This is a genomic window from Streptomyces sp. ME02-8801-2C (assembly GCF_033793965.1).
Classification (GTDB): Bacteria; Actinomycetota; Actinomycetes; order Streptomycetales; family Streptomycetaceae; genus Streptomyces.
Map to the genome: position 1 here is coordinate 1 of NZ_JARAXP010000009.1, position 56,811 is coordinate 56,811.

General features: G+C 70.0%; 52 protein-coding genes and 1 riboswitch (1 of these 53 only partly in view). Of the genes, 32 read left to right on the top strand and 20 right to left on the bottom strand.

The genetic code is table 11. The annotated features are described in order from the left end of the window. The 5 genes from PV396_RS28510 to PV396_RS28530 all read left to right on the top strand — a co-directional run. On the top strand, positions 1–2,252 hold a 2,252-nt coding region (locus PV396_RS28510), incomplete at its 5' end, for a hypothetical protein (RefSeq protein WP_319209375.1). Continuing rightward, positions 2,249–4,132: a hypothetical protein gene (locus PV396_RS28515; RefSeq protein WP_319209378.1), complete on the top strand. Its 1,884-nt coding sequence runs from the start codon at positions 2,249–2,251 to the stop codon at positions 4,130–4,132. The genes PV396_RS28510 and PV396_RS28515, both read left to right, overlap by 4 nt. Positions 4,133–4,200: 68 nt before the next feature. Further along, positions 4,201–4,881, top strand: a complete 681-nt coding sequence (locus tag PV396_RS28520; protein WP_319209380.1) for a hypothetical protein — start codon at positions 4,201–4,203, stop codon at positions 4,879–4,881. Between the two features lies 1 nt (position 4,882). Further along, a complete protein-coding gene (locus PV396_RS28525; RefSeq protein WP_319209382.1) occupies positions 4,883–6,106 on the top strand; it encodes a protein phosphatase 2C domain-containing protein in 1,224 nt (407 codons plus the stop codon). Continuing rightward, positions 6,106–7,881 carry a hypothetical protein gene (locus PV396_RS28530; protein ID WP_319209384.1) on the top strand — a complete coding sequence of 592 codons (1,776 nt, stop codon included), beginning with the start codon at positions 6,106–6,108 and terminating at the stop codon, positions 7,879–7,881. The genes PV396_RS28525 and PV396_RS28530 overlap by 1 nt, the downstream gene beginning before the upstream one ends. 3 nt (positions 7,882–7,884) lie before the next feature. On the opposite strand, the gene PV396_RS28535 is transcribed toward PV396_RS28530, so the two are convergent. The 4 genes from PV396_RS28535 to PV396_RS28550 form a co-directional block, all read right to left on the bottom strand. Then, positions 7,885–8,580, bottom strand: coding sequence for a Crp/Fnr family transcriptional regulator (locus PV396_RS28535; RefSeq protein ID WP_319209386.1), 696 nt, complete (start codon positions 8,578–8,580; stop codon positions 7,885–7,887). 111 nt (positions 8,581–8,691) lie between these two features. Then, entirely contained in the window at positions 8,692–9,246 is a 555-nt protein-coding gene (locus PV396_RS28540; protein WP_319209389.1) for a glycoside hydrolase family 25 protein, read from the bottom strand. A gap of 132 nt (positions 9,247–9,378) precedes the next feature. Beyond that, complete coding sequence (locus PV396_RS28545) at positions 9,379–10,143, bottom strand: SDR family oxidoreductase (RefSeq protein WP_319209391.1); 765 nt, start codon at positions 10,141–10,143, stop codon at positions 9,379–9,381. Positions 10,144–10,180: 37 nt separating this feature from the next. Next, a complete protein-coding gene (locus tag PV396_RS28550; protein WP_319209393.1) occupies positions 10,181–11,062 on the bottom strand; it encodes an NAD(P)-dependent oxidoreductase in 882 nt (293 codons plus the stop codon). A gap of 203 nt (positions 11,063–11,265) precedes the next feature. On the opposite strand from PV396_RS28550, the gene PV396_RS28555 reads away from it, so the two are divergent. Continuing rightward, positions 11,266–13,608 (top strand): BTAD domain-containing putative transcriptional regulator, encoded by a 2,343-nt coding sequence (locus PV396_RS28555; RefSeq protein ID WP_319209395.1) that lies wholly within the window; start codon positions 11,266–11,268, stop codon positions 13,606–13,608. A 37-nt stretch (positions 13,609–13,645) separates the two neighbouring features. On the opposite strand, the gene PV396_RS28560 is transcribed toward PV396_RS28555, so the two are convergent. The 4 genes from PV396_RS28560 to PV396_RS28575 form a co-directional block, all read right to left on the bottom strand. Further along, positions 13,646–14,176, bottom strand: coding sequence for a DUF5709 domain-containing protein (locus PV396_RS28560; RefSeq protein WP_319209396.1), 531 nt, complete (start codon positions 14,174–14,176; stop codon positions 13,646–13,648). Positions 14,177–14,429: 253 nt separating this feature from the next. After that, the gene (locus PV396_RS28565) at positions 14,430–15,449 is read right to left on the bottom strand and encodes an LD-carboxypeptidase (protein WP_319209399.1); all 1,020 of its coding nucleotides are present in this window, start codon (positions 15,447–15,449) and stop codon (positions 14,430–14,432) included. A 434-nt stretch (positions 15,450–15,883) separates the two neighbouring features. Next, positions 15,884–16,960, bottom strand: coding sequence for an IS630 family transposase (locus PV396_RS28570; protein ID WP_319209402.1), 1,077 nt, complete (start codon positions 16,958–16,960; stop codon positions 15,884–15,886). A 367-nt stretch (positions 16,961–17,327) separates the two neighbouring features. Beyond that, the gene (locus PV396_RS28575; protein WP_319209405.1) at positions 17,328–19,220 is read right to left on the bottom strand and encodes a CASTOR/POLLUX-related putative ion channel; all 1,893 of its coding nucleotides are present in this window, start codon (positions 19,218–19,220) and stop codon (positions 17,328–17,330) included. Between the two features lie 319 nt (positions 19,221–19,539). Here PV396_RS28575 and PV396_RS28580 point away from each other — a divergent pair, with 319 nt between their 5' ends. Beyond that, a complete protein-coding gene (locus PV396_RS28580) occupies positions 19,540–19,719 on the top strand; it encodes a hypothetical protein (protein ID WP_319209407.1) in 180 nt (59 codons plus the stop codon). A gap of 23 nt (positions 19,720–19,742) precedes the next feature. On the opposite strand, the gene PV396_RS28585 is transcribed toward PV396_RS28580, so the two are convergent. The 6 genes from PV396_RS28585 to gcvT form a co-directional block, all read right to left on the bottom strand. Then, entirely contained in the window at positions 19,743–20,003 is a 261-nt protein-coding gene (locus PV396_RS28585) for a nucleotidyl transferase AbiEii/AbiGii toxin family protein (protein WP_319209409.1), read from the bottom strand. Next, a complete protein-coding gene (locus tag PV396_RS28590; protein ID WP_319209412.1) occupies positions 20,003–20,500 on the bottom strand; it encodes a hypothetical protein in 498 nt (165 codons plus the stop codon). Before PV396_RS28590 ends, PV396_RS28585 begins: the two co-directional genes overlap by 1 nt. 378 nt (positions 20,501–20,878) lie before the next feature. Beyond that, positions 20,879–22,261, bottom strand: coding sequence for an L-serine ammonia-lyase (locus tag PV396_RS28595; RefSeq protein ID WP_319209414.1), 1,383 nt, complete (start codon positions 22,259–22,261; stop codon positions 20,879–20,881). Positions 22,262–22,317: 56 nt separating this feature from the next. Then, positions 22,318–23,580, bottom strand: a complete 1,263-nt coding sequence (glyA, locus tag PV396_RS28600) for a serine hydroxymethyltransferase (protein WP_319209417.1) — start codon at positions 23,578–23,580, stop codon at positions 22,318–22,320. Between the two features lie 29 nt (positions 23,581–23,609). Then, the gene (gcvH, locus tag PV396_RS28605; protein ID WP_319209419.1) at positions 23,610–23,987 is read right to left on the bottom strand and encodes a glycine cleavage system protein GcvH; all 378 of its coding nucleotides are present in this window, start codon (positions 23,985–23,987) and stop codon (positions 23,610–23,612) included. Positions 23,988–24,088: 101 nt separating this feature from the next. Continuing rightward, on the bottom strand, positions 24,089–25,207 hold the full coding sequence (gene gcvT, locus PV396_RS28610; RefSeq protein WP_319209421.1) for a glycine cleavage system aminomethyltransferase GcvT: 1,119 nt from the start codon (positions 25,205–25,207) through the stop codon (positions 24,089–24,091). Between the two features lie 160 nt (positions 25,208–25,367). Next, positions 25,368–25,468, bottom strand: a riboswitch (glycine riboswitch). 223 nt (positions 25,469–25,691) lie between these two features. On the opposite strand from gcvT, the gene PV396_RS28615 reads away from it, so the two are divergent. From PV396_RS28615 to PV396_RS28660, 10 genes are all read left to right on the top strand, one after another. Next, positions 25,692–26,378 (top strand): AAA family ATPase, encoded by a 687-nt coding sequence (locus PV396_RS28615; RefSeq protein WP_319209930.1) that lies wholly within the window; start codon positions 25,692–25,694, stop codon positions 26,376–26,378. A gap of 93 nt (positions 26,379–26,471) precedes the next feature. Next, positions 26,472–27,272: an enhanced serine sensitivity protein SseB gene (locus tag PV396_RS28620; RefSeq protein ID WP_319209423.1), complete on the top strand. Its 801-nt coding sequence runs from the start codon at positions 26,472–26,474 to the stop codon at positions 27,270–27,272. 184 nt (positions 27,273–27,456) lie between these two features. Then, positions 27,457–28,254: an enhanced serine sensitivity protein SseB C-terminal domain-containing protein gene (locus PV396_RS28625; RefSeq protein WP_319209932.1), complete on the top strand. Its 798-nt coding sequence runs from the start codon at positions 27,457–27,459 to the stop codon at positions 28,252–28,254. Between the two features lie 467 nt (positions 28,255–28,721). Further along, positions 28,722–29,720 (top strand): ABC transporter permease, encoded by a 999-nt coding sequence (locus PV396_RS28630; protein ID WP_319209425.1) that lies wholly within the window; start codon positions 28,722–28,724, stop codon positions 29,718–29,720. 35 nt (positions 29,721–29,755) lie between these two features. Continuing rightward, positions 29,756–31,528 (top strand): ABC transporter substrate-binding protein, encoded by a 1,773-nt coding sequence (locus tag PV396_RS28635; protein ID WP_416071497.1) that lies wholly within the window; start codon positions 29,756–29,758, stop codon positions 31,526–31,528. Positions 31,529–31,599: 71 nt separating this feature from the next. Beyond that, the gene (locus PV396_RS28640; protein WP_319209429.1) at positions 31,600–32,607 is read left to right on the top strand and encodes an ABC transporter permease; all 1,008 of its coding nucleotides are present in this window, start codon (positions 31,600–31,602) and stop codon (positions 32,605–32,607) included. Further along, positions 32,604–33,695, top strand: a complete 1,092-nt coding sequence (locus tag PV396_RS28645; RefSeq protein WP_319209432.1) for an ABC transporter ATP-binding protein — start codon at positions 32,604–32,606, stop codon at positions 33,693–33,695. The genes PV396_RS28640 and PV396_RS28645 overlap by 4 nt, the downstream gene beginning before the upstream one ends. Beyond that, the gene (locus tag PV396_RS28650) at positions 33,692–34,870 is read left to right on the top strand and encodes a dipeptide ABC transporter ATP-binding protein (RefSeq protein ID WP_319209434.1); all 1,179 of its coding nucleotides are present in this window, start codon (positions 33,692–33,694) and stop codon (positions 34,868–34,870) included. Before PV396_RS28645 ends, PV396_RS28650 begins: the two co-directional genes overlap by 4 nt. 102 nt (positions 34,871–34,972) lie before the next feature. After that, complete coding sequence (locus PV396_RS28655) at positions 34,973–36,364, top strand: M1 family metallopeptidase (protein ID WP_319209437.1); 1,392 nt, start codon at positions 34,973–34,975, stop codon at positions 36,362–36,364. A gap of 36 nt (positions 36,365–36,400) precedes the next feature. Next, the gene (locus PV396_RS28660; protein WP_319209439.1) at positions 36,401–37,069 is read left to right on the top strand and encodes a trimeric intracellular cation channel family protein; all 669 of its coding nucleotides are present in this window, start codon (positions 36,401–36,403) and stop codon (positions 37,067–37,069) included. Here the strand turns inward: PV396_RS28660 and PV396_RS28665 are convergent. Further along, a complete protein-coding gene (locus PV396_RS28665; RefSeq protein WP_319209442.1) occupies positions 36,966–38,222 on the bottom strand; it encodes an alpha/beta hydrolase in 1,257 nt (418 codons plus the stop codon). The two genes, PV396_RS28660 and PV396_RS28665, sit on opposite strands and share 104 nt — an antisense overlap. 143 nt (positions 38,223–38,365) lie before the next feature. Here PV396_RS28665 and PV396_RS28670 point away from each other — a divergent pair, with 143 nt between their 5' ends. Further along, entirely contained in the window at positions 38,366–39,226 is an 861-nt protein-coding gene (locus PV396_RS28670; protein WP_319209444.1) for a thioesterase family protein, read from the top strand. Positions 39,227–39,919: 693 nt separating this feature from the next. On the opposite strand, the gene PV396_RS28675 is transcribed toward PV396_RS28670, so the two are convergent. Beyond that, a complete protein-coding gene (locus tag PV396_RS28675) occupies positions 39,920–40,546 on the bottom strand; it encodes a TetR family transcriptional regulator (protein WP_319209447.1) in 627 nt (208 codons plus the stop codon). Between the two features lie 121 nt (positions 40,547–40,667). Here PV396_RS28675 and PV396_RS28680 point away from each other — a divergent pair, with 121 nt between their 5' ends. The 6 genes from PV396_RS28680 to PV396_RS28705 all read left to right on the top strand — a co-directional run bounded on the left by PV396_RS28680 (position 40,668) and on the right by PV396_RS28705 (position 46,537). Next, positions 40,668–40,820, top strand: coding sequence for a hypothetical protein (locus tag PV396_RS28680; RefSeq protein ID WP_319209449.1), 153 nt, complete (start codon positions 40,668–40,670; stop codon positions 40,818–40,820). A gap of 5 nt (positions 40,821–40,825) precedes the next feature. After that, positions 40,826–41,101 carry a DUF4190 domain-containing protein gene (locus PV396_RS28685; RefSeq protein WP_319209451.1) on the top strand — a complete coding sequence of 92 codons (276 nt, stop codon included), beginning with the start codon at positions 40,826–40,828 and terminating at the stop codon, positions 41,099–41,101. 219 nt (positions 41,102–41,320) lie between these two features. Then, on the top strand, positions 41,321–42,526 hold the full coding sequence (locus PV396_RS28690) for a pyruvate carboxyltransferase (protein ID WP_319209453.1): 1,206 nt from the start codon (positions 41,321–41,323) through the stop codon (positions 42,524–42,526). Continuing rightward, positions 42,523–43,386 carry a prephenate dehydratase gene (gene pheA / locus PV396_RS28695; RefSeq protein ID WP_319209454.1) on the top strand — a complete coding sequence of 288 codons (864 nt, stop codon included), beginning with the start codon at positions 42,523–42,525 and terminating at the stop codon, positions 43,384–43,386. Before PV396_RS28690 ends, pheA begins: the two co-directional genes overlap by 4 nt. Beyond that, on the top strand, positions 43,383–45,314 hold the full coding sequence (locus PV396_RS28700; RefSeq protein WP_319209456.1) for an FAD/NAD(P)-binding protein: 1,932 nt from the start codon (positions 43,383–43,385) through the stop codon (positions 45,312–45,314). The genes pheA and PV396_RS28700 overlap by 4 nt, the downstream gene beginning before the upstream one ends. Next, complete coding sequence (locus tag PV396_RS28705; RefSeq protein ID WP_319209458.1) at positions 45,311–46,537, top strand: pyridoxal phosphate-dependent aminotransferase; 1,227 nt, start codon at positions 45,311–45,313, stop codon at positions 46,535–46,537. Before PV396_RS28700 ends, PV396_RS28705 begins: the two co-directional genes overlap by 4 nt. Before the next feature lie 77 nt (positions 46,538–46,614). On the opposite strand, the gene PV396_RS28710 is transcribed toward PV396_RS28705, so the two are convergent. Beyond that, positions 46,615–47,325, bottom strand: a complete 711-nt coding sequence (locus PV396_RS28710) for a response regulator transcription factor (protein WP_319209460.1) — start codon at positions 47,323–47,325, stop codon at positions 46,615–46,617. Between the two features lie 259 nt (positions 47,326–47,584). Between PV396_RS28710 and dhaL the strand changes: the two genes are divergently transcribed. Beyond that, on the top strand, positions 47,585–48,295 hold the full coding sequence (dhaL, locus tag PV396_RS28715) for a dihydroxyacetone kinase subunit DhaL (RefSeq protein ID WP_319209462.1): 711 nt from the start codon (positions 47,585–47,587) through the stop codon (positions 48,293–48,295). Positions 48,296–48,323: 28 nt separating this feature from the next. Here dhaL and PV396_RS28720 read toward each other — a convergent pair whose 3' ends face one another. Further along, a complete protein-coding gene (locus PV396_RS28720) occupies positions 48,324–49,550 on the bottom strand; it encodes a 3-deoxy-7-phosphoheptulonate synthase (RefSeq protein WP_319209465.1) in 1,227 nt (408 codons plus the stop codon). Positions 49,551–49,830: 280 nt separating this feature from the next. Further along, entirely contained in the window at positions 49,831–50,202 is a 372-nt protein-coding gene (aroH, locus tag PV396_RS28725) for a chorismate mutase (protein WP_319209933.1), read from the bottom strand. 309 nt (positions 50,203–50,511) lie between these two features. Here aroH and leuC point away from each other — a divergent pair, with 309 nt between their 5' ends. The 5 genes from leuC (at position 50,512) to PV396_RS28750 (ending at position 54,694) form a co-directional block, all read left to right on the top strand. Continuing rightward, positions 50,512–51,915, top strand: coding sequence for a 3-isopropylmalate dehydratase large subunit (gene leuC, locus PV396_RS28730; RefSeq protein WP_319209466.1), 1,404 nt, complete (start codon positions 50,512–50,514; stop codon positions 51,913–51,915). Between the two features lie 16 nt (positions 51,916–51,931). Next, the gene (gene leuD / locus PV396_RS28735; RefSeq protein ID WP_319209468.1) at positions 51,932–52,528 is read left to right on the top strand and encodes a 3-isopropylmalate dehydratase small subunit; all 597 of its coding nucleotides are present in this window, start codon (positions 51,932–51,934) and stop codon (positions 52,526–52,528) included. Next, on the top strand, positions 52,525–53,175 hold the full coding sequence (locus PV396_RS28740; RefSeq protein ID WP_319209470.1) for an isochorismatase family cysteine hydrolase: 651 nt from the start codon (positions 52,525–52,527) through the stop codon (positions 53,173–53,175). The genes leuD and PV396_RS28740 overlap by 4 nt, the downstream gene beginning before the upstream one ends. 5 nt (positions 53,176–53,180) lie before the next feature. Further along, positions 53,181–54,185 carry a TauD/TfdA family dioxygenase gene (locus PV396_RS28745; protein WP_319209473.1) on the top strand — a complete coding sequence of 335 codons (1,005 nt, stop codon included), beginning with the start codon at positions 53,181–53,183 and terminating at the stop codon, positions 54,183–54,185. 83 nt (positions 54,186–54,268) lie between these two features. Beyond that, a complete protein-coding gene (locus PV396_RS28750; protein ID WP_319209476.1) occupies positions 54,269–54,694 on the top strand; it encodes a cupin domain-containing protein in 426 nt (141 codons plus the stop codon). 64 nt (positions 54,695–54,758) lie between these two features. Here PV396_RS28750 and PV396_RS28755 read toward each other — a convergent pair whose 3' ends face one another. Further along, positions 54,759–55,292 (bottom strand): CGNR zinc finger domain-containing protein, encoded by a 534-nt coding sequence (locus PV396_RS28755; protein WP_319209479.1) that lies wholly within the window; start codon positions 55,290–55,292, stop codon positions 54,759–54,761. 97 nt (positions 55,293–55,389) lie between these two features. On the opposite strand from PV396_RS28755, the gene PV396_RS28760 reads away from it, so the two are divergent. Both PV396_RS28760 and gap read left to right on the top strand, forming a co-directional pair. Further along, on the top strand, positions 55,390–56,328 hold the full coding sequence (locus PV396_RS28760) for a DMT family transporter (protein WP_319209480.1): 939 nt from the start codon (positions 55,390–55,392) through the stop codon (positions 56,326–56,328). Between the two features lie 55 nt (positions 56,329–56,383). Beyond that, positions 56,384–56,811 carry the 5' end (the start) of a type I glyceraldehyde-3-phosphate dehydrogenase gene (gene gap, locus PV396_RS28765; RefSeq protein ID WP_319209483.1) on the top strand. The gene runs 583 nt beyond the window's last position, so the window shows 428 of its 1,011 coding nt (coding positions 1–428); its start codon is at positions 56,384–56,386; its stop codon lies beyond the right edge, outside the window.

Below are 56,811 nucleotides of genomic sequence, written 5' to 3' on the forward strand. Positions count from 1 at the left end.
GTCCGGCCCCGGCCGGCGCGCCCGCGCCGCAGCCGGGCGGCAACGCCGGCGACGGCGCCGGACCTCCGCCGGGCGGCGACGGACAGGGCGGCTCGGCGGGCGGTGACGGCGGCGCGCAGTCGGGGGAGCCGGGCGGCGGTGGCGACAACGTCGGGGCCGGGTCCCGGGCCAGAGGGGCCACCAACCGCACCGGGCAGGGCAGTCTGCGTGCCGGGACACTGCGCGAGGCGTGGACGCACATCGGCGGGGACCGGGTCCACGGCGACAAGATCGTCGTCCAGGTCGCGGCCGGTCAGCGGGACGTCGTCCTGCGGGCCCTGTCCTCGACCACCGTCGAGACCGTCCGGCACGCCTTCCGGCCGCCGCCCCGCTGGGACGACGTACTGGCCGACGCATGGCAGCGGCGGTCCGTCGTGCTGCGGGGTCCCGGCGGGGCGGGCAAGACCGCGGCCGGGGTGCGGCTGCTGATCGCCGCCCAGGTGAAGGCCTGGTACCTGCTGGACTCCGTCGCCGAACTGAGCCGGCTCACCGATCTCAAGCAACTCGGCAGCGGAGCGGGCCTGTTGCTGGACCGGCCGCCCGACCTGGACGAACTGAGCGGCTCCCTGCTCCAGGGGCTGGAGGAGCTGCTGCGCCTTGCCGACGCCCGGCTCGTCCTGATAGCCGGACCCGAGGCCGAACTCGGGCGCGGGGCAGCCGAGTACGTACGGCGGATCGACCGCCCCGGCACACTGGACACCGTACTGTCGGCCCATCTCGCGCATCTGATCGGCGAGTTGGAGGCCGAGCGCGCGCTCGCCGCCGCCGGTGTCGGAGACCTCGCCGCCGAACTCCTCGACGACACCGCCGCCTGCCGCGACGCCGCCCGGCTCGCCGAGGTGCTCGCGCACGAGCACAAGGCCGGCGCCATCGACACCGACCATGTGCGCACCCGGATGGACCGGGCCGGCGGTGAGACACCCGAGGAGTGGTTCGAGGGTCTCGGTGACACCGTGCTGCGCACCCAGGCCGTCGCCCTCGCCGTCCTCGGCGGGCTCCCCCAGGAGGACGTGGCCCTCGCCGCGACCCTGCTCCTGGAGTGGTTCCGCAGCGAACGCGGCATCCTCACCCCCAGCGTCGAGCAGGGCCCCGTACCCCTGCGGCACGACCCGTTCGCCCAGTCCCGGCGGCTGCTCGCCGAGAAACTCCGGGCCCGGACCGTCGGCGCCGTCACCCGGGGCAGCCTCGGACGGCTGCCGTGCACGGTCGCCGAGTACCGCGACCCCGCCTACCCGCCCCGGATCATCCGGCACGTCTGGTCCGAGTACCGCATCCAGCGCGAACTCGTCGGCTGGCTCGCGGAGTTGGTCGACTCGCCCACCCAGCAGGTGCGCAGCTTCGCCGGCACCGCACTCGGGCTCATCGCCACGGAGGCCTTCGAGTACGTCGCCAACCAGGTCTTCGCCGGCTGGGCCCTCGACGAGGACAGCGGCTGGCAGCGCCGCGAGGCCATCGGGTACGCCCTCAAGGTCTGCGCTCGCGACCCGGCCCTGCGCGGTGGAGTCCGGGCGCTCGTCGACGGCTGGTACCTGAGCGACGTCTGGCAGTACCAGGCCGCCGCCGCCCGCGCCTACGGGCTCTGCCTCGGCGGCGCCGACCTCACCGCCGCCGTCGCGGCGCTCACCCGGCTCGGCACCGTCGACAACATCCAGGTCGCCATCGCGATCGGCGACAGCTTCGCCGACCTGTTGGAGGAGGACCTCGCGGCGCACGCCCTGGTCGTCCTGCGCGCCGTCGCCGAGATGGCCCACACCGCCGAGAGCCGCGCCTGCGGACACCTCGTCTTCCTGATCCTCGCCGACACCCTCCTTTCCGAGGAGCCCCCGAGCCCCGGCATCGCCCCGCGAAGCCGCCCCACCCTGCTGCGGCTGGCCGCCAACGACGTGCCGGGCGGTGAACTGCGGCGCCTGCTCGGCTACTTGTGGGCCGAGGTGATCGGCGGCGAACTCTTCGGCGAGGAGGCCGAGGCCGTACTCCAGAAATGGGCCGCCCAGGCCGAGAACGATCCGCTCCTCCTGGACGACCTGGTCCGCATCCTCGTCGACGACGTCGCCGCGCGCAGTCCCCGCGCCGGCCAGATCCTCCAGCGCCATGTCTCCCACTGGAACGAACGCGACAACTTCCGTCCCCTGCCCCGCTCCGCGGCCGTCCTCACCAGCGCCCTACGACTGAGACCGCCCGCTCCGCCCGATCGGCCAGGAGGTGCCCGGTGACCCAGCCGGTGTCCTTGATCGTCAACCAGTCGCCGGTGCCGCGCTTCGCCGTCGGCCCCACCAAGGCACGCGAACCCCACCTCGCCGTCGTCTACGCCACCGCCTCCGGCGAGGTCGTCTGCATCGACGGCCGTCCCCTCACCCCCGGCCAGCAGGTCTTCTCCCGCTACCGCACGCGGTACGAGGTCGACATGCGCCCCCAGAACCGCAGCGCGGTCCTGCGCAACAACCCCCTGGTCTCCCGGGACGGCGTCCACGCCTTCGAGGTCACCCTGTCCTTCACCTTCCGCGTCGACGGCTGGCGGGGCGCCGAGGAATTCGTCCGCTCCGGCCTCACCGACCCGCTGCCCCTCGTTCACGGACACCTGATCAGCCTGTTCCACGGCGCGGGGCAACGGTTCTCCATCGAGGACTCCTTCGGCCTCCAGCGCCATCTCAACCAGCTCTGCGCCGCCCCCGCCGGCCTGCCCCACGGGCTCCTTGTCGACGGCTGCCGGGTCTCCGTACGCCCCGACAGCAAGGCGCTGGCCTTCCTGGAGTCGCTGATCGACGCCGACTGGAAGGAACGCCGCGACTCCGCCGAACACGTGCCCGCGGTCGGCGGCGCCCACCGGGGCGGCCAGCTCGACGCCATCAAACAGAGCTACGAGATCGAGTCCACGAAACGCCAGGCCGACGCCTTCGAGGGCATGCTCACCAACAGCGAGGGCCTCATCCGGCACTACCTGATCACCCACCCGGGCGACGCCGCCGGCGCCTTCGAGATGAGCCGCCAGCTCGAGGCGGCCCGGATGGCCACCGCCGAACTCCAGAACCAGCGTGCGCTCGGCCTGTTCCAGGTGATGGCCGAGAAGGGGCTCATCGTCGCCGGCGACCTCGACCTGCTGCGCCAACAGCTCACCGGCCAGGTCGGCATGGCCACCGGCGGCCACGTCCCCCTGTCGGCCGCGGCCCCGCCCGCACTCCCGGGCGCCCGCCCGTGGGACGCCCCCGCCGCCGCCGCCCCGGCTCAGCTCGCAGCGGCGGCCCCGCCACAGGTACCGGGGCCGGCGCCCGCCCAGCAGCCGCCGCCTGCGCAGGCGCACCCGGGACACCCGCAACAGGGCCAGCCGCAGCAGGGATACGGGCCGCCGGGACAACCGCAGGTGTACGAACCCACGCTGGTCGTGCCGGTCCAGCCGAGCGGCTCCTCGGCGCAGGGCCCCGCCCCGGCCGCCTTCTCCGGCGCCGCCCTCATCTATCTCGTCCTCGACGAATCCCTCGACCGGGGCTCCCTCGACGAACTCAACCGGGGCCTCGCCTCCCTGCACGCCGCGCTCTCCGGCGCCCCGGCCGTCTCCGCCGCGCTGCGGCTGTGCGTGCTGGGCATGGCCGCCGCCACGGAACTCAGGCTGCCCCTGGACACGGTGCTGCCCAGCACCCGCACCCCGATCCTCACGGGGCGCCCCGGACTGTCGTACGCCCACGCCTTCCGCACCCTCCAGGCGCTGCTGCGGCAGGACGTCGCCCTGGTGAAGACGCAGCGTACGCAGGTGCTGCGGCCGATCGTCTTCTTCCTCACCGGCGGCACCCCCGACGAGGGCACCGGCTGGCGCAGCGCGTACGCCGAACTCGTCGATCAGGGCGGCAACTCGATCGCCCCGCACATGATCGCCCTCGGCCTGGGCGACGCGGAGGCCTCGGCGGTACGGACGCTGGCCACCCGTCCAGAGTTCGGCTTCATGGCGGCACCGCACCAGGACGCCGCCTCCGCCGCCCACAGCGTCGCCTCCTTCCTGCGGGACACGATCGTCGGCTACGGGCAGCGACTCGGCGCGGGCGACCCGCAGTTCAGCCTCGCGGCGCCGGACGGGTTCCGGGCGGCGGAGGACGCGCTGTGACGACGGCGCCGAGCGCAGCAAAAGGGAACAGTTCAAGATCAGACAAGCACAGGTAAGGACAAGTGACGATGATCGAAAGCAACCGGGGGCACTTGCTTCCCGTCTACGTCCTGGCCGACGAGTCGGGGTCGATGATCCACCACATCGACGACCTGAACGACGGCCTGCGGTCCCTGCACCAGGCACTGCTCGGCGAGCCGATGGCCGCCGCGAAGGTGCGCTTCTCCGTCCTGGGCTTCTCGGACGACGTGATCGAGCGCGTCCATCTCGTCGACCTGCGCGGCGCGGGTGAGTTCCCCCTCCTGACCACCCGCGGCATGACCAGCTACGCCACCGCCTTCGAGGACCTGATCACCCGCATCCCCGCCGACATCCAGAACCTCAAGGCGGAGGGCTACCAGGTGCACCGGCCCGCCGTGTTCTTCTTCAGCGACGGGCTGCCCAACCGGGGCGAGGACTGGCAGAGCGCACATCACCGGCTCACCGACCGCCAGTCGACCCTGGGCGCGCCCAACATCATCGCTGTCGGCATCGAGGACGCCGACGCGCAGATCATCAACGCGGTCGCCACGCAGCCCGAGTTCGGGTTCATCGTGAACAAGGGCGTCGAAGTCGGCGACGCCATCGCGAAGTTCTGCACCGCGCTCACCAGAAGCGTGATCGCCTCGGGCCGTTCGCTCGGCTCGGCCAACCCGCAGCTCACCGTCGACAAGCCGGAAGGCTTCACCGTCGCGATCGACGTGATCTGACATGGTCCGGTTCGGCAAGCGGCAGAGCGAGACGGAGCGGCGGCCCGACCGGCCGGACCCCGCCCGGCAGCCCGACCCGGCGCGGGAGTCCACGACACACCACGCCGACGGCACGGGCGGCGACCCGAACGCCCCCGGCCCCGGTGCCAGCCCCGGAAGCACCCCCGGCACCAGCCCCGGAACCACCCCCGGCATGGCCCCCAGCACGGCCTCCGACACGGCCCCCGACACGGAGAAGGCACCGGAGTCGGCGTGCCGGCCGCTGAAGACACCGCCGGCCGAGCCGCCGGAGGCATCGGCTGGGGCACCAGCGGGGCTGCCGGTGGGGATGAACCTCGCCGGGCACTGGCGGCCCATCGTCGTCGGGAAGCCCGTACCGCCGTTCGAGACCGTGCCGCCGCGCGGGCTGTCCTACCGTCCGGACACCGTCTGCGACGGCTGGCAGACGGGGAAGATGGCCCTGCGACTCGCCTCCGTACGTGGCAACCAGCACCGGTACGAGGGCCGGCCCCGCGAGGACGACGCGGCGGCGGCCTGGGACGAGGACACCGGGACCGTGGTGTTCGCCGTCGCCGACGGCGTCTCCAGTGCACGCCAGCCGCACATCGGCTCCCAACTGGCCTGCCGCAGCGCCGTCGACGAGATGCTCAAACAGGTCAGGGGCGAGGGCGCCGGCTATGTCGCCGACTGGGACAAGCTGCTGTCCACCGTCCACTGGCAGCTCGTCGAGCAGGCCCGCCGCATCCTGCACCGCCCGGACGCGGGCCCCGAGGAGACCGCCGATCTACTGGCGACCACCCTGGTGGCCGGCACGGCGACACCCACGGACCAGGGCGTCTTCGTCCACCTGATCTCGATCGGCGACTCGGGCGCCTGGCAGATCAAGCACGACAAGTTCTACCGGCTGACGGGCGGCAAAGCGGCCGGCTCGGACGGGCTGTACTCCTCGACGGTGGACCCGCTGCCCTTCGTACCCGGAGTTGTCCGTCCGCTCTCCTTCGCCCTCGAGCAGCTCACGGTCCTGCTGGTCGGCACGGACGGCTTCGGCGACCCGCTCGGTGACGGAAACGGGGCCGTGGCCCAGCACTTCTACTACGGACTCCTCAACCCCGTACCGCCGTTGGGCTTCGCCCACCTACTCGACTTCTCCCGGGAGACCTACGACGACGACCGCACGCTGATCGCCCTGTGGCCGTGGAACGACGCACCAGGAGGCCCCAGTTGATGACGATCTCCTGGGTCGGACGGGACAAGCTCGGCGACCTCGCGGCGAACCGGCTGGGCGACGGTGGACAGGGGGTGGTGTACGCGGTGCCCGACCCGCCGGGGAAGTTCGCCGGCGAGTACCTCGCGTACAAGGAGTATCTGCCGTCGGTGACCGGCGACCCCGACGCGCTCTATCAACTGGTCTACTTCTTCGACGAGTTGGGCCGCACCGACCGGCACGACCACGCCTTCCTGGACAAGCGGCTGACCTGGCCGATCGCGCTCGTCTACACAGGCGACCGGCCCACACGTCCGTTGCCGAGCGAGAACCCCGGCACGAAGGTGACCGGGTTTCTGATGCAGCGGATCACCGAGGAGTTCGAGCTCGACAGCAGCCTGCTCGGCAAGGTGAAGCCGCAGGGCATGGAGTTCCTGCTCAACGTCGACGGCTACACCCAGTCGCTCGGACTGCACGTCGACGACGCACGCCGGCTGCGGCTGCTCGTCGACCTGGCGGCGACCATCAACCGCCTTCACCGGCACCGGGTGACCGTGGGTGACCTCTCGCCGAAGAACGTCCTGTTCATGCTGGACCCGTCTCCCAAGTGTCTGCTGATCGACTGCGACTCGATGCGGCTGGCCGGGAAGGACGTCCTGCCCCAGGTGGAGACGGACGACTGGCACGTACCGGAGAGCGCGAAGGCGACGCCGGCCTCGGACACGTACAAGTTCGGTCTGATCGCCACCAGACTCTTCAACCGGCATCAGTCGAGCACCGACCTCACCGGACTGCGGAACGTGTCGTCGGCTCTGGCGAACCTCGCCGAACGCAGCAGGAGTTCCGATCCGGGGACCCGCCCGCCGATGGCGGAGTGGCTGCGGGCACTGGAGCAGACCCGCGCCCAGCAGAAGCAGAAGCCCCCGGCACCGCCGCCGCCCCGGCCGCAGCAGCAGTCGGCGCAGCAGCGTCCGCCGGCCACACAGCCGCAGCAGCGACCGAACACCGGGTTCCAGTTTCCCTCCCCGGCCACGAATCGGCCGTACCAGGGCCCGGGGACGCCGTTCCCACCGCCCAACCAGCCGCTCCAGCCAACACAGTCGACGCCGTACACGCCCTACACGGCGCGGCCGTCCACCCCGGGCGTCTCGGCGGCCGGCCGTGCCATCGGTGTGGTCGTGGCCCTGTTGGTCGCCGTGGGCGTGTGGCTGGGCGCCTCGCGATACGCACCGGACTCCGACAACGCGGCGAGCGACGGCTCGCCCACGGACTCCTCATCGTCGTCATCGTCGTCGTCCACGCCGGACACGAGTGTCAAGTCGGCACCCGGCCTCACCGACCCGCCGAAGGAGCCGGAGCCGGTCGACCGGGCCGAGGCTCCCGGAGCGACCGTCGACTTCGCGCAGGTCGCCGACGACCGGAGGGCGCGCGCGGTGGCGACGATGTTCGCCCACTTCTACGGGGCGATCAACGAGCGCGACTACGACAAGGCGGTACGCGCCTACGACCCCAACTCCCTCGTGGTGAACGTCGATTCGGCGAAGAGCCGACAGGGATGGGCGCGGGAGATGAGCACGACGCAGGAGTCCGACATCCAGCTGACCGATCTGTCGAGCGACGGGACGTACACCCTCGCCACGGTCAGTTTCCGCAGCACGCAGGACCCCGGCTACGGACCCGCCTTGAACCCCGACGACACCTGTGACGACTGGACGATCACCTACCAGCTGACCTACACGAAGGGCTACCGGATCTTCAAGGCGCCCAAGGAAGGGGTGAGTTACACATCCTGCTGACGGTCATCCCCCGAACGCCTGCCCCTTCAGCTGATCGACCGACCGGATCAGCAGCGACTGACGTCCCGTCACGATCCAGCCCCGTCCCCGCCATTGCTCCAGCACCCGGCTCACCGTACGCCGCGAGCTGAGCACCAGCCCCGCCAGATCGTCCTGGGAGAGCGGCAGGCTGATGCGTACGCCGGTGCCGTCCGGGTCGGGATGCCCGCAGCGTTCGGCCAGGTCGAGGAGGAGGGCGGCGAGGCGCACCGGGACCGGTTCGGTGATGCCGGTGCGCTGGAGGTCGGCCTCGCGCAGCCGCCCGGACAGGGTCTGTTCCAGCGCCGCCGCCACTCCGGAGCTGGAACGGGCAAGCGACTTGAAACGGGCGGCGGGCAGATGCAGCAGGTCGACCGTCGTCGCCGTGAGCAGGGAGGCGGAGCGGCGCCTGCGCTCCAACCCGGCCTGTTCGCCGAGGAGTTCACCGGGGCCGCGCAGGGCGAGCAGTGCCCGGTAGCCGGCGTGCGACTGCGCGACGACCTTGACCCAGCCGCGCAGCAGCACCACCAGATGGTCGGAGTCCTCCCCCTGTGCCAGGAACTGCTCGTCGGCGGGCAGGGTCACCCGGGTCGCGACCCGCAGCAGGGCGTCCCGGTCGGCGGGGTCGAGAGCCTCCCAGAAGGTGGCCGGACGGCGGCTGTCGGTGCCCGACTCGGCCATGGAGCGCCCCCGGTCCAGGTGTGCGGCTGTGCCTTGCTGTGCGGTGTTGCGCCGTGCTGTGCAGCAGAGGATATGTCGGCCGTACCCGTCAGTCGACGGTTGCCGGGATCTTCAGACGGTGGCCCAGTCCTTCAGCGCCGCCTTGGTCGCGAAGTCGGCGACGTTCGTGTCGAGTGGATCGTCGGTGTACTGGTGGAACGTCCAGTCGGCCTTGATGCGGGGCTTGCCGGCCGGGACGTAGTCGGCGATCCACAGCCCGTCGCCCGCGTAGGAGGTCGTGTCGACGTTGAGCCAGTAGTTCCGGTTGCAGTAGAGGACGACCCGGTTGTCCGGCCGCAGCTTCTTCACCTTGCGTATGAAGCTGTCCTTCTCCGCGTTCGACGCGTGGGTGCCCTCGCCCGTCGTCTCCCAGTCGACGGCGAGGATGTCGCCCGCCCTGTCCGGGGCCTTGCCGACGAAGTACTCGGCCTGGGCGGTCAGATTGCCCGGCCACAGGAAGTGGTAGAAGCCGACCACGCAACCGGCGTCGCGGGCCCGCTTGGTCTGGGCCGCGAGCTTGGGGTTGACGTACGAACGGCCCTCGGTCGCCTTGACGAAGACGAAGGAGAGGCCGTCCGTGTCATAGGTGGAGGACTGGTACGCGCTCACATCTATGCCGCGCAGCATGGGGTGCTCCCTGAAGTGCCGGTGGGGGGACAGGAGTTCATCGCTTACCCACCTTTGCACAGGGGATTCCGCCGCACGCGACTCTCACCGGACGGCCGGTCATGGTCTTCCGGCGACGGAGAGTTCACGTCCTCACTGCTGCGGGTACGAGAGCCCCTGCCCGAGACCACCGTCGACCGGCAGACGCGCGCCCGTGGTGTAGGTGGCGTCAACAGCCAGGTAGAGGGCCGCGCGTGCCACCTCGTCGACCTGGCCGTGCCGCCTCATCGGGGTGAGCTCGTCACCGAGGGCCATGAATCCGGCCCTCTCCTCCGCGCTCAGCCCGGGGATCCCCATGCTCGGAGTGTCGATGAAACCGGGGCTGACGGCGTTGACGCGGATATTGCGCGGCAGCAGCTCGGCGGCGAAGACCTGGGTGAAGGAGATCAGCGCGGCCTTCGTACCCGAGTAGACACTCATGCCCGGCGTGCCACCGTGGTCGGCGATGGAGCTGGTGAAGACGATCGACCCGCCGTCCTTGACGAGCGGCACGAGGCGCTGGACGACGAAGAAGGCTCCCTTCGTGTTGAGGCCGAACTGACGGTCGTACGACTCCTCGGTGACGAACTGGAGCGGCTCCAGGACGGCCGTGCCGGCGTTCACGAACAGGTGGTCGACGTGACCGAGCCTTTCCTCGACGGTCTTGCCCAGCGCGTCGATGGCGTCGAGGTCGGCGGCGTCGGACCGGATGACATGCGCGTCGACGCCGAGGGCGGCCCTGGCCTCCTCGATGTTCTTCTCGTTGCGGCCGGTGACGAGAACCTCGGCGCCGCCCGCGATCAGGGCCTTGGCGATCGCGAGGCCCATGCCGTGCGTACCGCCGGTGATCACGGCCTTCTTGCCCGTGTGAACAGTCATTGGTTGTCCTTCTCCTCGATGGGTGGTCAGCGGATGGTCAGCCCTGCTTGAAGGCCTCGACCAGGCTGGCCAGGCTGTGGTTGCCGAAGCCCTGTGCGACGCGACGCTCGATCAGCGTCCGGATCGAGGTCGAGAGGCCGCTGTCGAGGCCCAACTGCCTGCTCGTGGCGACCAGGTGCTCGATCGCGGCCCTGTTGGCGTCGAGGCTGGAGACCTCGGTCTCGAAGCTGTCCGAGTCGATCTCTCGGGCGCTCTGCGTCAGCGCCGGGCTGATGACGTGCTCGATCCAGCCGGCGGCGAACGGCGTGAAGGCCTCCGCCGAGACCCCGGCCGACTGGACGAGCGCCACGGCGTGGAAGTAGCCCGCGAGGCTCGACCACAGCAGCGACAGCAGACCGAGGTCGTAGACCATCGCGACCCCGGTGTCCTCACCCAGGTACACACCCGTGCCGGCGAGCGGCTTCAGCAACTCCTCGTGCTCGGCGAACAGTTCCTGCGGGCCTGCGTAGAAGATCAGGGCCTGGGGCAGGCCGATCATCTGCGGTACGGCCATGATGGCGCCGTCCAGGTAACGCACCCCGTGCCGCTCCGCCCAGCCGGCGGCGGCCCGGGCGTCCTCGGGGTTGCCCGAGGTGAGGTTGACGACGACCTTGCCCTTGAGCTCGTCGGCGGCATCGGCGAACAGCTCGTTCAGCACCTCGTACGTGGAGACGCAGGCCACGATGACCGGGCTCGCCGCGATCGCCTCCCTGACGCCGGGGGCGGCGACCGCGCCCTGCGCGACGAGCGCGTCCGCCTTGTTCGCGGAACGGTTCCAGACGGTGGTCCGGTTGCCGTTCCGTACGAAGGCGGTGGCCAGGGCGGCGCCCATCATCCCCAGGCCGAGGACGGTGACCGGACTTTGGTTGTTGCGCGACATGGATATCTCTTTCCATCGGCCAACAGCGGGACTCGCTTCCGGCAGCGTGCCGGGGAGGAATCTCGCCGCGTCCATCGCCCACTCACCGGTCGGTAATCAGGAAGAAAAGCAGCTACTTTTTACGATCTGTATGATCGCTGTGTAGATCCGGCACGGAACAGGAGAGCTGCTTCTGCGCCCGCCGACCACACGCTGGGGGAGCCATGTGGTTCAAGATGTTGGGCCCGCTCGAGGTCGTCGCAGACGGACAACAGCTCGCTCTCGGGGGAAGCAGACAGCGCGCGACGCTCGGCTACCTGCTGCTCCATCCCAACCAGACGGTTCCCATCAGCAGACTGCTGACGGCCCTGTGGAGCGTCCAAGAGGCGCCGACGACCGCCCGCAAGATCCTCCAGAACGCCGTCTGGGGCCTGCGGCGCACGCTCGCCACCGGGGAGACCGCCCAGGCGCCGGTGACACTGCGCACCCAGGCCCCCGGTTACTCCCTCGACGTCACCCCCGACCGCATCGACCTGCACCTCTTCCACCGGTGGACGAAGGAGGGCCGCTCCCGCCTCGCGGCCGGTGAACCCGACCGGGCGGCACGGCTGCTGAGCGACGCCCTGGAGCTGTGGCGCGGCCCCGCCCTCGCCGACCTCACCGAAGTCGGCCTGCTGTGGCCCGAACTGACCGCCCTGGAGAACGCGCGACTGGACGCACTCGAAGACCTCTTCGAGGCCCAACTCGCCTGCGGACGCCACTACGCGGTGCTGGGCGAACTGGAGTCGACGGTGGAGAGCGAGCCGTTGCGCGAACGCGCCTGCGGCCAGCTCATGCGCGCTCTGTACCGCTGCGGGCGCCAGGCCGACGCGCTCGGCGTGTTCAACAGACTGCGCGCCGTGCTGGTCGAGGACCTGGGCCTCGAGCCCAGCCGCGAACTCCAGCAGCTCCAGCAGGCGATCCTCACCCACGACCCCGACCTCCAGCTCACCCTGACACCGGCCGACCCGACCGCGCGCCGGGTAGCGGTGGCCCCGGCCGTGGCGTCGCCGGTCGTGGCGACGCCGCCCTCGCCGTACGCCCGCCGACCCGCACCCGGGGGCCTGTTACCGCCCGTGGCACAACTCCCCACCCGCGCCTCGGACCGTGTACGCGGCTCGGCCCCCGCGCCGACCCGCGTCGCGCAGACCGCCCCGGCAACCGCGCGGTTCGCCCTTGCACCGCTCCCCGCCCCCATCTCCCTCTTCCCGGCTACCCAACGCGTTCCCGGCCTCGGGGGCAGTGCCGGCGAGACTTCTTCCGCCGAGCGCGAGAAGGTCAGCCTCCTGCTCGTCAGGACCGAACTCGACCCGGCCCAGGGCGACTACGACGCACTGGACGTCACGATGGGCAGGCTCGGCAGCGTTGTCCAGCAGGAGATCGAACGCTTCGGCGGCGCCGTCGTCTCCTCGATGGGCGACATCACCCTCGGTCTCTTCCCCACCGCCCCGAACGGTGAGGAGCACGCCCTCCACGCGGCCCGCGCTGCCGACGCCCTGCGGAGGGCCGTGCCCGGGGCCACCGCCTGCACGAGCGTCGGCGCCGTGCCGCGCGCCGTCGTGATGACGGGCGAGGCGCTGGTGAGCCGACGCCCCGGAGGTACGCCGCCCAGGGTCAACGGCGCGCTGGTGCAGGACTGCGGGCCCCTGCTTGCCCTGGCCGCCCCCGGCGACGTCCTGGTCTGCGAACGCACCAGAAACAAGACCGAGGAGTACTTCTCGTACGAGGAGATCGCCGGCCTGCCCGCCCGCTGGAGGCTGCTGGAGGAACTCGAGTCCCGTTCCGCCGCCGACGACCACCCGGCGCGGACAAGTGAGGACGACTCCTCGCACCGCCGGGAACTCGAACTGCTCCAGAGCGTGATGACCCACAGCAGCCGCTGGTCGCAGCCGCATCTGATCACCGTGCTGGGCGACCTGGACGCGCCCCGCCGCCAGGTGCTCCATGAGCTGACCCGCATCGCCGACGAGGAACTCGCCGGGGCCCAGGTGCTGACCTGGAACGGCGAGGACGCCGTCGAGTCGGGCCCGTACGGCCTGCACCGGATGGTCCTCTCCACGTTCGCCGGCGTGACGGCGTCGGACCCGCTCTGGACGGTCCGCAGCAGAATCAGGGCGGTCATCGAGCGCCTGACCACCGACAGGAGCCGAGCCAACCGACTCTCCGCCCGCTGCGCCTCGCTCTTCGACGCCGTGATCCGCCCCCGGTCGTGGTCGGGCGGCGACGAGTGGACGGACGTCTGGCAGCTCTTCCTGGAAGCCGCCGCGCAGGACGGGCCGATCGTCCTGATCGTCGACGACCTGCACCTCGCGGACACGGCCGCCGTGGAACTCGTCGGTCTCCTGGCCCAGCTCCCCGGCCGTATTCCGCTCACCGTCATCGTCGGCGCGACGCCGGAACTCCTGTGCAACCTCGACTGGTCCCCGGGAAAGCGGTTCGCCACCGTGGTGATGCTGGACGAGCCGACCGACTCCGCCGCCGGAACCACCCGGCCCGAGTCACTCACCCTCGTTCGCGACAGCGCGTGACGGGGGACGGCACTGGCCGGTCACGGGCAGCGACGGCTCACGGGAGCACGCCGCCGCCGGGGTCGCCGTCGTCTTCGCTGTTGCCGTAGCTCTCGCTCTCGTCCGGGACGAGATGGACGGCTGCCTCCTCGGCGGAGGCGGCGCCGCCGTCGATGCCCACGTCGTGGGCGAACAGCTCCTTCTCGGTGTCCTCGTGCGCTCCCTCGTCCGTGGCCACGAGGCGCCCCGCCCGATCCGCGCCCACCTCGTCGTCCCGGGGCTCGCCCGCCCCGCCGGGGAGATCCCCCACGCCGTCGTCGGCCACGGTCCACTCCGACCCCGTGTCCGGACGTTCCTCGGCCAGCCTCTGATCCAGGCTCTCGCCCTCGCGCTGCTCCCGTGCCGTCGTACCCGGGTGCTCCACCGCGAGCGGACGCTCGGGCGGTGACCATCCTTCCTCGTAGGGGTCGCCGGCCCGGTCGGTGAGGGTGTCCTCCTGGTCGAGGACACCCTCGTCCTCGCGGTCGTCGGGGCCCGAGGGCTGGTAGACCTCGTCACCCATGACGTCGTCGTGGTTCTGGCTCCCCATGGCGGACGCACCTCTCGGACGGTTACGGCGGGTTCACGTGCCGACACCCGGGTTTCCAGGTGTGCCCTGTCCACACGCTACGGTCGCGTAATTCCACGCGGAGCCGATGAGCACGAGACCGGACCTTCTCAGTCCGAGCATCGCGTGCCCTCCACCCGACGAGGGGGTCGTGGACGTCCGCCCGATCGTCAATGGCCGGGATCTTGTGGCCGGCAGGAGCGGCTGGACGGAGCCTTCCCATCGCCCCCGGTGCTCAGCCGACCGGCCCCGTCATCGCGTGCGGCGCTACCGTCGGCTCGAGCAGCGACAACGTCCGCTGCTGCGCATCCAGGCCGACGCGGATGCCGACCGGCATCGGTAGATTCGGGCCGGCATGCCCGAACTCGACGTTGCCCAGGACCGGGATGTCACGGTCGCCGAGGACGTCGAGGACGATCTCGGACAGAGTGGGGGACGCGCCGGGCTCGAGTCCACTGATCTCGCGCGGCACGCCCACGATCATGCCGGAGATCCGATCGAGGATGCCGCAGTGTCGCATCACCTGCAGATAACTCCACACGTGCGATGCCATGCCGCCCGTCTCCTCCCAGAACAGCACCGCACCGTCGAACCAGTCGAGCGGCAACGCGAAACGCGTCGCCTGCGCCAGCACGATGCGATTGATCACCCCGCCGATCAGCCGACCTTCGACACGTCCAGGACGCCAGCACTCCCACGACGGGCTCGCAGGCAGCGCACCGATCGCCTCGGTACCGGTCAGCAACCTGGAGTAGAGCTTCTCGAGTTCCGCTTGGCGTGCCACGGGCGCAGACTGCCACTGTCCGCCGAAGCCAGGGACGGCCATGTCGGCGTGGAACCCGACCAGCCCCGTGCGCGAATAGAGCACCAGATGCAGCAGCGAGATGTCGCTGTAGCCGACGATCGGCTTGGGGTCGGCCCTGATCGCCTCGACGTCGATCAGGTCGAGGTAGCCGAGCGTGGTCTGGCCGCCGTCACTCGCGACGATGGCGCGCACTTCAGGATCCCGCAGAAGACCATTGAGTTCCTCGGCGATCTCCGCCGGCGTGGCCGCGCTCCACCAGTGGCGGCGTCCTGCTTCGAGCAGCGGTGCCCGGCGCACGCGGAATCCCATCCGCTCGAGCACGACCACCGCCCGCTCGATGTTGGGCCCGCAGGCGGCCGGCAGCGGACCGGACAGCGAAGCGATGACAACGAGATCTCCGGGCCTCAGAGCACGCGGCCGAAGCAGTTGAGGCAGTGCGGAAATGGTCATGGCGTCAGTGTCACCGGTGCCATGGGCAGGGTCACGCGACTTTCGCCCGCCCCAGGTGCCGACGGTCAGCGCGGCGGAGGCTGTTCGATCTTGCCGCCCCGATGAGGGGCTTGTGCCGTTCTGACAGCTGCCCGTGCCATACCTTCCCGCAGTAAAGTGCGCCGTCGGCCGCCGGCCGCCGTGTCGTACGAGTCCGCCCGCCGCCTTGATCCCCATGGCTCTCCCTCGTCTGTTACGGCGGGCAGCCCATCGTCTGGGCACTCAGGCATGGCTCCGCCGCCGCAGTTGCACCGGCCTCCGCCCGGCGGCTTCAGCCCGGGCGAAGTGCCTGAGTAGTCGAACGAATGATCCACTTTTAGCAAAGCGCGGATCTGGGCCCGTGGTGTAGCTGATATTGCATCAAATCGGTGTGCCTGCTGGGCCGGTGCGGCAGGCTAGTGTCGTGTGAATGAAGTCCTTGGACGTTTGGGTGGGGCGTGTTCGATGATTTCGTCGGCGGTTTTGGTCCAGGTGAAGGGCTGGCAGCGGTCGTTGTAGGCGTCGATGTAGCGGCGGATGGCGTCGGTGAGGTCGGTGATCGAGGTGAAGGTGCCGCGGCGTATGGCCTGGCGGGTGATGATGCCGAAGAAGATCTCGACCAGGTTCAGCCAGGAGCAGGAGGTCGGCGTGAAGTTCAGGGTGATCCGGGGGTTCTTCGCGAGCCACGCTTTCACGCGGGCGTGTTTGTGGGTGGCGTAGTTGTCGGCGACCACGTGCAGTTTCACCCTCGGGTGGGCCTTGGCGACCTGTTTGAGGAAGCGGAGGAACTCGTCGTTGCGGTGCCGGTCGTAGCAGGCGTCGGCGGTGATCTTCCCGGTGGCGACCTCCAGGGCGGCGAACAGGGTGGTGGTGCCGTGGCGGACGTAGTCGTGGGTGCGCCGCTCGGCCAGGCCCGGCCGCACCGGCAGCATCGGGGCGGTCCGGTCCAGCGCCTGGATCTGCGACTTCTCATCGACGCAGACCACCACTGCCTTTTCCGGCGGGGCCAGGTACAAGCCGACCACGTCGCGGACCTTGGCCTCCAGTTCCGGGTCGGTGGAGAACTTGAAAGTCTCGCTCCGCCAGGGCTGGATCTTCCACTTGCGCCACACCTTGGCCACCGCCACGTTGGACAGGCGCAGTTCGGCGGCGAGGAGCCGTGAGGACCAGTGGGTCACGCCGAGTTTCTCCGGCGGGCCCTCCAGGGTCCGCACCACTACTTCCGTCTCGTCCACCGTGCCGGGCCGGCCCGAGCGCGGCCGGTCCTCCAGCCCGGCCAGACCGGCCGAACGGTAGCGGCCCCGCCAGGTCACCACCGTCTGCCGGGACAGCTCCAGCCGCCGCGCGATCTCGGTGTTCGAGGCGCCCTCCGAGGCCAGGAGCACGATCCGGGCCCGCGTCACCAGCCCCGACGGGGACAAGGGCGAGCGGACCCACGAACGCAGAACCTCACGGTCCGCATCGGACACGGTCAACGGCAGGGCGACAGGCATACGCCATTCAACCGCACCCCAAACCACCGTCAAAGAACTTTATTCACATAACACTAGGTGCTTGGTGACGCCGACGGGAGTAACGCTTGTTGCTGTTTTCGCCATGGTCTTGCTCCTTCAATGCAGGAGTTGGGTCCAGACCTCGGGACCGTTGACGTAACCACCGGCCGAGGGCGTTCTGCTCTGGGACAACGGCCGACCGGGGGCGAGCGGGACGAGTTGAAGCAACTGCGCGACGAAGTGGATGGGTAAGGCGGATGGCGCGTTCGCCGCGATCGCGTTCAGCCGGCCCGAGGTCTTCTACGGCCGGACCGCCGAGTCGATCCTGGCCGCCCGTCCGGTGGGCCGGCATCACGCCGGGGGTGTGTCAGTTCTGCGTGATCACGACGACTTCGTCGCGATCGGTCCAGCGCCGCCGCTCGTTCTTGTCCGGGTTGAGACGCACCCCGTGGTCGGGAACGACCGTGGCCCGGTCGTGGCGGCGGTAGCCGATGGCGCATTCGCCCCGCTGCTGCGCCGCTGCGACGACCGTGGCGAAGGACGCCTCACAGCTGGGCAGGACGTACGAGGCCGCCGGTCGCAGGTGGATCTGACTGCCGGTGAGGGAGAACAGTTCCTCGAACACGGCGGCCAGGTGCCGGTTCTGGGAGATCTGAGCCATCAGCAGGCCGATCAGTTTTCCGCTGATGATCACGTCGGCGCCGGGGCTGATCGGCGCGAGCGTCCGGTTACGGTCGTCAGTCATCTCGGTGACCACCGGCAGCTCCCGTCCGGTCTCCTGTTCCAGCATGTGCAGAACGAGGAGCGTGACGAGGGTCCGGTTGTCGGCCTCGTCGGGCTGCTGTCCCGGAACGGGGTCCGGGCCGAGCACGACGACGCTGTCGTACGAGTCGATCTCCAGGCGCCGAAGCGTCTGGGGCCGGGTGACGTCTCCAGGCCGGAATGTCATGGTCAGCCGGGGAGCGAAGTCCGTACCGGCGTCCCGTACCTGCTCGGCCGTCACCTCCTTCGGGTCCGCGACCACGGCGATGACCGAGCCGTGGACGGCGCACCGGCCGAACTGGTCGACGATGAGCGAGGCCCGCCGGTTCCAGCCGAGGATCAGGACCCGTTCGGGCCGGGCGTTCGCCGGCTGCCAGGGCGTCATCACCGACTCGTCGACGAGCCCGGAGCAGTCGCTGAGTCGCGCTGTGTCGTCGTCCCGCGTGATGACGATCAGCCGGTCGCCGGGGCCGAGCAGGGTCTGCGGCGGCGGGTTCAGCAGGGGCCTGCCGTCGCGCAGCAGGCCGACGACGCTGGAGGTGGCGTAGGCCAGCAGTGTGTCGCCGAAGGGGCGGCCGGTCAGGGCCGGGTCGAAGGTGAGGTAGAACTCGTCTCCCGCGAAGTCCAGGAGATCGCGGTACACCAGGGAGAGGCCGGGGCGGCGGGCGGACTGAACGATCAGCCGGGCGGTGATCGCGTCGCTCTCCAGGACAATGCCGCTTGTTCCCGCGGCGAGGGAGGCCGCCAGCCGGTACCGATCGTCTCTGACGGCGGCGACGACGGGCGGACCCTCCTCCCCGCCGAGTGCGGCCCGCAACGCCAGCAGCGTCTTGACCACTTCCGGATCCGCTGACGGATCGTCATGGGGCAGCACCAGCACAGCACTGGCCGCGCCGGGGTTGGTCAGGGCGAGCAGATCGGGGTCGGTGGCGGAACCGCTACGGCAGACAAGCCGGGTACGGCCGGTGGTGCCCACCTTTCTGCCGAGGGCCTCCTCCATCGTGGTCTTGTCCCGGTCCGCCAGTACGGCCACCGCGCCGTACCGCTGATTGGCGTTGGCGGCCACCAGTTCGCTCACCACCGTGAACACTTGCTCCGACCAGCCCAGCACCACCGAGTGTCCCTGTTCGATGACGGTGGAGTGGCCCCGCCGCAGTGCGGTGAGCCGCTCGGTCAGTCCGGTGGTGATCAGACCGACGAGGGTCGAGACGTACACCAGGGCGACCAGAGCGAGCAGCACCGACAACAGCACGCGCAGGAGCGGGCCTGTCGCCCCGCCGAGGCGCAATGTCTCACCGCTGAGGCGCCAGATCGCTGCCAGCCTCCCCGAACGGGACGTGGGCGCATGCGGATCTGTCCACACCAGCACGGCGCTCACCGGGAAGACGACGACGAGACAGCCCACGGCCAGCCAGCCGACGAGCGCGGGGGTGCCGCGTGCCAAAGTGGTGTCGAACCAGTAGCGTGCCCTGCCTTTGAGTGAAGCCCCTCGTCCCACGCCTGCCCCCTGTTCCGGCGGCGGCAGCCATACCGCTCCGGTTCGCCCCGCCCGTTCCCCCGCCAACCACGCACGGCCACGCGGTCATCTGGAAGTGTGTCGATGAGTTGGCCCGACACGCGGGTCACCGTCTGGTTTTCATCCCATCGGGGACGTCGCCGAAGGCGCCGCTCCGCAGGCGTCCGACTGTGCGTCAGCGGTTTGACCCCGTCATCGCTCGTTGGGGCAAGGCCGCCGCGCATCTGGGTGAGTCGGGTCGGCCGACCGTTACAAGTAGGTCATGACTGAAGATCGCAAAGCCGTCGGGGCAGATTCAGGCTTGTCCAGGCGCAGCTTCACAACGGCGGCAGGAACGGCTGCGGCGGCCACGGCTCTGGCCAGTGGCACGCCTGCCACGGCCATGCCCGTACAAGCCGTCCCGGCCGCGCCGGCGCCCACCCGGGGCTTCTTCTTCCCCATGCTCTCCATGATGGACATCCTCCCGGGGCAGAACCCCTGATCTCGAATGTCCGTCAAAGCGGATCAAGCCCAGGTCACCACGTGACCGTTCTCGAGGATGTCGATGTCCCGGGTCATCCGGCGTGCGCCGAACTGGGCGAGGAGCAGGCCGCCCTTGAGTACGAAGTGGTCCCGGCCGAGGGGCGATGCGGCCAAGCGATAGAGGAACCGTTCCAGGACGTACTCGACCATGATCTCGTCCGCGGACCGGCCGGTGCGGCGGGCCAGGTTGCGCAGGTCGTTGTAGATGCGGCCGGCGGTGGTGTCGCGTGTGGGGTTGGCCATCAGGCGAGCACCGCCTCTACGGCGGGGCGGATGACGGAGAGGGCGCCCAACTCGCGTGCGATGTGCTGGAGTTCGCCCACCCCGCTGCGTCCGTCGCGGCGCAGGTAGCGGCCGAGCGCGGAGAGGGCGAGGGTCTCGCCGATGCGGCTGCGGTGGCGCATCGCGTCGACGACGCCGCGGGCGGCGCTGTACACGGGGACGGTCTCTCCCGGAGCTGCTTCGAACCGTTCGATGCCGAGGGCGAAGGTCTTCGAGGCGTACTGCGCCACCACGGTCGGCGGGTAGGAAATCGTGGGGCGGCGTGTTCCACGCGGCACGGCGATGTGTACCGCTGCGGGGATGTCGTCGATCAGCTCATGCAGGGCCAGGGCGGACTCGCCGCACACGACGGCGCGAGGGGCCCGCGCGCACACGGTCAACAAATCCACGTGCGCGGTCTCCGGTGCGTCTGCTCGCCGATAGACCCCGCGGGAGAGCTCGTCTATCTCGCCTTCCATGACCAAATGCGCCAGATCGCGGGGGGGAGAGCAGGGCCTGACGTGCCTGCGCTGTCGTGAAGGTAGGGGAGAGGCTGGTCAGCCGCTGTTCCAGGCGCGAGTTTTCCGCAGCACTCATGTATCGAATGACACCCCTCAAGTGAATTCAGGGGATCGATTTAATACGTCCTGGCGACGGTCGGTGGTCGTGGCGGATCGGAACAGTGATCAGGGGTGCCGCGAACGCCCAGGTCAAGCGCCTATCCCATGGATTTCCTGGGGACTTTTCGGGGACTTTCACGTCTGTCCCAGGGACATTCGGGGGACTTTCCGCGGCCTGAGCAGGGAAGCCCCTGACAGCGCTGAAAGACACGAACGCACTGGTCAGGGACCATTTCCCTAGCACTCGATGATGTTCACAGCCAACCCACCCCGAGCCGTCTCCTTGTACTTGACGCTCATGTCGGCCCCCGTCTCCTTCATCGTCTTGATGACCTTGTCCAGGGACACCTTGTGCGAGCCGTCCCCCCGCATCGCCATCCGCGCCGCCGTGACCGCCTTCACCGCTGCCATGCCGTTGCGCTCGATGCACGGGATCTGGACCAGGCCGCCGACCGGATCGCAGGTCAGGCCGAGATTGTGCTCCATACCGATCTCAGCCGCGTTCTCGACCTGTTCCGGGCTGCCGCCCAGTACCTCCGCCAGCGCGCCCGCCGCCATCGAGCAGGCCGAGCCGACCTCACCCTGGCAGCCGACCTCCGCGCCGGAGATGGACGCGTTCTCCTTGAACAGCATGCCGATCGCGCCGGCGGCGAGCAGGAAACGGACCACGCCGTCCTCTTTTTCTCCTTCGGAGGCACCGCCCGCCGCGAAGTTGAGGTAGTAGTGCAGGACCGCCGGAATGATGCCCGCGGCCCCGTTCGTCGGGGCCGTCACGACCCGGCCGCCCGCCGCGTTCTCCTCGTTCACCGCCATCGCGTACAGCGTGATCCACTCCATGGCGCGGGCCAACGGCTCGCCCTCCGCCCGGAGTTGGCGGGCTGACATGGCCGCGCGTCGGCGGACCCGGAGCCCGCCCGGGAGGATGCCCTCGCGCGACATGCCGCGCGACACGCACGCCTGCATCACGCGCCAGATGTCCAGCAGCCCGGCACGGATCTCGTCCTCGGTGCGCCAGGCCCGCTCGTTCTCCAGCATCAGCGCGGAGATCGACAGACCCGTCTCCTTCGTCAGGCGCAGCAGCTCGTCGCCCGTACGGAAGGGGTACTTGAGGGCCGTGTCGTCGAGCTTGATCCGGTCCGCGCCCACGGCGTCCTCGTCGACGACGAATCCGCCGCCCACCGAGTAGTACGTCTTCGAGAGGAGTTCGGCGCCCGAGGCGTCGTACGCCCACAGGGTCATGCCGTTCGCGTGGTAGGGGAGGGTCTTACGGCGGTGCAGGACCAGGTCGTCGTCGAAGGAGAAGGCGATCTCGTGGTCGTCGAGGAGCCTGAGTCGGCCCGACTCCTTGATTTGCTCGACCCGGTCGTCCGCGCCCTCGACGTCCACCGTGCGCGGTGAGGCGCCCTCCAGACCGAGCAGCACCGCCTTCGGGGTGCCGTGGCCGTGGCCCGTCGCGCCGAGCGAGCCGTACAGCTCGGCGCGGACCGAGGCCACCGCGCCGAGGACGTCCTCGTTGCGCAGCCGGCGGGCGAACAGCCGGGCCGCCCGCATCGGGCCGACCGTGTGGGAGCTGGACGGGCCGATGCCGATCGAGAACAGGTCGAAGACCGAGATGGCCACGGTGACTCCTCCAAAGAGGGCGGGGGCACACGTCGTCGGGTGCCCCCGCCAGGAAACTACTTGTTCAGGCCGGGGTACAGCGGGTGCTTGTCGGCCAGTGCCCTGACGCGTGCCTTCAGAGCGTCGACGTCGAACGACGGCTTGAGGGTCTCGGCGATCACGTCCGCGACCTCCGTGAAGTCCTCGGCCGTGAAACCGCGGGTGGCGAGGGCCGGCGTACCGATCCGCAGGCCGGACGTCACCATCGGCGGACGCGGGTCGTTCGGGATCGCGTTCCGGTTGACGGTGATGCCGACCTCGTGGAGCCGGTCCTCGGCCTGCTTGCCGTCGAGTTCGGAGTTGCGCAGGTCCACGAGGACCAGGTGGACGTCCGTACCGCCGGAGAGGACCGACACCCCGTGCTCCGCGACGTCCGCGCCGACCAGACGCTCGGCGAGGATGTGGGCACCCTCGACCGTACGGCGCTGGCGCTCCTTGAACTCGTCGCTCGCGGCGACCTTGAAGGAGACGGCCTTCGCGGCGATCACGTGCTCGAGGGGGCCGCCCTGGAAGCCCGGGAAGACGGACGAGTTCAGCTTCTTCGCGAACTCCTGCTTCGCCAGGATGATCCCGCCGCGCGGGCCGCCCAGCGTCTTGTGGGTCGTCGAGGTGACGACGTCCGCGTACGGCACCGGGTTCGGGTGCAGGCCCGCCGCGACGAGACCGGCGAAGTGCGCCATGTCGACCCAGAGGTAGGCCCCGACTTCGTCCGCGATACGGCGGAACTCCGCGAAGTCCAGCTGACGCGGGTACGCCGACCAGCCCGCGATGATCACCTTCGGGCGGTGCTCCTTGGCGAGCTGCTCCAGCTCGGCCATGTCGACCAGCCCGGCCTCGTCGACGTGGTAGGCGACCACGTCGAACTGCTTGCCGGAGAAGTTCAGCCGCATCCCGTGGGTGAGGTGGCCGCCGTGGGCCAGGTCCAGCCCGAGGATGGTGTCGCCGGGCTGGGCGAGAGCGAACAGCGCGGCCTGGTTGGCGGAGGCGCCCGAGTGTGGCTGCACATTGGCGTACTCGGCGCCGAACAGCTCCTTGACCCGGTCGATCGCGATCTGCTCGGCGACGTCGACGTGCTCGCAGCCACCGTAGTAGCGGCGGCCGGGGTAGCCCTCGGCGTACTTGTTGGTGAGGACCGAGCCCTGGGCCTCCATGACGGCGACCGGAGCGAAGTTCTCCGAGGCGATCATCTCCAGGGTGGACTGCTGGCGGTCGAGCTCGGCGTCGACGGCGGCGGCGATGTCGGGGTCGAGCTCGTGCAGGGGGGTGTTCAGAAGCGACATGGGTCGATACGTCCTTACGCCTGGGGGCCTCAGCTGCCGGAGAACGCGGTGTACTCGTCCGCGGAGAGCAGGTCGCCCGGCTCGTCCGCCACGCGCACCTTGAAGAGCCAACCGCCCTCGAACGGGGCGGAGTTCACCAGCGACGGGTCGTTGGAGACGTCCTCGTTGACCTCGGTGACCTCACCGGAAACCGGTGAGTACAGGTCGCTGACCGACTTGGTCGACTCCAGCTCGCCGCAGGTCTCACCCGCGGTCACCGTGGCTCCGACCTCGGGAAGCTGGACGTACACGACATCGCCGAGCGCGTTGGCCGCGTGCTCGGTGATACCGACCGTCGAGACGCCGTCCTCGGCGCCCGACAGCCACTCGTGCTCCTTGCTGTAGCGCAGCTGCTGGGGGTTGCTCATGGCCTGAATTCTCCTGTACGCGGGGGACTGGTCATGCATGGGGTACTACAGGGAGGGCCCGTGAACCAGCAGGACACGGGACACCGGAACGACGGGCAGGATCACTTCCCGCGCTTGTAGAACGGCAGAGCCACGACCTCGTACGGCTCGTGGCTGCCCCGGATGTCCACGCCCACGCCCGCCGTACCCGGCTCGGCGTACGCGGCGTCGACGTACGCCATCGCGATCGGCCTGCCGAGGGTGGGGGAGGGGGCGCCCGAGGTGACCTCGCCGATCACCTGGCCGCCGGCGACGACCGCGTACCCGGCGCGCGGGACGCGGCGGCCCTCGGCGACCAGGCCGACGAGGACCCGCGGCGGCTCGTACGAGGCGCGCTCGGCGGCCTCGCGCAGGGCCGCGCGGCCCACGAAGTCACCCGCCTTGTCGAACTTGACGACCCGGCCGAGCCCGGCGTCGAAGGGCGTGCGGGAGAGGCTCAGCTCATGCCCGTACAGCGGCATGCCCGCCTCCAGGCGCAGGGTGTCCCGGCAGGACAGTCCGCAGGGGACGAGCCCCACGGGCGTGCCCGCGTCGGTCAGCGCCTGCCACACCTTCTCCGCGTCGCCCGGCGCCACGAACAGCTCGAAGCCGTCCTCGCCGGTGTAGCCGGTGCGTGCGATGAGGGCGGGGACACCGGCGACCGTGCCGGGCAGGCCCGCGTAGTACTTGAGGCCGTCGAGATCGGCGTCGGTGAGGGCCGCCAGGATCCCGGGGGCCTCCGGGCCCTGCACGGCGATCAGCGCGTAGGCGTCCCGGTCGTCACGGACCAGCGCGTCGAAGCCGTCGGACCGCTCGACCAGGGCGTCCAGGACGACCTGCGCGTTGCCCGCGTTGGCGACCACCAGGAACTCGGTCTCGGCCAGGCGGTAGACGATCAGGTCGTCGAGGATGCCGCCGTCCGCCCGGCAGATCATGGTGTAGCGGGCGCGCCCGACGGCGACGGCCCCGAGATTGCCGACCAGGGCGTGGTCCAGAAGCGCGGCGGCCTCCGGCCCCGACACGGTGATCTCACCCATGTGGGAGAGGTCGAAGAGGCCGGCCTTCGTGCGTACGGCCAGATGCTCGTCGCGCTCGGAGCCGTACCGCAGGGGCATGTCCCAGCCGGCGAAGTCGGTCATGGTGGCGCCGAGCGAACGATGCAGGGCATCGAGCGCGGTCAGACGCAGAGGGGTGCTGCTCATCGGTAGTGCTCCCAGGGCATGACGGCGAGGTCGTTCCTCCCCATCTGTCATCGGAACCTGAGAGGTTCGTCATGACCACCTGTGAAACGGCGGGTCACTGACTTGCACCTTGGGTGGAGCCACTGGTCACGACGACCGGCGGCCCGCTTTTCAGATGTGCCTCGCCCGCGCGGTAACGGGGCCTGAGAGATTCAAGGGAGGGACTTGCTCCTTCGGCGCCCGGGTACCCCATGGGTCCCGGAACTCTCCCGCGCGGATTCAAGCGGCCGGTATGCAGTTGGCGGGCACATCATCGCACGCATTCCTTGGGCACGGCAGGGGGACCCTTCACAGGAGGGGCACAGCCTGCCACGAGCGTGCGTATCGCACGCATATCGCCCTGTAGCAGGCCTGTTGCAGTAAGCGGACCCAACCGAGAGACACCGCGTATTACCTTCTCTTTACACTCGACGGGGACGGTACTTCCCGACCCCATGGGAGGACGATCACGGTGAACAGGACCACGGCGTACGCGACGACCTCGGCCCTCGGGCTGACCGACGCGCTGCCCAAGCAGCCGGCCGCCCCCGTCCGGGAGGCGTGCGCCCCGCGCCCGGAACCCGTGATCCGCGACCTGCGGGAGCGCTCGGGCCGCAGCCCGCACGGCCTCACCTTCGGCGCCCGCGACCTCGTCGTGGTCACCGGTCTCCCCGGCAGCGGAAAGTCCACACTGATGCGCCGGGCGGTGAGCGCCACCGGCATCGACTCCCAGAACACCCGCGACCACTGGGACGCCCGTACGCCCTCCTTCCTCCCCTACGCCGTCTACCGCCCCCTCGTCCGCCTCGCCCACTACGCCGGACTGCGCCGCGCCCTGCGCTCCGGCGCCGGAGTCGTCGTCCACGACTGCGGTACGCAGGCCTGGGTGCGCGGCTGGCTGGCCCGCGAGGCCCGCCGCCGGGGCGGCACCCTGCATCTCCTCCTTCTCGACGTCACCCCCGACGACGCGCTGGAGGGCCAGCGCGAACGCGGCCGGGGCGTCTCGCGGTACGCGTTCCTGCGCCACCGGCAGGCCGCCTCGCGTCTGCTGCGCTCAGTGGAGAAGGGGAACCTGCCGGACGGCTGCGGCTCGGCGGTGCTGATCGACCGGGACGCGGCGGACGTCCTGCGCAGGATCGACTTCGCGGACTGACCTCCGTATCCGCCGGGGCCGGTTAGGGTTTTGCCCATTAAGGGACTCCCCTTGAGGGACTCAGGACAGCGGTTCACAGCAGGCGGTAGGCAGATGGACATCCCGGCGGACTTCCCCCCGGACTTTCCCGGGGGCTTCCCAGCACCGGCACACCCCCATTCGCACGGCGGATGGCCGGGCAACGAGCTGGAGGAAGTGCTCTCGGCGTCCCTCGGGGTGCCCGGCGCGGGCGCCCGCATCGTCGAGGTCCTCGGCCGCAGCTTCGTCTGGGTCCCCCTCCCGGCCGGCGGCGGCCCCTACACCGGCCCGCTCGACCTGCCGACGATGGACATCGCGGGCCAGGCGTACGTACCGGTCTTCAGCTCGGAGGAGCAGTTCCGGCAGGTCGTCGGCGGCCATGTGTCGTACACCGTGGCCCCCGCCGTCGAGTTCGCCCGCGGCCTGCCGCCCCAGGTCGGCATCGCCGTGAACCCGGACGGCATGGTCGGCGTGCCGCTGCCCCCGCCCGCCGTCGCCGAACTCTGCCGCGCGGGCCGCAGTGTCCTCGACGGCGCAGCCGGCGGCCGCGTCCGCCTCTACGAGCCCAACTGGCAGGAGGACCCGGTCGACTTCCTCGCCGCCGCGGCGACGGAGTTCGCCGGCACGGGCGTCGTCCAGACGGCCCGCCGCTGCCTCGCCGCGATAGAGACGGCGGCCCCCGTGATGTTCATAGGCGTCGAACTCTCCCCCTGGGACCCGGTCGCCCGCACCATCCCGATGGACGCCCTGGCCAGGGCACTGGGCCACACACCCGCCCCCTGGCCGGTGAACCTGGTCTTCCTGGACCTGGCCCAGGACCCGGTGACGGACTGGCTGAGAGACCGGGTCCGCCCCTTCTACCAACACGGGTACTGACAAACACCCCTGAGGCACACCCCCTAGGGGCGCGGGGAACTGCGCGACCAGCCGCAACGCACCCGCAGCCGCCGACCACAGCAAGTCCCGAGCTCCGCAGCGGCTTCGCAGACCGCGTCAGCCCGCGCCGCCGCTTAAGCTAAGAAACGCACAACTCGTTCGGTGTTACGAAGGGGCGGTAATGGTGAGCGCGTCGGGCACGGCCGCGGCCGGTCAGGTCGAGCACATGCTGCGCCAAGTGACGCCCGGGCGTTACGACGCCTACGAGGCGCTCCTGCGCGCCCTCGCGACCCCGTCCTCCGGCCAGATCTGGATGCTGCTCTGGCACGGCCAGGCCGGTTCCCCCGACGCCCAGTACGGAAACATGCAGGTCGACGGGTACGGCTACGCGCCCTGCGTGACCTCCGCCCAGGAGCTGTCGGTCAGCGGCTGGAACAGGTCGTACGAGGTGGTCGACGGCCTCGACGTGGCCCGCACCCTCTACCCCGACCAGTTCGGCCTGTGGCTCAACCCGCACTCCCCGGGCGGCGGCGTCGGCATCCCCTGGCTCGACCTGCGCCGGATCGCGGCGGGCCTGGAACGCCAGCCCGCGGGGCCGTTGCGGCTGGCCGAGCCCGGCATCGAGATCCCGCAGTTCTACGCCCTCCTCTGTCAGAACGCCCACCGCACCCCGGCGATCCGCACCCTGCGCCGCGCCTGGGTACAGCCGGCGCTCGGAGCGCCGTATCTCGCCATCGGCCTCGACGTGTACGACACGTCGCCGCCGGCGGTGGACTCGGTGCGGGCGATGATGCAGCAGTCGATCGGAGCGGTCCCGGAGGGGCTGCCGGTGTCGACGGTCGCGATGTCGGACGAGCAGGACCCGGTCGTGATGTGGCTGCGCGCGAACGCCCGGCCGTTCTACGACCGGGAGGCACACGCGGCTCCGGCGCAGGCGCCTGCGGCCGGCGGGTACGGATACCCACAACTCCGGCCTTACTGACGCCGACGCTCCGGCGTGCGCCGAACGACCGGCCGGCGACGCGGCTGAATCCTCATACGAACGGCCCGATCCATGATCGCTGTCTTCGCGCGTAGATAGCGCCGATATGTCGCGTTCACTATAATATGTATCTTATGTTCCAACTGCCCCGCGTTCGGGGGACGTTACCCGGTGTTCGGATAACGGAATCCACAGGGGAGCATCACGGTTGCGCATACTTTCGCCTACAGGTCTTTCACGTGATCGCCGAATCACTGAAGACTCGCCTGTCAGACGATGGGGTGGCCGTGTCTGTGAGTCGACACCGCATGGTTTAGTCGACTAATCAGCATGATCGTCAGCAGGACAGGAACAGCCGGGTCGGCGGGCCGCACCATCTGCGGCACATACCCGGCAGGCAAGTGAATCAAGCCGCAGACAGCGGCAGGCGTAGGCCGGTCACCACCGGCGAGAGGGGTCGGGTCACTGTGACCGCACCGATCGAGACCACCGCAGCGGCAGCCGAGGCACAGCCGGAGGCTGTGCTCGCCGGTGCCGGTAAGGGGCAGATCGAGGGCCGTTCCCTGGGGCAGATCGCCTGGACCCGGTTCAAGAGGGACAAGGTGGCGGTCGCCGGCGGCGTCATCGTCGTCCTGCTCGTCCTGCTCGCGGTCCTCTCGCGGCCCATTCAGGCCGTGTTCGGCCTCGATCCCAACGCGTTCAACCAGGACCTGATCGACCCCAACACCTCCCTCCCCAAGGGCGACTTCGGTGGCATGAGCTGGGATCACCCGCTCGGTGTCGAACCGAAGTTCGGGCGTGACATCGCCACCCGCATCCTGGAGGGCTCCTGGGTGTCGCTGGTCGTCGCGTTCGGCGCCACGGTCCTGTCCAACGTGATCGGCACGATCCTCGGTGTGGTCGCCGGGTACTACGGCGGACGGGTCGACACGATCATCAGCCGGCTGATGGACACCTTCCTCGCCTTCCCCCTCCTGCTCTTCGCCATCGCCATCTCCGCCACACTCCAGGGCGGCGCGTTCGGTCTGGAAGGGCTGCCGCTCCACATCACTGTGCTGATCTTCGTCATCGGCTTCTTCAACTGGCCCTACCTGGGACGCATCGTCCGCGGCCAGACGTTGGCCCTGCGTGAGCGCGAGTTCGTGGACGCCTCCCGCGGAATGGGCGCCAAGGGGCCGTACATCCTCTTCCGCGAGCTGCTGCCGAACCTGGTCGGCCCGATCATCGTCTACTCGACGCTGCTCATCCCGACCAACATCCTCTTCGAGGCCTCACTGAGCTTCCTCGGCGTCGGTATCCAGCCCCCGCAGGCTTCCTGGGGCGGCATGCTCAACCAGGCGGTCACCTACTACCAGGTCGACCCGCAGTTCATGATCGTGCCCGGTCTTGCCATCTTCGTGACCGTTCTGGCGTTCAACCTGCTCGGCGACGGTCTCCGGGACGCACTCGACCCGCGCAGCCGCTGATGCGGTCGCGTCGGGAGTTCAGCAAGTTTCCACTAATGGAGGAGAAGCAGACCATCATGCGAAGGTCAGCGCTGGCCGCGGTTGCGGCGATCGGATCTGCGAGCCTGGTGCTCGCGGGCTGCAGCAAAGCCGATGACGGCAAGACGGATGACGGTACCAAGGCGGCTGGGGCCAACGCAGCGACCACGGGCGTCGTCAACGTGTCCGACCAGAAGGGGGGCACGGTCACCTACGAGCTGTCCGACGTCCCGGACTCCTTCGACCCCGGCAACACGTACTACGGGTACATGTTCAACTTCAGCCGGCTGTACGCCCGCTCGCTGATGACCTTCAAGCCCGGCCCGGGTCAGAAGGGCAACGAGCTGGTCCCGGACCTCGCCGAGAGCGCCGGTGTGCCCAGCGACGGCGGCAAGACCTGGACGTACAAGCTCCGCTCGGGGCTGAAGTACCAGGACGGCACCCCGATCACCTCGAAGGACGTCAAGTACGCCGTCGAGCGCTCCAACTTCGCGCGTGACGTGCTCTCCCTCGGCCCGAACTACTTCCAGCAGTTCCTCGAGGGGGGCGACAAGTACAAGGGTCCCTACAAGGACAAGAACCCCGCGGGCCTGGCGTCCATCCAGACGCCGGACGACACCACGATCGTCTTCAAGCTCAACCGCGCCTTCCAGGAGTTCGACTACCTGGCCGCGCAGCCGCAGACGGCGCCGGTGCCCCAGTCCAAGGACAAGGGCATCGACTACGTCAAGAGCATCGTGTCCTCGGGCTCCTACCAGTTCGAGAGCTACGACGAGGGCAAGTCCGCCGTCCTCGTCCGCAACAAGAACTGGGACGCCGCGACCGACCCGCTGCGCAAGCAGTACCCGGACAAGATCGTGGTCAACCTGAAGGTCAACCCGGAGACCATCGACCAGGACGTCATGGCGGGCAACGCCATCGACCTGGGTGGTACCGGTGTCCAGGCCGCGACCCAGGCCGACGTGATCAACAACGCCGACAAGAAGGCCAGCACCGACAACACCTACGGTGGCCGTCTCGTCTACATGGCGATCAACACCAAGCTGAAGCCGTTCGACAACGTCGACTGCCGCAAGGCCGTGCAGTACGCGATCGACAAGGTCTCGGTGCAGACCGCCGAGGGCGGCCCGATCCGCGGTGACATCGCCACGACCGTCCTCCCGCCCGACATCCCGGGCTACGCGAAGTCGGACGTCTACGCCACCGACGGCAACAAGGGTGACGTGGCCAAGGCCAAGGACGCTCTCAAGGCGTGTGGCCAGACCACGATCAACACCAACATCACCGCGCGCAGCGACCGTCCGGCCGAGATCGACGCGGCCACCGCGATCATCAACTCGCTGAAGAAGGCCGGCATCAACGCCAGCCTGAAGCAGTTCCCGTCGGGCAAGTACTTCACCGACTACGCGGGTGTCCCGAAGTGGGACGCGGAGAACAACGTCGGTCTGATGATGATGCAGTGGGGTGCCGACTGGCCGGCCGGCTTCGGCTTCCTCCAGCAGATCCTGAACGGCTCCGCCATCGGGGCCTCGGGCAACACCAACCTCTCGCAGTTCGACGACAAGAGCGTCAACGACCTGCTGGGGAAGGCGATCGGCACCGAGGACAAGACCGCGCGTGAGGGCATGTACGCCGAGATCGACAAGAAGACGATGGACGCGGCGGCGCTCGTCCCGCTGACCTACTTCAAGGTCCTGCTGTACCGCCCGGCCAACTTCACCAACCTGGTCTCCACGGCGGCCTTCAGCGGTCAGTACGACTACCTCAACATCGGCACCACGAAGAAGTAGCAGCCCCGGAAGGCAGGTGAAGGCATTGGTGCCCGCGGGCTTCGCAGCCCGCGGGCACCAGGCCGATCCCCGTGATCTCGTACATCCTCCGTCGGACGTTCGCGGCAGTGATCCTGCTGCTGGTCGTCACCGCGGTGACCTTCGCCATCTTCTTCCTGCTGCCACGGCTCGCCGGCCAGACCGCCGACCAGCTGGCCCAGCAGTACATCGGGAAGAGCCCGTCGGCGGCGGACATCGCTGCGGTCAAGCGCAACCTCGGTCTGGACGACCCCCTCTATCTCCAGTACTGGCACTTCATCAAGGGGATCGTGTCCGGCGCCACCTTTGACCTGGGGCCCACCACGGCACACTGCAACGCGCCGTGCTTCGGCTACTCCTTCAAGACCCACGTCGAGGTCTGGCCTCAGCTCACCTCCCGCCTTCCGGTGACGATCTCGCTCGCCGCCGGCGCGGCCGTGATGTGGCTGGTGTCCGGTGTGGCCATCGGCGTCATCTCGGCGCTGAAGCCCGGCTCGGTCTTCGACCGGTCCTTCATGGGTGTCGCCCTCGCGGGTGTCTCCCTGCCCATGTTCTTCACCGGCAACCTGGCGCTGCTGCTCTTCACCTACCAGTGGCCGATCTTCGGCCGCACCTATGTGCCGTTCACCGAGAACCCGGCACAGTGGGCCAACACACTGTTCCCGGCATGGTGTTCGCTCGCCCTGCTCTACTCCGCCATCTACGCGCGGCTCACCCGCTCGGGGATGCTGGAGACGATGAACGAGGACTTCATCCGTACGGCCCGCGCCAAGGGCCTGCGGGAGCGCAAGGTCGTCGTCCGGCACGGTCTGCGGGCCGCGCTGACGCCGATCATCACGGTGTTCGGCATGGACCTGGGCCTGCTGCTCGGCGGCGCCCTGATCACCGAGACGGTGTTCTCGCTGCACGGTGTCGGTGAGTACGCGGTGCAGGGCATCAAGGACAACGACCTGCCCCCGATCCTCGGCGTCACCCTGCTCGCCGCCCTCTTCGTCGTTGTCGCAAATCTTCTGGTGGACCTGCTCTACGCGGCCGCCGACCCGCGGGTGAGGCTCTCGTGACCGAACTGTCCAAGACCGGCGCCGCGGTGGGCGAGCCCTCGCCCTCGAACGCGCCCAGCGCCTTCCTCGAAGTCCGCGACCTCAAGGTGCACTTCCCGACCGACGACGGCCTCGTCAAGTCCGTCGACGGGCTCAGCTTCCAGCTGGAGAAGGGCAAGACCCTCTCCATCGTGGGCGAGTCCGGCTCCGGCAAGTCCGTCACCTCGCTGGCCATCATGGGCCTGCACCGGCTCGGCGCACGCGGCAAGAACGTGCGGATGAGCGGCGAGATCTGGCTCGACGGCAAGGAACTGGTCGGCGCCGAACCGGACGAGGTGCGCAAGCTGCGGGGCCGCGAGATGGCGATGATCTTCCAGGATCCGCTGTCCGCGATGCACCCGTACTACACGATCGGCAACCAGATCGTGGAGGCGTACCGCGTCCACCACGACGTCAGCAAGAAGATCGCCCGCACCCGGGCGATCGAGATGCTCGACCGGGTCGGCATCCCCGAGCCCGGCAAGCGTGTCGACGGCTATCCGCACGAGTTCTCCGGCGGTATGCGTCAGCGCGCGATGATCGCGATGGCGCTGGTCAACAACCCCGAACTGCTGATCGCGGACGAGCCCACCACCGCCCTCGACGTCACCGTCCAGGCGCAGATCCTCGACCTGATCCGCGATCTCCAGAAGGAGTTCGGCTCCGCGGTCGTCCTCATCACCCACGACCTCGGCGTCGTCGCCGAGATCGCCGACGACGTTCTGGTGATGTACGGCGGCCGGTGCGTGGAACGGGGGCCGGTCGGTGAGATCTTCGAGCAGCCGCAGCACCCGTACACCTGGGGTCTGCTCGGCTCCATGCCGCGCATCGACCGGGAGACCTCCGACCGGCTCATCCCGGTCAAGGGCCAGCCGCCGAGCCTCATCAACGTCCCCTCGGGCTGCGCCTTCCATCCGCGCTGCCCGTACGCGGACATCCCCAAGGGCGATGTCACCCGTACCGTGCGCCCGGAGCTGCAGCAGGTCGCCGGCGGGCACTTCTCCGCCTGCCACCTCTCGCCGGAGGACCGTACGCGGATCTGGACCGAAGAGATTGCGCCGAAGCTGTGAGTGAGACGAAGAAACCCGAGGTGGCGGCCTCCTCCGCCGACGAGCGCGAGGTGCTGCTCAAGGTCGAGGGCCTGGTCAAGCACTTCCCCATCAAGAAGGGGATCCTGCAGCGCCAGGTCGCCGCGGTGAAGGCCGTCGACGGCATCGACTTCGAGGTGCGCAAGGGCGAGACCCTCGGCGTGGTCGGCGAGTCGGGCTGCGGCAAGTCGACCATGGGCCGGGTCATCACCCGGCTCCAGGAACCGACGGGCGGCTCGATCCACTTCGAGGGCCAGGACATCACACGGCTGAACGCGGCCGGGATGCGTCCGCTGCGGCGGGACATCCAGATGATCTTCCAGGACCCGTACGGCTCCCTGAACCCCCGCCACACCATCGGCTCGATCGTCTCGGCGCCCTTCCGGCTCCAGGGCGTGGAACCCGAGGGAGGGGTGAAGAAGGAGGTCCAGCGCCTCCTGGAGCTGGTGGGGCTGAGCCCGGAGCACTTCAACCGCTACCCGCACGAGTTCTCCGGCGGTCAGCGCCAGCGCATCGGCATCGCCCGCGCGCTCGCCCTGAAGCCGAAGCTGGTCGTCGCGGACGAGCCGGTCTCCGCACTGGACGTGTCGATCCAGGCGCAGGTCGTGAACCTGATGGACGACCTCCAGAAGGAACTCGGCCTGACGTACGTGATCATCGCGCACGACCTGTCCGTCGTACGCCACGTCTCGGACCGGATCGCGGTGATGTACCTCGGCAAGATCGTCGAACTCTCCGACCGGTCGTCCCTGTACGAGGCGCCGATGCACCCGTACACCAAGGCCCTGATGTCGGCGGTGCCGGTTCCCGACCCCAAGCGCCGGGGCGCCAAGAGCGAGCGCATTCTGCTCAAGGGCGATGTCCCCTCGCCGATCGCACCGCCGAGCGGCTGCCGCTTCCACACCCGGTGCTGGAAGGCGACGGAGATCTGCAAGACGACCGAGCCGCCGCTCCTGGAGCTGAAGCCCGGTCAGCAGGTCGCCTGCCACCACCCGGAGAACGCCGAGGACCAGGCTCCGCAGGACACCGTGCTGCTGTCGGCGGCCCGGGAAGCGGTGGAACTTGTAACTCCGGCCGCGGGGACCAACCCAGGGGCGCGGGGAACTCAGCCGAAGGCCGAACCGGAAGACGACCCTCAGGAGTCAACCGACAAGTAGGGCATGACGAGTTGGCAAAGTCATGCTCATGTTCGAACGGGAGAGCGCAGAGTCGTCCGTGTCCGTCGTATCCGACCGGTGCACGCTCGAAAGGGACGACTCATGGCACTCTCCCGTTCGGCACGTTTAGGGGCCGTCGCCACCGCGGCGGCCTCCTTCCTTGTCATCGCCGCCTCCTCCCATCCGGCCCCCGGGGCCGACGGAATCGGTGACTCCTACTTCCCCCAGCTCGGCAACGGCGGTTTCGACGCCCGTCATTACACCCTCGACCTCGCCTACGACCCGGAGACCGACCGCCTCGACGGCCGTACGACCATCACCGCGCGGGCCACCCAGAACCTCTCCTCCTTCGATCTGGACCTTCAGAAGCTGGAGGTCACGCGCGTCGAAGTGAACGGCAGACGCGCCCAGTTCGCGCGCGAGGGCGACGAGATACGCGTCACGCCCCGCGGATTCCTGTCCAAGGGGCGGGAGTTCGAGGTCGCCGTCACCTATGGCGGGGTGCCCGAGCCGCTCGGTGGGCCCATCGTCTTCGGCTCCAGCTACGGGTGGATGAAGACTCCCGACGGCGTCTTCGTCGCCTGTGAACCCAACGCCGCCTCCACCTGGTTCCCGTCCAGCGACCACCCCGCCGACAAGGCCGCCTTCGACATCCGGATCAAGGCGCCGAAGGGGCTGACCGCCGTCTCCAACGGCCGGCTGGTCTCGACGTACGACAAGGGCGGTTCGACGTACACCCACTGGCGTGAGAAGAAGCAGATGGCGACCTATCTCGCCACCGCGACCATCGGGAAGTTCGATGTGCGCACGGGCGTCACGCCCGGCGGGACGCCGATCTACGTCGCCATCGACCCGGTGCTGGCCAACAGCAACAACGTCGACGTGTACGCGGTGACGGCCGAGGCCACGGACTACTGGTCGAAGGTCTTCGGGCCGTACCCGTTCGAGGAGACCGGCGCGATCGTCGACGACATGCCGGCGGCCGGGTTCTCGCTGGAGACGCAGACCAAGCCGGTCTACTCGGCCGTGCGCAACGAGACGACCATCGTGCACGAGCTGGCCCACCAGTGGTTCGGCGACTCCGTGTCGGTCGACCACTGGAAGGACATCTGGCTCAACGAGGGCTTCGCGACCTACTCCCAGTGGCTGTGGGCCGAGTACAAGGGCACCCGCTCCGCGCACGACTCCTTCCTCGCCGGGTACAACTCCCGCCCCGCCGGCAACGCCTTCTGGCAGATCGTCGTCGGCGATCCGCAGCGCGACACGATGTTCGCCTCGGCCGTCTACCAGCGCGGCGCGATGACCCTCCAGATGCTCCGCGAACGCATCGGCGACCCCGCCTTCTTCAGGCTCCTGCCCACCTGGACGAAGCTCCACCGGTACGGGAACGCCAACACGGACGACTTCATCCGGCTCGCGGAGCGGATCAGCGGGCAGCAACTCGACGACCTCTTCCAAACCTGGCTCTTCACGACCGGCAAGCCCACCCTGTAGAGGAGCCCCGAGGCTTTCGCCGGTGAGAATGCGGAGGTGATCCAGCAGCTCTTCAGCCCCTCCGTCCAGCACACCCTCGACCTCGTCGGCATTTTCGTCTTCGCGATCTCCGGCGCCCTGCTTGCCGTCCGGAAGAACTTCGACGTCTTCGGTATCGCCGTGCTCGCCGAGGTCACCGCGCTGGGTGGCGGACTGCTGCGGGACGTGGTCATCGGGGCGGTGCCGCCGGCCGCGTTCACGGACCTGGGGTACTTCCTGACCCCGCTGCTCGCCGCGCTGCTCGTCTTCTTCCTCCACCCGGAGGTGGAGCGCATCCAGGCGGGCGTGAACGTGTTCGACGCGGCGGGGCTCGGGCTGTTCTGTGTCACGGGCACGGTGAAGGCGTACGACTACGGCCTGGGCCTCACCGCCTCCGCCGCCCTCGGTCTGGCGACCGCCGCGGGCGGCGGAGTGCTGCGGGACGTGCTCGCGGGCGAGGTTCCCTCGCTGCTGCGTTGGGACCGTGACCTGTACGCGGTCCCGGCGATCGTCGGCTCCACGCTGGTCGTCCTGTGCATCCGCTACGACGTGCTCAACCCGGTCACCAGCGGGCTGGCGGCCGTCACGGCCTTCGTACTGCGGCTGCTCGCGATGCGGTTTCACTGGCGAGCGCCGCGTGCGTGGAACCGGCGGTCGACGGCTCAGGAGGAAGAGTCCGGCCGGTGAACCCGGTCGTGGCGCCGCCCGCCTTCCGGCCGCTCACGTCGAACTGCTGGGTCAGCCAGCGGAACACCGTGGTGATCTGGGGCCGCCACAGCGCCATGTTGTGGCCGCCGGCGCTGCGCGGCAGATACACCACGTCCACCCTCGTCGGCGGCTTCGCCTCCTTCCGCAGGGCCAGGCCGGCCTCGTAGCCGTCGCCGGACTCACCGGAGAAGTAGAGCGCGACCGCGGGCGGGATCCGGTCGTGCCCGAGGATCAGGTACGGGTTGTTCGCGGCCCGCAGCCGTGGGTCCTGCGCGGCCAGCGAGACGGGTTCGCCCATGGGGTCGTTGTAGCCGGACATGGAGACCGCGGCGCGATAGCGGTCGGGGTGCGCCACGGCGAGCTTCGTCGCGCAGTGCGCCCCGGCCGAATACCCGGCCACGGCCCAGCCGCCCGGCCCGCTCTCGGCGCGGAAGTTGTCCGTGACCATTTTCGGTACGTCGACACTGAGCCAGCTGTCCGCGTTGACCCGGCCCGGGATGTTGGCGCAGCCGGTGTCCGCGTCGGCGATGAGCGTCGTGCGCGGCGCCACCAGGATGAACGGCGTGATCTGGCCGCTCCTCATCAACGGCAGCAGTTGCGCGGGCGCGTGCAGGGAGCCGAACCAGGCCTTCGGTGAGCCGGGGTAGCCCGGCAGCAGCTCGACGACCGGGAACGTCCGGTGCCGGTAGGCGGCCTCGTGGTACTGCGGCGGCAGCCAGACATAGACCTCGGCGTCGACGCCCGAGACGCGGCCCCTGAGTTCGGTGACCTCGACTCCGCCGGCCGCGTGCATGCCGGGCCCGTTCGCCTCGTGGAACGTCTGCCTCACCTTGGGCAGGCTGCGCAGCGAGATACCGCCGGTGCCGTCGGGGCCGAGGTCGGCGGCGGCCTGGACGTGGTCGCCCGTACCGAGGAGGTCGCCCCAGTTGTCGTACAGGTTGTTGGCGTTGTTCACCACCAGGAAGACCAGGGTGATCGCCGTGGCCTGGGCGAACAGCACCATCAGCAGCCTGGCGGCACCGCGCACGAGCGCGGGCCCCCGCACCCGGGACCAGAGGGCGAGGGGCAGCAGTACGGCGACGGCGGCGAGCGCGACCGTCGTGACGAGGAACGGCGTACCGGTGAGGCTCATGTCTGGGAGGAGGAGGCGCGGGCGCCGGAGGTCACAGTGACGGACGAACCCTTACCCAAGACATTCCGGGCACTTACCAAGCGGTAGAGTCTATCCATCGAGAAAAGCTACCGCTTAGTATGGTTCTCCTGTACCTTTCACGTATGCCAGAAGCAGCTTCCGTCCAGGCCGTGCGAGCGAGCATCGGCGACAGCGAGTTCGACCGCGACACCGCGGTCACCCGGCGCGCGCCCGGTGTCTACGACACCGAACTCTCCGCCGGCTGGACCATCATCAACGCCGTCAACGGCGGCTATCTGCTGGCGGTCCTGGGCCGTGCCCTCGCCGACGCCCTGCCGCACGGCGACCCGTTCAGCGTCACCGCGCACTACCTCACCGCGTCCCGCCCGGGCCCGGCCGTGATTCGCACGGAGGTGGTCCGCACCGGACGCTCGCTGTCGACCGGCACGGCCTCCCTCTTCCAGTACGACGACGAGGGCCAGGAGATCGAGCGGATCCGCGTCCTCGCCTCCTACGGCGACCTGGACGCCCTCCCCGACGACGTCCGCACGAGCGCCGAGCCGCCCGTGTTCCCGCCCATGGACCAGTGCTTCGGGCCGCAGGACGCCCCCGACCCGGGCGCCGCCGGCTCCGCCATCGCCGACCGGCTGATGCTCAAGCTCGACCCGGCCACCCTCGGCTGGGCGCTCGGCGCGCCCTCCGGCAAGGGGGAGATGCGGTCCTGGTTCGGGCTCGCGGACGGCCGCGACGCCGACCCGCTCTCGCTGCTCCTGGCCGTCGACGCGCTGCCGCCGACCGCCTTCGAGATCGGCATGTCCGGCTGGGTGCCGACGGTCGAACTGACCGTGCATGTGCGCTGTCGCCCGGCGCCGGGCCCGCTGCGCGTCTCGATCACGACCCGCAACCTGGCCGGCGGTTTCCTGGAGGAGGACGCCGAGGTCTGGGACAGCACGGACCGACTGGTCGCCCAGTCACGCCAGTTGGCAAGCGTACGGCTCGGCTGAGCTCGCTCTCCGAGGGCAGGGGAGGAGAGGGGAGGGCAGGTCGGGCGCGCTTTCGCCGCCGGGCAGGTGAGGTGCCTCCGGCGGGGCAGAGCTGCCGGGCTCCTCGACGGTGCCGCCCCGCAGTCCCGCCGCCCCGACCGAGGCGCCGGGGGCGCCTCCGGGCAGGGCGAAGTTGCCGGCCCTCCTCGGCCGCGCGGCCCGCCGCCCCACCCGACGCGGGATGCCATCGAGCCGACCGCCCGGCGCGGCCTCTCGCTCCCGCGTTCCCGGGCGTGCGGCCCGGCGCGGCCTCTTGCCCCTGCGTTCCCGGGCGTGCGGCCCGGCGCGGGTTCCCGACTCGGCCGTCTGAGCCTGCAGCCCGGGCTTCTCGGCCCGGCTTTCCGAGCACGCTGCCTGGCACGGCTCCTCGGACGTACCTTCCGGGCGCGCCGCCGGCCCCCCGGCGCCCGGCAGCCCTGGCAGCTCCGGCGGTCCCGGCGGCTCCCCGGCAGCCCCCGGCCCTCGGTCCCCGGCGGCCCCGGCGGACCGGGCGGCTCACCCCGCAGCCCTGGCAGCCCCCGCAGCCCCCGTAGCCCCGGCTGCCCCGGGGCCCGGTGGCGCGCCCGGGCTGCCCGGCGGGCCCGGCGGGGGATGTGCGTGCAGCGCGCTCGACGGATCGGCGCGCCGCCCAGGGGGTGAGGGCCTCCGGGGCGGTCAGGTCAGCCAGTGGCCTCGGCCTATGGCGATCAACCGCATCCGCCGGGTCGCCAGATGGGCGACCCGTTCGCGCTGCTTCGCCGGGGCGTCCAGGGTTTCCAGGAACTGGGACGCCGTGATCAGCATCTGGTCGACGTACAGACCCGCGAGCATCAGCAGGTCCTCCTCGGACCAGCCCTCCGACTCGGGCTGTTCGGCCAGCGCGTCCCGAACCTCCTCGGTGAAGCGGGCCAGTTGGTCCCGGATGGCCTCGCGGACCGACTGGACCCCGCCGTGCCGCTCGCGCGCGATGAAGCGGACGTGCGCGGGCTGCGCCTGGACATGACCGGCGATCAGGTCGACCGCGCGGACGATGCGGTCGTCGGTGTCGCCGGACCCGGACACCGTCGTACCGATCATCGGGTGGAGGCTGCCGAGCGCCTCCTCGACCAGGGCGATGCCGAGGTCGGCGGTCGAGCGGAAGTGGCGGTAGAAGGCGGTGGGGGCGACTCCTACCGCCCGGGTGACCTCGCGCAGGCCGAGGCTGCTCAGACTCTGGTCCTCCAGGAGGCCGAGCGCCGCGTCCAGGAGCGCCTGGCGGGTCTTCTGCTTCTGGGCCTGCCGGATGCCGAGAGTGTGACTCATGCCATGCAGTTAACAACTGTTCTCTGTGATTGGAAAGCCGGGAAGCGAGCTAGGCTAGGAAGTCAGTGAACAAGTGTTACTACAAGCGTTCACTGAACTGTAACGAAAGGGATCTCCTCCCATGTTCTTCCTCGTAGCCGCCCTACTGCTGCTGGGCATGGTGATGGGCACCGTCGCCCATCTCCCGTTCTCGTTCACCGTCCTGGCCGCCGCCGGCATCGCCGCCTGGCTGGGCATCTTCGCGCTCCGTGAGCGCCTCGCCCGTCGGAGCTGATCACCATGCAACTCACCGCCTCCGCCACCGGCCCCACCGAGCGCACCGCCCCCCGCGACGCCGACGGCATGGCCGTCGCGTCCTTCGTCCTCGGCCTGCTGGGTCTGCTCGTCCTCAACGTCGTCCTCGGCCCCGTCGCCATCACGCTGGCCGTCGTCGCCCTCTGGCGCGGCACCAAGCGGCGCGGCCGCGCCCTCCTAGGCCTCGGCCTGGGCATCGCCGACCTGGTCGTACTGGTCACCCTGATGCAGCTGGACAGCACCGTCTCGTGGAGTTTCTGAGAACTTCTCAGGTGACGCATCGCCCTCCCGGAGGAAGCGGCGCCCGCGAATCGGTCTTTGGTGGACCCCCACTCCACCAAAGGCGCGGAAGAGGTACCCGGTGGAGGGTGGCATGCCCCGCGCTCCTCCATCGGCGGATGACGCGGCCCACCCGCGCCCCAAGGATCTGTGCCGTTCGGCCGAGGTGTCCGAGCGCTTTCCAGGTCCCTTGGGGGAGAAGTGAACGATCAGGCAACGCCCCGTCGCATATCGGTCTTCGACACCACCCTCCGCGACGGTGAGCAGGCGCCGGGCAACGCTATGACGCCCGACCAGAAACTCGAACTGGCCCTGCTGATCGCGGGGTTGGGAGTGGACACCATCGAGGCGGGCTTCCCCGCCTCCTCGCCCAGCGACTTCGAGGCGACCCGCCTGATCTCCCAGGAGCTGGCCGGCACCAGGTTCGCCACGTTCTCCCGGACCACCCGCCGGGACGTCGCACTCGCCGTGGAGGCCGGCGGCGTCGACAACCACCAGGTACAGATGGTCGCCACCGGCAGCCAGATCCACCTGACGCACAAGCGCGGCATCAGTCGGCACGCCGCCGTCCAGGAAGTGGTCGACACCGTACGGTTCGCCGCGTCGCTCGGCGTCACCGACATCGCCGTCGGCATCGAGGACGCGAGCCGCGGCGCGGACGACCTGCTGCGGGCCCTCACCGAGTCGGCCGTGGACGCGGGCGCGACCTGCATCATCCTCGCCGACACGACCGGCTGCCACACGCCCGACGAGTTCGGCGCCCTCATCGGCAAGATCCGCCGCTGGGCACCAGAGCCCGTCAAGGTCTCCACCCACTGCCACAACGACTTCGGCCTGGCCACCGCCAACACGCTCGCCGGACTCGCGGCCGGCGCGGACGAGGTCCAGGTCGCCCTCGGCGGCATCGGCGAACGGGCCGGCAACACCTCCCTGGAGGAGGTCGCCGCGGTCCTCGCCTACAAGAGCGAGATCCTTGGACTCACCACCGACATCCGCCTCGACACCATGTACCCGGCCTACCAGCGACTCCGCGAGATCATCCGGCTGGAGGAGCCCCGCAACAAGCCCATCTTCGGCAAGTACGTCTTCGGCACGGCCGCAGGCATCCACCAGCAGGGCATGCTCAGCGACCCGAGCACCTACGAGTACGTCGAGCCCGCCCGCTTCGGACGCGAACGTTCCCTGCTCATCGGCCGCCACTCCGGCCGCACCGTCCTGCGCCATCTCCTGGAGCAGCTGTCCGTACAGGTCGGCGAGGACGAGCTGGACGAGCTGTACCGCGTCCACATCGCCGAGCGTGCACAGGGCGACTGCGAGGACCTGTCCGTCGTACGGGAACGGCTCGCCCGTGACCTCGGCGAGCGGGCGAACGGCGGAGCGCTGACCACGGTGGGCGCGGGCCGATGAAATACGCCTATCTCGGCCCGGAGGGCACCTTCACCGAGTCCGCCGTGCGGCGGCTCACGGGGGGCTCGGTACGGCAGGCCGTGCCGTTCGCCAGCGTGCCGGCCGCCGTGGAGGCGCTCACGTCCGGGCGGTCCGAGCGGACGGTGGTGCCGCTTGAGAACTCCGTGAGCGGTGTCGTTCCGGCCACGCTCGGCGAACTCGTCGCCCATGCCGGGCACATCAGGATCGACGCCCAGGTGTCGCTCGGCGTCAGCTTCGACCTCATGGCCGCCGAAGGAACCCAACTGTCCGACGTACGCCGGGTGATCACCCATCCGCACGCGCACGGGCAGTGCGGCCGTTGGGTCCGGCTGCACCTCCCGCATGCCGAACTGGTCACCGCCGCCTCGACGGCGGAGGCCGCGCGCTCGACTGCGGACAGCCGCTCGCCCGGGGACGCGGCCATCGCGAGCTCCGCGGCCGCCGCCCGCTACGGACTGACCGTGCTGGCCTCGGACATCGGCGCCCGCCAGGACGCCATGACACGGTTCGTGTCGCTGCGCCGCAGCGGCCCGGAGGGTCCGACCTCGGACCGGGACCGCACCGCCCTGCTCATCACCTCCGACAGCTCCGATCCCGGTGTCCTCACCGGTGTCCTCGGCGAGCTGAGCGTTCGGCGGATCTCGGTCGCCTGGATCCAGTCCTGGCCTCGGCCCGCTGAGCACGGGCGCTACCACTTCCTCGTCGAGGCCGAGGGGCACATCGAGGAGGGCGGGCTCGCCGAGGCGGTCGTCGCGATGCGCCGTGGTGTCGACTCCCTGACCCTGCTCGGGAGTTATCCGTATCTGGTCGACCGCGCCCTGGAGAGGACCGCCGCATGAGCGGGACACGAATCGCTGTCATCGGCAGCGGGCCCAGAGGAATGATGGTCCTCGAACGGCTCGTCGCCCGCCTCGCCGAGCAGCAGGACACCACAGATCCTCTGGATGTCAGGATCTTCCTGGTGGACGCGGTGGAACCGGGCGCCGGGCAGGTCTACCGCACCGACCAGCCCGACTGGTTCCTGATGAACACCGTGGCGGGCCAGATCTCCGCCTACTCGGGCCTGCCCGACGGAGGACCGGTCCAGGCGGGCGCCGGACCCTCGTTCGCCGAGTGGTGGGAGTCCGCCGACGCGGCGGGCTACCCCGGCCCGGACAGCTACGCGCCCCGCGCACAGTACGGCCGTTATCTGCGCTCGGTGCTCGCCGCCATCCAGGCATCCCTGCCGCCCGGTGTACGGCTGCGGTGCATCAAGGAGCGCGTCGAGGACGTCGTCGGCGGTGCCGGCCGCTACCGGCTCACCCTGTCCGGCGGCGAACGGCTCGACGTCGACCGGGTAGTACTCACCACCGGCCACGCGAGCAACGAACTCACCGGCCGCGAGGGCGACCTCGCCGACTTCGCCGTACGCCACCCCGGACTCCGGTACATCCAGGGCGGCTCGGCGGCCGACATGCCCCTCGACGACATCCCGGCCGGCTCCCGGGTCGGGGTCATCGGCCTCGGCCTGTCCTTCTACGACGTGATGGCCGCCCTCACCCTGGGCCGTGGCGGCACCTTCACCGAACGCGCGGACGGCACGCTCCGTTACGTCCCCAGCGGCAGCGAACCGGTAATCGTCGCCGGATCCCGCAGCGGCATGCCGCTGCACGCCCGGGGCCACAACCAGAAGCCCCCGACCTACTCCTACCACCCGGTCCTCTTCACCCTCGACCGGGTACGCGCCCACCGCCCCTGGGGGCCGCTCGACTTCGCCGAGGACGTCTACCCGTGGCTCAAGGCGGAGATCGACCTCGTCTACTACGGCACCGCCCTGCGCCGTGCGCTCGGCACCGACGCCGCCGAACGGTTCGCCGCACAGGTGACGAAGGCCGCCGAACACGGCGTACCCCAAGTTGCGGAAACAGCACGGCAGTTCGGGCTACGCGACCAGCCGCCGCTCGACCTCGACACGCTGGCCCGGCCGTTCGAGCAGGGCGCGTTCACCGGGCCCGCCGAGTTCGGCCGGGTGCTGCGCAAGGAGATCGAACAGGACCTTGCCGCCGCCGCGGAAGGCAACGTCGACTCGCCGCTGAAGGCCGCGCTCGACGTCATGCGCGACACCCGCTGGGTCATCCGCGAACTGGTCGACTTCTCCGGCCTGACCGCGCGCTCGCAACGCGACGACTTCCTCGGCTGGTACGTGCCCAGGGCGTCGTTCCTCGCGGCGGGCCCGCCCAGTGTCCGGCTCCGGCAGGTGCTGGCTCTGCTCGACAGCGGGCACCTGCACATCGTGGGCCCGCACACCCGCTACGACACCGACGCGGCCACAGGCCGGTACACGGTCTCCTCGCCCCGCGTCGACGGCTCCGCTCTGTCGGTCACCACCCTGGTGGACGCCCGGGTCCCCGACCCCGACCTGCGCCGCAACACGCAGCCCCTGACAGCGCGGCTGCGTGAACGGGGCGTATGGACGAGCTACGTCAACCGGAAGGGCGCCCATCGGGCGGAGGCCCACGAGGTCTACGACACCGGTGGGGTCGCGGTGACCCAGAGCCCGTTCCATCCCGTCGACCGCGAGGGCCGCGCCGACGAGGGCATGTACGTGCTCGGCATCCCCACCGAGCACACCCGCTGGTTCATGCAGGTCGGCAGCAGCAGGCCCGGTATGTGGAGCGACTTCGTCCGCGACGCCGACCGGATCGCGGAACACGCGCTGGAGGCGCGGCCGGCCGGCTTGGCCGTACGAGACGCCGGTGACCGGCCGGTGGAGAGGAAAGCCGGATGAACGAGCGGGCGAGGGAGAGGGCGGGTGCGGGTCAGGTGTGTGGTGTCCGTGTCGCACAGCGCTTCTCCCGGGTTGAGCGATCCGCCACCGTGGCGCTGCTGGAGACCGTCCAGCGGCTGCGGCGCGAAGGGGTCGCCGTGCTCGATCTCAGCGGCGGCGAACCGGACTTCACGACGCCGGATGCCGTGATCGCGGAGACTGTGACGGCGCTGGAGGGCGGCGACACGCACTACACCCCGAGCCGGGGCCTGCCCGAACTCCTGGGCGTCATCGGGGAGAAGCTCGCCACCGAGAATGGGGTCCACGTCGATCCGGCCACCGGGATCGTCGTCACTCCCTCCGCCAAGCAGGCCTTGTTCACCGCGCTGATGACGGTCCTCGACCCGGGCGACGAGGTGATCGTGCCGACGCCCGCCTGGGTCAGCTATCCGGCGATGGCTGGACTGATCGGGGCCCGCGCGGTGCCGGCGGAACTCCGCGCGGAGGACGGCTTCCGCCTCTCCCGGCAGCTGCTGGAGAGCCGGCTCACGGACCGGACGCGGGCGGTGGTGGTCAACACCCCGGCCAACCCCACGGGCCACGTACTGGACGAGGCGGAGGCGGCGCAGATCGTGGCGTTCGCGATGAAGCACGACCTGGTGCTGATCGTGGACGAGATCTACGAGAAGATCGTGTACGACGGACACCGCCACCTCAGCCTGGCGAGCCTGCCCGGGGCGGCCGAACGGACCCTGACGGTAAACGGCTTCTCGAAGGCGTACGCGATGACAGGCTGGCGTCTGGGGTACCTCGCCGGCCCCGAGCCGCTGATCGCGCAGGCCCTCAAGGTCCAGGAGCACACGGTGAGTTGTGCGGCTTCGTTCGTGCAGCGCGGTGGAGTGGCCGCGCTGACCCGCGCGGCCGACGACGTCACCGCGATGCTGAAGGAGTACACCATCCGCAGGGAGCTGACGGTCACCGCCCTGAACGCCCTGCCGGGGGTCACCTGCACCTACCCGGAGGGCGCCTTCTACGCGTTCGCCGACATCCGGGGTACCGGCCTGACCTCGGCGGGCTTCGCCCAGGTCCTGCTGGAGCGGGCGGCGGTCACGGTGGCGCCGGGCTCGGCGTTCGGCGCGGCCGGCGAAGGATACGTACGCCTGTCGTTCGCGGCGTCACGGGACGTGCTGGAGGGGGCCGGGGCGCGACTGGCCGGGCTGGCGGGGGAGTGGCCCGAGGGCTGACACCGGGCCGCAGCGGCGCGGGGGGTGCCGGCATACGGCTCCGCCCCGCGCGGGCGATCGGCCCACCTGGCCCGCGGCTAGGGAACCGCGCACCCCGCGGAGTTCTCCGCTCCCCAGAACTGCTGAAAGAGCAGCACCGCCTCCAGCCGATTGCGCGCCCCCAACTTCGTCAGTACGTGCGAGACATGGCTCTTGACGGTCGCGGGCGACACCCGAAGCCGTACTGCCGTCTCCGCCGTCGACATCCCCTCCGCGAGATTGCGCAGCACCTCCTGCTCGCGTGAGGTGAGTGTGTGCAGGAGGTGCTGCGTGCCGGCCGGGGGCGGGCTCGGCGCGGGGGGCGTACGCCGGGCGTACAGGGTATGCAGTTCCGGCGAGAGCACCGTGTGTCCGGACGCCACCGCGCGGATCGCCGCCGCGAGCCCCGCCACCTTGATGTTCTTCACCAGGCAGCCCATGGCACCGGCCTCGAAGGCCGCGTCCAGACGCCGCTGTGTCCAGCCGGTACCGACGAGCAGCACGCCCGCCTTTCGCAGCTGCAGTTGCCGGACCAGCCCGGTGGCGTCCTCGTGCGGGGCGACGGCCAGGACGACGACGTCGACCCGGTCCAGCGGCCACTGCCGCAGCGGCTGGTGGTTGTTGACGCTGCCCGTCACTTCGAGCTGCGCCGAGGCGCCGAGGACGCGGGCCAGGACATGCCGGGAGATGGGGTCGTGGTCCGCCACCAGTACGCGCGCTGTGGTCTCGACGGCCTTGTCCATGCCGAACAGGTCACGCTCGAGAGACATGCTGTTTACCCTTCGTCCGACTGCTGACGGCAAATCGATGACCGCGGATGAGCCCTGTCACGAGCACGAATCGTAGTCATCCGAATCATGTTCAGTAATACCGAACGATGTTTCTTCTCAGTGGTGTCGGTCACGCGTGATCCAGGCCACCCTGGCGCGATCGCTGCGGGTGCGGTCGCAAAGTTTTGTGTTCGTTGGTTTGCATGCCGTTGATCAAGATGATGGCGGCGCATAGTCTCTGGTAGGCGAGGTGCGAGCCGTGGCTGCTGAGGGGGGACTTGCTGTGGACAGCGTGCTGGCCAGGGACTGGTTATTGGCCTTTGGGGTGGCTGCCCACGCGGAGAAGAGACGGCTGACCACCCTCGATTCGGCGATCGGTGACGGGGACCACGGCGTCAATCTGTGCCGGGGCCTGTCCCGCGTCCGCGAACTGTTGTTGAAGGACAAGGACGGGGAAGCGCACGGCACGGTCGGTGAACTGTTCACGGACGCCGGGGCATTACTCCGTTCCCATGTGGGGGGCGCCTCGGGGGTGTTGTACGGCAGCGCCTTCCAGGCGATCGGCGGCGCGCTGCCGGTGGCCGAGGTCGACGCGGTCCGGTTCGCGGACGCGCTCGATGCCGGGCTCGCTGCCACAGTCAGGCTGGGTGCGGCGATCCCCGGCGACAAGACCATGGTCGACGCCTTCACCCCCGCCGTGACCGCGTTCCGGGACTTCCGGTCGTGGCACACGTTGACTTCCGGTCAAGTGCCCTGCGCCGCAAGGGATTTGACCGATGCGGCGGAGGCTGCGGCGGTTGCTGCCAGGGACGGTGCCCTGGCCACGATCCCTATGCAGGCCCGCAAGGGACGCGCCTCCTACCTCGGCCCGCGCAGCATCGGCCACCTCGATCCCGGCGCCGCCTCCACGGAGTTGCTCTTCAGCTCCCTCGCCAGAGCGGCGAAGGGATGGGCCGTGACGTCGGCCTGAGGACGCGTGCGGTCAGGGTGCGTTCGGGTCAGGGCGCGCCCCAGGCGCCTGCCACGGTGAACGCCTGCTGCGGGTTCAGCCGGGGGTCGCACAGCGAGGTGTAGTGCTCCGCCACCGCGTCCACGCCGTCGGGTCCCCAGGCGCACTCGGTCACAGGGTCGGGGGTGGTCTCCAGATGTAGTCCTGCGGCCACCCCGCCCGCCCCGGAGACGGCCGCCTGGAAGCCGACGACCTCCTCGATCAGCACCGGCACGATCCGGGTCTTGTGGCCCGACGGTGCGGTGAGTGTGTTGCCGTGCATCGGGTCGCACAGCCAGGCCGCCGGGTGCCCCGCCGCCCGTACGGTGGTGACCAGTCGGGGCAGTTTCGACGCCGCGCCGGCCGCGCCCATACGGGCGATGAGGGTGAGCCGGCCGGGTTCCCTGTCGGGGTCCAGCAGCTCGCACAGGCGCAGCAGGGCATCGGGGTCGGTGTTCGGGCCGACCTTGCAGGCGAGCGGGTTGGTGACCTGGGCGAGCATCCGGGCATGGGCGGCGTCCGGCTGCCGGGTGCGTTCGCCGATCCACGGCAGATGCGTGGACATCAGCATGGTCCGGCCGGTGGGCGTGCGGCGCAGGAAGGGCAGTTCGTAGTCGAGGAGAAGTGCCTCGTGACTCGTCCACACCGGCTCCCCAGTGGGCGGGTTCCAGCCGCCGGTGTGCCCCCGCAGGAACTGGGTGGCCTGCTGCGCCGCCGCGTAGCACTCCAGCATTCGTTCGGCCCGGGGCTGCCTGGCATCCGCGTCCGGTGCTGGATGGTTCACCAACGGCCCCCGGAACGCGGGGAGATCGACACCGTCGACGCGCTCGGTCGGTGAGCTGCGCGGTTTGGCGAACTGACCGGCGATCCGCCCGATCCGGATGACGGGCTTGCCGGTGTTCACCTGCATGATCCCAGCCAGCGCGTCGAGCAGCCCGACCTTGCGGGCGACCGCCGACGGGGTGCACTCCGCGGGGTCCTCGGCGCAGTCACCGGCCTGGATCACCTGGTACTTTCCGGCGGCGGCCTGGGCCAGCAGCATCCGCAGGACCTCCGTCTCCTCCCAGGACACCAGTCCGGGCAGGCGGGACAGCTCGGCGCGCACGGCGGCGGCGCGCACCGGGTCGCTCCACTGTGGCTGCTGATGCGCGGGCGCGGCCAACCAGGCTTCGAGATCCGCCGGTTGCGGCTCGGCGTGGTGGTCGAGGGGAAGCGGGGACGGATAGGACGAGGTCACGGTGGGGCTCCTTCGGGCCGGGGGGTGCGGTCGGCCGGGGCTGTCGCGTCGTCGTGCGGATCTGGTCGCAGGGAAGCGGGGGCACCTGTCCGACGGGGGCGGGGAGCGCGGCTCCGAGGCGGGCAGGAAGCCGGCACCGGCCGGTGCCGCGACAGGCTGAACGGCGGGTCCGCTCCGCGTGAGCGGGATCGGGCGTGGGATGGTCGGCGAGCGCCGGCGAGGCGGCTTCGGACGGGCGCCCGGCGCGGACCGGCCGGTGCCGCAGCCTGCCGTGCCGTGGCTAGGGCCCGGTCCGACCGGTGGCCACCAGGTCGGGACGCAGCGCCGCCGCGCCGTGCAGATAGACGTGCGCGGCGGCGGCCCGGGGCCGGATGGAATGGGTGTGCACGAGCACCCGGACGGTGCGTGGAACGCCGTGCGGTACGGCGAGTTCGGCCGCGCACATCAACGGAACGTCGACCAGGCCCATCTCCCGGGCGGCGCGCGCCGGGTAGTCGGCGGTCAGGTCCGGGCTGGCCGTGAACCAGATGCTGATCAGGTCCGCCGGATCGAGGGCGTTGCGGGTGATCAGCTCCTGGAGCAACTCGGTGGTTGCCGCCACGATGCGCTGGGGCTCGTCCGCGTCCACCTGGGTGGCGCCACGCAGCGCCAGTACCCGTGGCGGGAGCGGCGGGCGGTGGCCGGCGAGGGGTTCGTCGGCCGACGGCGCGTCCGTGGGGCGGGGGTGCCCGGTGACAAGGTGTCCGTTCACTTCTTCTCCGGATGTGCTGAGGACAGACGGAACAGGTGCGGGACGGCGCGTTCATGCTGGGCGAGCGGCGTCGCCGTGTCTTCCACCGACGGTGGACTCCGGCGCCCGCCCCGGCCCGGCTGCGCCGAAGGAGGAACGTCATGCATCGGGGGAGGAGGCCTCCACCATCGGCCGATGTCACCCCGTGGCGCGTGGACGAGCCTGTCGGTCATGGGTTCAACGCTTGCGCAGAAGGTGTGGGCCGGTCACACGGTCCGCAGGAGCGGGTCCGGGGGCGACGATCTGCTGTACGTCGACCTGCATCTGCTCCACGAGGTGAACACGCCGAGGGCGTTCGACGGCCTGCGGGACGCCGGCCGCACCGTACGGCGTCCCGACCTGACGGTGGGCACCGAGGACCACAACGTGCCCACGGTCTCCCTGAACGGCCTGTTCGACGACCCGGCGGGCCGCCGTCAGGCCGCCCAACTGCGGGACAACTGCGGCGCCTTCGGGATCCCGGTGCACCGGCGCGGTGACGACGGTCACGGCATCGTCCATGTCATCGGGCCGGAACAGGGCCTGGTCCGGCCCGGGATGACCGTCGTGTGCTGCGACTCGCACACCACCACGCTGGGCGCCTTCGGCGCGCTGGCTTTCGGGATCGGCACCAGCCAGGTGGAACACGTCCTGGCGACGCAGACCCTGTGGACCGGCCGCCCCAAGGACATGGCGGTCACCGTCACGGGCACCCTCCCGGCGGGCGCGACCGCCAAGGACCTGGTGATGACGCTGATCGCGCGCATCGGCACCGGTGGCGGCCAGGGCCACATCATCGAGTACCGGGGAGAAGCCGTCGACGCCCTCTCCATGGAGGGCCGGATGACCCTCTGCAACATGTCGGTGGAGGCCGGCTCCAAGGCCGGTGTCGTCGGCCCCGACGAGACGACGTTCGCCTATCTGCGCACTCGCCCGGGAATGCCCGAGGGCGCGGACTGGGACGCGGAGGTGGAGTACTGGAAGAGCCTGCGCACCGACCCGGACGCGGCGTTCGACCAGGAGGTCACCCTCGACGCCTCGACGATACGGCCGTACGTCTCCTGGGGGACCAACCCCGCGCAGAGCGCGCCGGTGGACGCCCGGGTGCCCGGCCCGGACGAGTTCGCCACCCCCGAGGAACGGACGGCGGCCGAACGCGCGCTGACGTACATGGACCTGCGCCCCGGCAGCCGGCTCCAGGACATCGGCATCGACACCGTCTTCGTCGGCTCCTGCACCAACGGCCGGATCGAGGACCTGCGCGCGGCGGCCGAGGTGCTGCGCGGACGCCGGGTCGCCGACAGTGTACGGATGCTGGTCGTGCCCGGCTCGGCCGCCGTGCACCGGCAGGCCGTGGACGAGGGCCTCGACAAGGTCTTCACCGGCGCCGGCGCCGACTTCCGGCCCATCGCGGGCTGCTCGATGTGCTGCGGCCTCAACGAGGACCGGCTGAAGGCCGGACAGCGCGCCGTGTCCACCAGCAACCGCAACTTCGAGGGCCGGCAGGGCAAACGGGCCCGTACGCACATCGCTTCCCCGGAAGTGGCGGCGGCCAGCGCGGTCACCGGCCGGATCACCGCCCCCGCCGACCTGTGAGACGAGACGGACACAAATGAAGCAGTTCACCGTGCATGTCGGTACGGCGCTGCCGCTGCGGCGCAGCAACGTCGACACCGACCAGATCATCCCCGCCCGCTTCGTCCCCTACTTCCAGCACACCGGACAGGGCAACGGCCTGTTCGCGGACTGGCGCGACGACCCGGCCTTCGCCGCCAACCAGCCCCAGTACCAGGGGGCGACGGTCCTCGTGGCAGGCAACGACTTCGGTACCGGCTCCTCCCGCGAGTCCGCGGTCTGGGCGCTGCAGAAGGCCGGCTTTCTCGCCGTGCTCGCCCCGCGCTTCGGCGACATCTTCCGTGAGAACGCCCTCATGCGCGGCCTGCTTCCGGTGCGGCTGCCGACGCCGGTTGTCGAGGAGCTGTGGGAGCTGACCGAGGGCGACGCGACGACGCCGGTCACCGTCGACCTGGAGCGGCAGGAGGTCCGGTTCGCCGACCGCACCGAGGAGTTCGAGGTGCCCGAGGCGGCCCGCAGGCGGCTGCTGGACGGTACCGACACCATCGGCGACACCCTGCGCCACGCAGCCGAGATCACCCTGCACGAGCGCGCCCGACGGCCGTTCCTGCCCCGGACGAGGAGTGCCGTATGACGACGACCGGAAGCCGGGTGGCACGGCGTCCAGCCCTGCTGGTGCTGGACCTGATCAACGAGATCTCGCACCCCGAGGGCAAGTACAACGACGTCTGCCTGGACCAGATCGAGAGCCGGGGAGTCCTCGGCCACGCCCGGCGTGCCGTGGACCGGGCCCGCGCGGCCGGAATCCCGGTCGTCCACGTCGTCGTCGGCTTCTCCCCGGGGCTCGCCGACTGGCCCGAGACCTCACCGCTGTTCACCGAGGCGGCCGACGGTGACCGGCTGATCCTGGGCACCTGGGGCACCGAGGTGCACGAGTCGCTGAAGCCACTGGCCGACGAACCCGTGGTCGCCAAGCGCCGCGTGAACCCGTTCCTCGGCACGCACCTCGAACTGATTCTGCGCGCCAGGGGCGTCAACACCCTCCTCCTGACCGGGGTGACCACGGACCTGGTGATCCTCTCCACCGCGCGCGAGGCGCACGACCGGGACTTCCTCGTCGAGGTCCTGGAGGACGCCACCGCCACCTCGGACCCCGAACTGCACGAGGCGGCACTGCGGTTGCTCCGCCGCACCGCTGAAGTGACCTCTGTCGACGCGGCGTTGGGTCGACCGCACGACACCGACACCCACGAATCCGCCGACACCGAAGGGAACGTGTGACGCCGATGCAGCCGAGCCATACCATCAGCGACCGTGAGAAGGACGAGCTGTACGGGGTGCTCGAAGCCGTCGACACCAGTCCGTACACCGACTACCCGGCCTTTTCCGCCGCCGTGCGGCAGGCGACGGCGGGCAAGGTGCCGGCCTCGCTGGCCGCGGCGGCCGACCGGATTCGCGCCGACCGCGAGCAGGGTGTCTCGGACACCCATGTGCTGCGCAACTGCCCGGTGGACAAGGACCTTCCTGAGCTCGGCCACGACGACCCGCAGGCCGACAAGTACGCCCACAAGCACACCTTCGTCGCCGAGGGCTTCCTCGAACTCATGGGCCGGCTGACCGCGACCCCGCTCATGTCCTACGCGACCCGCTTCAACGGGGACTTCTTCACCGACGTCTACTCGATCAACAAGTATCACGGCAAGCAGACCGGCTACAGCGACGGCGAACTCGTCTTCCACAACGACCGTACGGCCCACCCCGTGCGCGCGGACTACATCACGCTCCTGGGCATGCGCTGCCCGTTGGAGGAGTACACCGTCACCAGCCTGGTGGAGGCCCGCACCCTGCGCGCCGCCCTCCCCGAGGCCGCGCTGCGCATCCTGGGCGAGCGGCATTTCATCACCCCCTTCGACGTGGTCTCGCGGGACAACAACAGGGACCTGACCGTCTCCGACAGGCACGCGGTCTTCGAGGGCGACTACGGCATCCGCTACCTGGACACGCACACCACGGTCGCGCTGGACGCCCCCGGAGAGGCCAAGGACGCGCTGATCGAGCTGAAGAACGCGCTGACCCGGGCGGAGAAGAAGCGGCATCGCATCCTGGAGGGCGACCTGCTGATCTTCGCCAACCAGAACGGGCTGCACAGCCGGGAGAAGATCGAGGTCATCGACGCCGAACGGTCCCGCTCGCGCTGGCTGCTGAAGACGTACGCCTTCCGGAGCCAGGCCGTCGCCGACGGCTTCGCGGACCGCTGGACGGACGGCATCCCGGGCCGTGTCGGCGACTGACTGCCCAGGCGCCGCCCCGGCTTCTCCTCCGCAAGCCCCGAACGACGTACCACGTACGACGACGTAACCGAAGGGAACACCCCATGACACCGCCCTCGACCTCAGCGGCGACCTCGACCTCGACCGAGGACTACGTCGGCGCGCCGCTTCCCACCCTGTTCACCGGCATGCCCGGTCTGTCCTTCGCCCCGCAGGAGCTGGTCTTCCAGCCTGTCGTGGCCGATGGCCGTACCCAGGCCGAGATGGCCCCGCTGTACACCGTCGCGCAGACCGGCGAGGACGGTCCGGCCGCCGCGGTCATGCACTACCTCCCGGGCGCCAAGGCCCCCTCCCACCTGCACCCCGGCTTCGAGCTGATCTATGTGCTGAGCGGCGAACTGGAGACCGACGACGGCGTCTACGCGGCGGGCAGCCTCCTCGTCATGCCGCCGAACAGCGTGCACGCGCCCCGCAGCCCCAAGGGCTGCGTCGGTCTGGTCGTCTGGGAACGGCCGGTCCAGGTGGTGTGACCGCAGGAGAACAAAGCAAGGCAAGGCATGGAGAGCGGGGCGGGTGGGCGACCACCCGCCCCGCTCAGGCGTGCCGGGAGCGGTAGAGGGCGGCCTTGGCCCGGTTGCCGCAGCGCGCCATGTCGCACCAGCGCCGGGAGCCGCGGTGGGACCGGTCGACGTACAACCGGGTGCACCGCGGCGCCGCGCACTCCTTCACCTGCTCCGGCGTACGGGTGATCAGCTCGACGGCGTCACGAGCCAGCGTCGACAGCACGGCACCGATCGTGCCGTGACGTACGACGGTGCCGTCGGGCACCAGTTCGCAGCGCACCGGGGCGTGGCCGGCGGCGCGGTTGACGACGGCGCAGTCCTCCGGTGCGAAGGGGGCGCCGCTGGTCGAGGAGAGCACGAGCCGGTAGATCGCCTCGCGCAGATGCAGGGCCTGGGTCAGGTCCGCCTTGGTGGCCGACGCGGGGGAGTCCAGCGCTCCCGAGGCGACGGACCAGTCGGTGAGGTCCGCCGGTGTGGTGAGCAGGTCCAGCGCGTCGTCGCGTCGGCTCTGGACCGTACCGACGAAGTCAAGGGCCGTGCTGCCGCTGACGAATGCGAATGTCATCTTGCAAGAGTAACCGCATTGACTGGTTGCTGAGGCGTCTGTAGGGTCCAAATAACCGGATTGGCTGGTTACTTGCTCTGAGAGGTCACCTCTGCTGATGGAACGCGACGATCTGAAATTCGCCGAGGGGGACACAGGTGCGGACGTCGAAGGGGCGGCCGACGCACCGCAGGCAGCCGCCGTCGGGCCGGCCTGGGCCACCGCGGCGATCCCCGCCGTCTTCGTGGTCCTCTGGAGCAGCGCGTTCATCGCGGCGGTCATCGGCACCGACGCCGCTCCGCCCCTGCTCCTGACGTTTTCCCGGTTCGCGGTCGCCGGCGTGCTGCTCACGATCGTCGCCCTGGCGACCAAGGCGCCCTGGCCCAGGGGCCGGATGCTGCTCCATGTGATCGTCGTCGGTCTGCTGATGCAGGCCGTGCAGTTCGGCGCCTTCTACACGGCCATCGGCGCGGGCCTGCCCGGCGGTGTCGTCGCGCTCATCCAGGGGTTCAACCCCGTCCTGATCGCCCTGCTGGCCGGGTTCCTGCTGGGTGAGGAGATCACCGGGCGGCAGTGGCTCGGCTTCGCCATCGGCGGCGCCGGGGTCGCGCTCGCCGTCGCCGGGGCGCTGCAATTCTCCACCAGCGCCATCGTGCTGTCCTTCGTCGGCCTGCTCGGCCTGAGTGTCGGCACCGTCTACCAGAAGCGCTACACCCAGGGCGTGGACGTCCGCAGCGGCACCGCGGTCCACTTCCTCGCCGGCGCTCCCGTGATGGGCGTGATGACCCTGACCCTGGAGGACCCCGAGGTCACCGACTGGGCCGGCTTCGGCGGCGCGCTGGCCTGGATCGTACTGATCAACTCGGTGGGCACTTTCCTGCTGCTCAACTTCATGCTCAAGAAGCAGGACGCCAGCCGCGTCGGCACGCTCTTCTTCCTGACCCCCGCCGTCACTGCCCTGCTCGCCTGGATGGTCATCGGTCAGACGCTGAGCCCGTCGGCGATCATCGGCCTGGTCCTGGGTGGCGCGGGCGTACTGCTCGCGGCCCGCAAGTAACGCCCCCTCCCTTCAATTCAGTAGAGAAAATGAGTAGAGAAGAGACGAAGGAAACATGAGCATCAAGGTCGCCGTCAACGGGTTCGGGCGCATCGGCCGGGGGTTCCTCAGGGCGGCGCTCGCTCAGGGAGCCGACCTCGACATCGTGGCGGTGAACGACCTCACCGACGCGAAGACCCTCGGACACCTGCTCGCCTACGACAGCACCATGGGCCGACTGAACGCCCAGGTCGAGGTCGACGGCGACGCCCTCGTCGTGGACGGCCGCAGGATCGCCGTCCACGCGGAGCGCGACCCCGGCAAGCTGCCGTGGGGCGAGCTGGGCATCGACGTCGTCGTGGAGTCCACGGGCTTCTTCACCGACGGCAAGAAGGCCGCCGCGCACCTGGACGCGGGCGCCCGCAAGGTCCTCATCTCCGCTCCGGCGTCGAACGAAGACCTCACCCTCGCGTACGGCATCAACCACACGAGCTACGACCCGGC

Excerpts from the sequence above, each read along its gene's own strand:
- PV396_RS28740 (WP_319209470.1), top strand. The coding sequence starts at position 52,525 with ATGACGACGACCGGAAGCCGGGTGGCACGGCGTCCAGCCCTGCTGGTG.
- PV396_RS28525 (WP_319209382.1), top strand. The coding sequence starts at position 4,883 with ATGGTCCGGTTCGGCAAGCGGCAGAGCGAGACGGAGCGGCGGCCCGAC.
- PV396_RS28750 (WP_319209476.1), top strand. The coding sequence starts at position 54,269 with ATGACACCGCCCTCGACCTCAGCGGCGACCTCGACCTCGACCGAGGAC.
- PV396_RS28560 (WP_319209396.1), bottom strand. The coding sequence starts at position 14,176 with ATGGGGAGCCAGAACCACGACGACGTCATGGGTGACGAGGTCTACCAG.
- PV396_RS28635 (WP_416071497.1), top strand. The coding sequence starts at position 29,756 with ATGGAGGAGAAGCAGACCATCATGCGAAGGTCAGCGCTGGCCGCGGTT.
- PV396_RS28545 (WP_319209391.1), bottom strand. The coding sequence starts at position 10,143 with ATGACTGTTCACACGGGCAAGAAGGCCGTGATCACCGGCGGTACGCAC.
- PV396_RS28535 (WP_319209386.1), bottom strand. The coding sequence starts at position 8,580 with ATGGCCGAGTCGGGCACCGACAGCCGCCGTCCGGCCACCTTCTGGGAG.
- PV396_RS28555 (WP_319209395.1), top strand. The coding sequence starts at position 11,266 with ATGTGGTTCAAGATGTTGGGCCCGCTCGAGGTCGTCGCAGACGGACAA.
- gcvT (WP_319209421.1), bottom strand. The coding sequence starts at position 25,207 with ATGAGCAGCACCCCTCTGCGTCTGACCGCGCTCGATGCCCTGCATCGT.
- PV396_RS28540 (WP_319209389.1), bottom strand. The coding sequence starts at position 9,246 with ATGCTGCGCGGCATAGATGTGAGCGCGTACCAGTCCTCCACCTATGAC.
- leuD (WP_319209468.1), top strand. The coding sequence starts at position 51,932 with ATGAAGCAGTTCACCGTGCATGTCGGTACGGCGCTGCCGCTGCGGCGC.
- PV396_RS28565 (WP_319209399.1), bottom strand. The coding sequence starts at position 15,449 with ATGACCATTTCCGCACTGCCTCAACTGCTTCGGCCGCGTGCTCTGAGG.
- gcvH (WP_319209419.1), bottom strand. The coding sequence starts at position 23,987 with ATGAGCAACCCCCAGCAGCTGCGCTACAGCAAGGAGCACGAGTGGCTG.
- PV396_RS28590 (WP_319209412.1), bottom strand. The coding sequence starts at position 20,500 with ATGGAAGGCGAGATAGACGAGCTCTCCCGCGGGGTCTATCGGCGAGCA.
- PV396_RS28705 (WP_319209458.1), top strand. The coding sequence starts at position 45,311 with ATGAACGAGCGGGCGAGGGAGAGGGCGGGTGCGGGTCAGGTGTGTGGT.
- PV396_RS28755 (WP_319209479.1), bottom strand. The coding sequence starts at position 55,292 with ATGACATTCGCATTCGTCAGCGGCAGCACGGCCCTTGACTTCGTCGGT.
- PV396_RS28655 (WP_319209437.1), top strand. The coding sequence starts at position 34,973 with ATGGCACTCTCCCGTTCGGCACGTTTAGGGGCCGTCGCCACCGCGGCG.
- PV396_RS28550 (WP_319209393.1), bottom strand. The coding sequence starts at position 11,062 with ATGTCGCGCAACAACCAAAGTCCGGTCACCGTCCTCGGCCTGGGGATG.
- PV396_RS28675 (WP_319209447.1), bottom strand. The coding sequence starts at position 40,546 with ATGAGTCACACTCTCGGCATCCGGCAGGCCCAGAAGCAGAAGACCCGC.
- PV396_RS28570 (WP_319209402.1), bottom strand. The coding sequence starts at position 16,960 with ATGCCTGTCGCCCTGCCGTTGACCGTGTCCGATGCGGACCGTGAGGTT.
- PV396_RS28520 (WP_319209380.1), top strand. The coding sequence starts at position 4,201 with ATGATCGAAAGCAACCGGGGGCACTTGCTTCCCGTCTACGTCCTGGCC.
- PV396_RS28700 (WP_319209456.1), top strand. The coding sequence starts at position 43,383 with ATGAGCGGGACACGAATCGCTGTCATCGGCAGCGGGCCCAGAGGAATG.
- PV396_RS28685 (WP_319209451.1), top strand. The coding sequence starts at position 40,826 with ATGCAACTCACCGCCTCCGCCACCGGCCCCACCGAGCGCACCGCCCCC.
- PV396_RS28665 (WP_319209442.1), bottom strand. The coding sequence starts at position 38,222 with ATGAGCCTCACCGGTACGCCGTTCCTCGTCACGACGGTCGCGCTCGCC.
- PV396_RS28585 (WP_319209409.1), bottom strand. The coding sequence starts at position 20,003 with ATGGCCAACCCCACACGCGACACCACCGCCGGCCGCATCTACAACGAC.
- PV396_RS28760 (WP_319209480.1), top strand. The coding sequence starts at position 55,390 with ATGGAACGCGACGATCTGAAATTCGCCGAGGGGGACACAGGTGCGGAC.
- pheA (WP_319209454.1), top strand. The coding sequence starts at position 42,523 with ATGAAATACGCCTATCTCGGCCCGGAGGGCACCTTCACCGAGTCCGCC.
- glyA (WP_319209417.1), bottom strand. The coding sequence starts at position 23,580 with ATGTCGCTTCTGAACACCCCCCTGCACGAGCTCGACCCCGACATCGCC.
- PV396_RS28670 (WP_319209444.1), top strand. The coding sequence starts at position 38,366 with ATGCCAGAAGCAGCTTCCGTCCAGGCCGTGCGAGCGAGCATCGGCGAC.
- PV396_RS28530 (WP_319209384.1), top strand. The coding sequence starts at position 6,106 with ATGACGATCTCCTGGGTCGGACGGGACAAGCTCGGCGACCTCGCGGCG.
- PV396_RS28710 (WP_319209460.1), bottom strand. The coding sequence starts at position 47,325 with ATGTCTCTCGAGCGTGACCTGTTCGGCATGGACAAGGCCGTCGAGACC.
- leuC (WP_319209466.1), top strand. The coding sequence starts at position 50,512 with ATGGGTTCAACGCTTGCGCAGAAGGTGTGGGCCGGTCACACGGTCCGC.
- PV396_RS28620 (WP_319209423.1), top strand. The coding sequence starts at position 26,472 with ATGGACATCCCGGCGGACTTCCCCCCGGACTTTCCCGGGGGCTTCCCA.
- PV396_RS28745 (WP_319209473.1), top strand. The coding sequence starts at position 53,181 with ATGCAGCCGAGCCATACCATCAGCGACCGTGAGAAGGACGAGCTGTAC.
- PV396_RS28680 (WP_319209449.1), top strand. The coding sequence starts at position 40,668 with ATGTTCTTCCTCGTAGCCGCCCTACTGCTGCTGGGCATGGTGATGGGC.